This window comes from Pseudoalteromonas sp. R3 (assembly GCF_004014715.1).
Classification (GTDB): domain Bacteria; phylum Pseudomonadota; class Gammaproteobacteria; order Enterobacterales; family Alteromonadaceae; genus Pseudoalteromonas.
This window is the reverse complement of the sequence record NZ_CP034835.1, coordinates 4,320,554-4,378,224: the sequence shown is the minus strand read 5'-3', so window position 1 is coordinate 4,378,224 and position 57,671 is coordinate 4,320,554. Positions and strand designations below refer to the sequence as shown.

37 protein-coding genes and 2 pseudogenes (2 of these 39 running past the window's edge) are annotated in these 57,671 nt (G+C 49.1%); 21 read left to right on the top strand and 18 right to left on the bottom strand.

Annotated features, from left to right (window positions below; genetic code table 11):
- Positions 1-629, bottom strand: the 5' portion of a protein-coding gene (locus tag ELR70_RS24230; protein ID WP_054016130.1) for a hypothetical protein. 142 nt of this gene lie to the left of the window's left edge; the window shows 629 of its 771 coding nt (coding positions 1-629); the start codon lies at positions 627-629; its stop codon lies beyond the left edge, outside the window.
- A gap of 99 nt (positions 630-728) precedes the next feature.
- On the opposite strand from ELR70_RS24230, the gene ELR70_RS24225 reads away from it, so the two are divergent.
- The 3 genes from ELR70_RS24225 to ELR70_RS24215 all read left to right on the top strand — a co-directional run bounded on the left by ELR70_RS24225 (position 729) and on the right by ELR70_RS24215 (position 5,541).
- Positions 729-1,628, top strand: coding sequence for a response regulator (locus ELR70_RS24225; RefSeq protein ID WP_054016129.1), 900 nt, complete (start codon positions 729-731; stop codon positions 1,626-1,628).
- Between the two features lie 96 nt (positions 1,629-1,724).
- Entirely contained in the window at positions 1,725-2,915 is a 1,191-nt protein-coding gene (locus ELR70_RS24220) for a hypothetical protein (RefSeq protein WP_054016128.1), read from the top strand.
- Positions 2,916-3,354: 439 nt separating this feature from the next.
- Positions 3,355-5,541 (top strand): winged helix-turn-helix domain-containing protein, encoded by a 2,187-nt coding sequence (locus tag ELR70_RS24215; protein ID WP_054016127.1) that lies wholly within the window; start codon positions 3,355-3,357, stop codon positions 5,539-5,541.
- Positions 5,542-6,524: 983 nt separating this feature from the next.
- On the opposite strand, the pseudogene ELR70_RS24210 reads toward ELR70_RS24215, so the two are convergent.
- The 8 genes and pseudogenes from ELR70_RS24210 to ELR70_RS24175 all read right to left on the bottom strand — a co-directional run bounded on the left by ELR70_RS24210 (position 6,525) and on the right by ELR70_RS24175 (position 20,628).
- Positions 6,525-8,032, bottom strand: a pseudogene (locus ELR70_RS24210) (HD domain-containing phosphohydrolase).
- A gap of 154 nt (positions 8,033-8,186) precedes the next feature.
- A complete protein-coding gene (locus ELR70_RS24205) occupies positions 8,187-10,412 on the bottom strand; it encodes an adenylate/guanylate cyclase domain-containing protein (RefSeq protein WP_054016125.1) in 2,226 nt (741 codons plus the stop codon).
- On the bottom strand, positions 10,409-11,227 hold the full coding sequence (locus tag ELR70_RS24200; RefSeq protein WP_054016124.1) for an MBL fold metallo-hydrolase: 819 nt from the start codon (positions 11,225-11,227) through the stop codon (positions 10,409-10,411). Before ELR70_RS24200 ends, ELR70_RS24205 begins: the two co-directional genes overlap by 4 nt.
- Before the next feature lie 33 nt (positions 11,228-11,260).
- A complete protein-coding gene (locus ELR70_RS24195; RefSeq protein WP_128064750.1) occupies positions 11,261-14,800 on the bottom strand; it encodes an Ig-like domain-containing protein in 3,540 nt (1,179 codons plus the stop codon).
- The gene (locus tag ELR70_RS24190) at positions 14,692-17,037 is read right to left on the bottom strand and encodes an Ig-like domain-containing protein (protein ID WP_128064749.1); all 2,346 of its coding nucleotides are present in this window, start codon (positions 17,035-17,037) and stop codon (positions 14,692-14,694) included. The genes ELR70_RS24195 and ELR70_RS24190 overlap by 109 nt, the downstream gene beginning before the upstream one ends.
- A gap of 12 nt (positions 17,038-17,049) precedes the next feature.
- Positions 17,050-18,291, bottom strand: a complete 1,242-nt coding sequence (locus ELR70_RS24185) for a FecR family protein (protein WP_128064748.1) — start codon at positions 18,289-18,291, stop codon at positions 17,050-17,052.
- Positions 18,292-18,303: 12 nt separating this feature from the next.
- Entirely contained in the window at positions 18,304-19,614 is a 1,311-nt protein-coding gene (locus tag ELR70_RS24180; protein ID WP_054016121.1) for a tetratricopeptide repeat protein, read from the bottom strand.
- Positions 19,615-19,869: 255 nt separating this feature from the next.
- Positions 19,870-20,628, bottom strand: coding sequence for a transporter substrate-binding domain-containing protein (locus ELR70_RS24175; RefSeq protein WP_128064747.1), 759 nt, complete (start codon positions 20,626-20,628; stop codon positions 19,870-19,872).
- Positions 20,629-20,822: 194 nt separating this feature from the next.
- On the opposite strand from ELR70_RS24175, the gene lspA reads away from it, so the two are divergent.
- Positions 20,823-21,329 carry a signal peptidase II gene (gene lspA, locus ELR70_RS24170; protein WP_054016119.1) on the top strand — a complete coding sequence of 169 codons (507 nt, stop codon included), beginning with the start codon at positions 20,823-20,825 and terminating at the stop codon, positions 21,327-21,329.
- 25 nt (positions 21,330-21,354) lie between these two features.
- Here the strand turns inward: lspA and ELR70_RS24165 are convergent, their stop codons facing one another.
- Both ELR70_RS24165 and ELR70_RS24160 read right to left on the bottom strand, forming a co-directional pair.
- Positions 21,355-21,750, bottom strand: coding sequence for a YbaN family protein (locus tag ELR70_RS24165; RefSeq protein WP_054016118.1), 396 nt, complete (start codon positions 21,748-21,750; stop codon positions 21,355-21,357).
- A 256-nt stretch (positions 21,751-22,006) separates the two neighbouring features.
- Complete coding sequence (locus ELR70_RS24160; RefSeq protein ID WP_054016117.1) at positions 22,007-23,278, bottom strand: porin; 1,272 nt, start codon at positions 23,276-23,278, stop codon at positions 22,007-22,009.
- Between the two features lie 240 nt (positions 23,279-23,518).
- Between ELR70_RS24160 and ELR70_RS24155 the strand changes: the two genes are divergently transcribed.
- From ELR70_RS24155 to ELR70_RS24125, 7 genes are all read left to right on the top strand, one after another.
- Entirely contained in the window at positions 23,519-25,477 is a 1,959-nt protein-coding gene (locus ELR70_RS24155; protein WP_054016116.1) for a methyl-accepting chemotaxis protein, read from the top strand.
- 105 nt (positions 25,478-25,582) lie between these two features.
- The gene (locus ELR70_RS24150; protein WP_054016115.1) at positions 25,583-26,437 is read left to right on the top strand and encodes a D-hexose-6-phosphate mutarotase; all 855 of its coding nucleotides are present in this window, start codon (positions 25,583-25,585) and stop codon (positions 26,435-26,437) included.
- A gap of 437 nt (positions 26,438-26,874) precedes the next feature.
- The gene (locus ELR70_RS24145) at positions 26,875-28,239 is read left to right on the top strand and encodes a sigma-54 dependent transcriptional regulator (RefSeq protein ID WP_054016114.1); all 1,365 of its coding nucleotides are present in this window, start codon (positions 26,875-26,877) and stop codon (positions 28,237-28,239) included.
- The gene (locus tag ELR70_RS24140) at positions 28,229-29,524 is read left to right on the top strand and encodes an ATP-binding protein (protein ID WP_054016113.1); all 1,296 of its coding nucleotides are present in this window, start codon (positions 28,229-28,231) and stop codon (positions 29,522-29,524) included. Before ELR70_RS24145 ends, ELR70_RS24140 begins: the two co-directional genes overlap by 11 nt.
- Positions 29,525-29,621: 97 nt before the next feature.
- Positions 29,622-29,861, top strand: coding sequence for a hypothetical protein (locus ELR70_RS24135; RefSeq protein WP_054016112.1), 240 nt, complete (start codon positions 29,622-29,624; stop codon positions 29,859-29,861).
- A 104-nt stretch (positions 29,862-29,965) separates the two neighbouring features.
- Positions 29,966-30,304 carry a hypothetical protein gene (locus ELR70_RS24130; RefSeq protein WP_128064746.1) on the top strand — a complete coding sequence of 113 codons (339 nt, stop codon included), beginning with the start codon at positions 29,966-29,968 and terminating at the stop codon, positions 30,302-30,304.
- Positions 30,301-32,823, top strand: coding sequence for a hypothetical protein (locus ELR70_RS24125; protein WP_128064745.1), 2,523 nt, complete (start codon positions 30,301-30,303; stop codon positions 32,821-32,823). Before ELR70_RS24130 ends, ELR70_RS24125 begins: the two co-directional genes overlap by 4 nt.
- Positions 32,824-32,949: 126 nt before the next feature.
- Here the strand turns inward: ELR70_RS24125 and ELR70_RS24120 are convergent, their stop codons facing one another.
- Together ELR70_RS24120 and ELR70_RS24115 are read right to left on the bottom strand one after the other, a co-directional pair.
- Positions 32,950-34,782 (bottom strand): PKD domain-containing protein, encoded by a 1,833-nt coding sequence (locus tag ELR70_RS24120; protein ID WP_054016110.1) that lies wholly within the window; start codon positions 34,780-34,782, stop codon positions 32,950-32,952.
- A 2,213-nt stretch (positions 34,783-36,995) separates the two neighbouring features.
- Positions 36,996-37,328 carry a helix-turn-helix transcriptional regulator gene (locus ELR70_RS24115; protein WP_054016108.1) on the bottom strand — a complete coding sequence of 111 codons (333 nt, stop codon included), beginning with the start codon at positions 37,326-37,328 and terminating at the stop codon, positions 36,996-36,998.
- 595 nt (positions 37,329-37,923) lie between these two features.
- Here ELR70_RS24115 and ELR70_RS24110 point away from each other — a divergent pair.
- The 7 genes and pseudogenes from ELR70_RS24110 (at position 37,924) to ELR70_RS24080 (ending at position 51,431) form a co-directional block, all read left to right on the top strand.
- Entirely contained in the window at positions 37,924-40,053 is a 2,130-nt protein-coding gene (locus ELR70_RS24110) for a calcium-binding protein (protein ID WP_054016107.1), read from the top strand.
- A gap of 312 nt (positions 40,054-40,365) precedes the next feature.
- On the top strand, positions 40,366-41,610 hold the full coding sequence (locus ELR70_RS24105) for an HlyD family efflux transporter periplasmic adaptor subunit (RefSeq protein WP_054016106.1): 1,245 nt from the start codon (positions 40,366-40,368) through the stop codon (positions 41,608-41,610).
- Between the two features lie 55 nt (positions 41,611-41,665).
- Positions 41,666-42,381 (top strand): annotated as a pseudogene (locus ELR70_RS24100) (ABC transporter ATP-binding protein).
- 14 nt (positions 42,382-42,395) lie between these two features.
- Positions 42,396-44,789 (top strand): ABC transporter permease, encoded by a 2,394-nt coding sequence (locus ELR70_RS24095; RefSeq protein ID WP_054016104.1) that lies wholly within the window; start codon positions 42,396-42,398, stop codon positions 44,787-44,789.
- 88 nt (positions 44,790-44,877) lie between these two features.
- Positions 44,878-46,044: an efflux RND transporter periplasmic adaptor subunit gene (locus tag ELR70_RS24090; RefSeq protein WP_054016103.1), complete on the top strand. Its 1,167-nt coding sequence runs from the start codon at positions 44,878-44,880 to the stop codon at positions 46,042-46,044.
- 15 nt (positions 46,045-46,059) lie between these two features.
- Positions 46,060-49,218, top strand: coding sequence for an efflux RND transporter permease subunit (locus ELR70_RS24085; protein ID WP_054016102.1), 3,159 nt, complete (start codon positions 46,060-46,062; stop codon positions 49,216-49,218).
- 155 nt (positions 49,219-49,373) lie between these two features.
- Positions 49,374-51,431 carry an oligopeptidase B gene (locus ELR70_RS24080; RefSeq protein WP_054016101.1) on the top strand — a complete coding sequence of 686 codons (2,058 nt, stop codon included), beginning with the start codon at positions 49,374-49,376 and terminating at the stop codon, positions 51,429-51,431.
- A 105-nt stretch (positions 51,432-51,536) separates the two neighbouring features.
- Here the strand turns inward: ELR70_RS24080 and ELR70_RS24075 are convergent, their stop codons facing one another.
- Positions 51,537-52,004, bottom strand: coding sequence for a Dps family protein (locus ELR70_RS24075; protein WP_054016100.1), 468 nt, complete (start codon positions 52,002-52,004; stop codon positions 51,537-51,539).
- Positions 52,005-52,476: 472 nt separating this feature from the next.
- On the opposite strand from ELR70_RS24075, the gene ELR70_RS24070 reads away from it, so the two are divergent.
- Positions 52,477-52,686 carry a hypothetical protein gene (locus ELR70_RS24070; RefSeq protein WP_010384994.1) on the top strand — a complete coding sequence of 70 codons (210 nt, stop codon included), beginning with the start codon at positions 52,477-52,479 and terminating at the stop codon, positions 52,684-52,686.
- On the opposite strand, the gene ELR70_RS24065 is transcribed toward ELR70_RS24070, so the two are convergent.
- The 3 genes from ELR70_RS24065 to ELR70_RS24055 form a co-directional block, all read right to left on the bottom strand.
- On the bottom strand, positions 52,680-53,285 hold the full coding sequence (locus ELR70_RS24065; protein ID WP_054016099.1) for an alpha/beta hydrolase: 606 nt from the start codon (positions 53,283-53,285) through the stop codon (positions 52,680-52,682). The two genes, ELR70_RS24070 and ELR70_RS24065, sit on opposite strands and share 7 nt — an antisense overlap.
- A gap of 30 nt (positions 53,286-53,315) precedes the next feature.
- Positions 53,316-53,855: a YaeQ family protein gene (locus ELR70_RS24060; protein WP_054016098.1), complete on the bottom strand. Its 540-nt coding sequence runs from the start codon at positions 53,853-53,855 to the stop codon at positions 53,316-53,318.
- A gap of 77 nt (positions 53,856-53,932) precedes the next feature.
- On the bottom strand, positions 53,933-54,295 hold the full coding sequence (locus ELR70_RS24055; RefSeq protein WP_054016097.1) for a hypothetical protein: 363 nt from the start codon (positions 54,293-54,295) through the stop codon (positions 53,933-53,935).
- A 168-nt stretch (positions 54,296-54,463) separates the two neighbouring features.
- Between ELR70_RS24055 and ylqF the strand changes: the two genes are divergently transcribed.
- A complete protein-coding gene (gene ylqF, locus ELR70_RS24050) occupies positions 54,464-55,417 on the top strand; it encodes a ribosome biogenesis GTPase YlqF (protein WP_054016096.1) in 954 nt (317 codons plus the stop codon).
- 1,213 nt (positions 55,418-56,630) lie between these two features.
- Here the strand turns inward: ylqF and ELR70_RS24045 are convergent.
- Positions 56,631-57,419 (bottom strand): hypothetical protein, encoded by a 789-nt coding sequence (locus ELR70_RS24045; RefSeq protein WP_128064744.1) that lies wholly within the window; start codon positions 57,417-57,419, stop codon positions 56,631-56,633.
- A gap of 128 nt (positions 57,420-57,547) precedes the next feature.
- On the opposite strand from ELR70_RS24045, the gene ELR70_RS24040 reads away from it, so the two are divergent.
- Positions 57,548-57,671 carry the start of a GntP family permease gene (locus ELR70_RS24040; RefSeq protein ID WP_054016094.1) on the top strand. Its footprint extends 1,178 nt past the window's final position, so only the first 124 of its 1,302 coding nucleotides appear in the window; its start codon is at positions 57,548-57,550; the stop codon falls past the right edge of the window.

Below are 57,671 nucleotides of genomic sequence, written 5' to 3'. Positions count from 1 at the left end.
TCATGTTCGACCGACAGTTGATCTATCAGTTGATTCTGTTCCTCGATTTGCCGTTTATATTGATTAAGTAAAGTTTGGGTTTGCTGGTCGCTCATTGCATTGGCGGATGCGCCCGTTCTGTCTTGCTTAAGCTGTTCCAATTCTTCCTGTAACTGAGTATTTGCCTGGCGCAACGTGTCGGCAGACTGGAATTGATGCTCGAGTTTGGAGCTGACATGGCGCAGTTTTTTACCGCTGTTATCCAGTTCGCCCTTCAGGCGCTTGATCAGTTTATGAGAGCGAATGAGCTTTTTATTTAATTCATTGATTGACCCCTGCTCTTCTTTAGTAATGTGATCTGCAGTGGATGCGCGGATCTGGGAGAGCTGATTCTCGAGCGTCATTTGCACCTGCAAAAGTTCCGCAATGGTTTTACTGTGCTGCTGGGTAAACTGGCTGGCCCGGGTCACCGATTCGCGGCACTGTGCAAGCAGTTCGTCGTTGTCTGGCGAGGCTTGTTTGTGGTTTAAAAAAGTCCCGGCAAACTGGCGAAACTCTCTTAAAATCAATAACAAAATATAGAACCAGGCAGCCAGGATCAGCAGCCCGACATTCAGCGCTACGTATTGGTAAACTTCGAGAGGAACCATAAGCTGTGATACGCCGCTTTTGTTTATCAATGAGATAAGTTTAGTTTTCGTTGAAAATTCTGCCTATACTTAACAAGAATAATTGCGTTAGGGTAAAGAGTGAAAGTTCTGATCGTTGACGATAGCCATGCGACTTGTGAAATCATCCGGCGTGCTTTACAGCAGTTTGAGTACCGAAAGCTGTTTTTGCGCTGTGCCAGCCGTGTGGATGATGCACTGGAGCAGATTGATAGCTGGCAGCCGCAGATCATCCTGACTGACTGGCATATGCCCGACAAAACAGGCATTGAGCTGCTTGAAACTCTGCGCGTTAGCCACCCACAGCTGCCGGTAGCTATGATATCTACAGTTGATGACGCAGCACAGATAGAATATGCCAACTCTTTGGGCTGCGCGTTTTTTCTGTCCAAACCCTTTAGCGACGATGCACTGCGTAGCGCGATTATGCCTCTGGTGCTGGAGCTCGAGGCCAATGAAGTGATTGCAGAGGATGAGGCGGTGCCGCTCAGAGAAGAGCTGGCATTACCAAAAACCGATATGCTGGAGCGCCTGATGCAGAAAAACATCAGCGACTCACTGATCTTAAAACCCATAAAGGCGCAACAGCTGGATGAAAGCAAAGTCCCCTGTGTGATGGTTGTGTATGCAGAGCGTGGCAGCCAGAAACCACGGGTAATTGGGGTGCTGGATGTATACGCAGCCTGTGTGTTAGCCAGTAGTTTGCAAGTGATCCCACAAGAAGAAGCACATAATGCCATTCATTTAAATCAGGTGAATCCGGAAATCATGACGGCCTGTAAAGAGGCATTGTCTAAAACGGCCTATGCATTTTTGGATAAACAAAGCAAAATGAGCCTGTTTGTCCGAAGTTGCACTTTTTTATATCAGCGTCATCCCAAGCTAGAACGTTTGTATCAGTATCCACTCGATAGCCGCCTGGACTTGAGCTGTGAGCGCGAAGGTATGGCGCAGGGGAAAATGCTGATTGTCGGGGTTTAACATCTGGGTGAATCAATCCGCAATCATGAACGCGTGCTGCTCTTCTATGGTTCTATCGCAAAGCAACGGAATAACTCACTGTCCGCGGGAGGGACGATGATTTTTAACACTGTCGCAGTAAAGCACTGGCTACACCGCTTTTTAATGTTCGCAGGGTTGAGCTGTGTTTTAACCGGATGCACCGCAGTCAATGAGCGCTCGCCCGAAGCTGCTTTGTTACATCGTTATGTCGACAACCAAAATGGTATCGACGGGCTGGATAATGTACGACGTCTGCTATTTGATGAGTCCCGCAAAGTGCTGTATGCGGTCAGTGCGGATGATGACTCTCTGGCGGCATATCGCGTTGCTGACGACGGGACCCTGACGATGTTGGATATGATCTCTGGCAGTAAGGCACAGGGCATGTTGGTGGGGGCAACGGATATGATATTTTCTGGTATGAACCGGGACATTCAGGTGGTCAGCTTCTACAGTGGTGCGGTTGCACAGTTTCGCTTGCAGCGTGATGATAAACTGGTTTTGCTTTCTTATTTATCCGATCGGATAGATGCGAAGCGGGTATTCAGGCAGGGTGAGCCAATCACACCCGCCGAAGACCGGCTGGCACTGTTGGGTCCATATGCGATTGCGGGTAATGCCGATGGTGTTAGTTATGTTGCTGCCAATGTGTCGCAGGCTATAGTTCAACTTACGTCAAAGGATCAGTTGCGTGCCGGTCAAACCGTGCGGTCTGAGCAGGTGAGCGCATTGGGCGGAGCTGTCTCAGTTGCTTTATCTGACAGAGACCGCAAAGTGGCTGTTGCTGGTATGCAGGCCAATCAGGTGGCTATCTTTGATGGCTCTGACGCACAGTCGCTTGAGCTGCGACAAATATTGCCGTTAGCACATCAAGAGGCACTGACCGAGCCCATGTATGTGGCTTTTGTGCCACAGACCGAGGTGCTGCTGGTGGCACAAAAACAAGGGGTATTGGTTTATAGTCCGGATCCACAGGGCCAATATAAACGCTCTACTGAGTTAAAAGGGCCTGCTGACGAGACATTGCCAGCTATCACTCGGCTGGTCTTTGATCCCACTGGACAATGTATGCTGGCTCTGTCGGAGTCGACCGGCCAGGTTTACACCTTTTCCCGCATACAGGGTGAACAATGGCAGCTTTTAGCTCTGCTTGATGCGCAGGGAGCACAAGCGCCCACTTCTGCTGTGTTTATCTCACCTGATAAGGTTGCACTCAGTTTTGCCCTTAGCGATGCAGTATATATCTATGCGAATGTGTGTGACTGAGTATTACATTTTGCCTTGCAAATGAGAGTGGGTGTGCTCTTGATGAGGTTAGACTTCTTTCTCCTTGCTATCTGGTGAGGGCTTTATTGGGGCGCTTGGTGCAACAAACTGGTTGGTGAGAGAAACGAAATGTTTTGGATTATTTATGCGCTTAAATACGGTTTTATATATAGAGTTGCGTATTTTGAAATAGTTAGACACACTTGAAATAAGTTTTAACGTTCACTGAAATGTGTTTGGCAGGTTTTAGTTGAACTTGCTCTTTCTTACCTGCTAATCTTGTCAATTGTGACGATTTGAAATTGTAAAATACTATTATCATTGAAGTAATGCTTGTCTGTGGTGCTTGCAAAAGCACTCAACGTATTGTTGTTATACTGGGTCAGGCGGCCTTCTCGCCCATCAATAATTGGAATTTTGACCACTTTGATTGGATGCCATGTCTTCGCTAAAAGAGATTAAACTGACAACACTCGGGGCGTTTGTTCTGGATCTCGGCGATCAGGTTCTATACCGTGATGCCAAAGAGGTTGCCATTGAACCTAAGGTCATGGCGTTGTTGCTGTATCTGTATGAAAATCGAGACAGATATGTGAGCATCGAAGAATTACATCAGCAAGTTTGGTCAGATCGCATCGTCTCTGATACCGCCGTACGTAGTGCCGTAAAGAAACTCAGATTGATCCTGGGAGACAGCGATATTGCGAACGCGCGTTATGTAAAGTCGGTTTCTAAACGGGGTTATAAACTGGTCTGTGAGGTTGCGCCCGTTGATAGTCTTGAGCCAGACGAGGTGCCACCCAATGAAGCACCAAGCAATGAGTCATCACCCAGGGACACCACTGATAGTGTAAAAACGCCACCTGATCCAAACCCCGACGCTTCTGAGCAACCTCCTGAGTCTGACAAATCCGCTGGTAACAGATGGTTTACTACCTGGCTGGTGTTTGCCACGGTGTTGGCGATGGTGGTGGGTTGGGTAAAGTATGATGCAATTAGCACCTTTATCAAGGAAACTCAGGTGGTGAAGGTGGCCGATTTAGATCAGATTACGTCTTTCAATGGTGAAAAGCTGGATATTTCGGTTTCCAGCGATGGCCGTTATGTGGCTTTCAGCGGTCGTACATCGATAGAGGACGATCGTCAGGTATATATTTTTGATAGACAAAATAGCACCACCAGGCAGCTGACATATAATGCAGAGAATGTTGTTAATGTACAGTTTGCTCAGAATGATAAAGTATTAGTGTATACAGATTCTATAGACGGAAACACTGCCTTACGTTTGCTTCCACTGACCATGGCAGAACCGGAGCAGGGTCAGATAACCTTGCTTGAAGGTGTTGAGTCTATCGGTGACCTTTCACAAGGGCGACACCCTTCAGAAGTGCTGTTTCCCATGATCCCAGCCGGGGCGGGAGATAGCATGCTTTACGCACTGGATCTGCAGTCTCGCCAATACTCTCGATTATTCACTCTCAGTGAGCCTAATGAGATCCTTTATCATGCCAGTATATCTCCTGACCTACGACAGCTAGCTGTGTTAAAAGAAGGTCAGGGGCATTATCACGTGGTGCTGCTAAACCTCGAAAATAGAGAGGAAACACTGATATATAGCAGGAAGGCACCCATTCGCCACGTGGAATGGAAAAACCTGCATGCCTTATTACTCCTGGGCAGAACAAGTCTTATTCAGCTTGAGCTGGAGTCGGGGGAAGAAGTCAGGCTCATTGAGGACAAAGAGACACTGCTACGCTCAATGGATTCGCACAATGGGACCGATATTTTCCTGACTAAACGAGCGTTGACCCGGGCAAATCGTTTGTATCTGGAGCAATCGCTAGGGGCACAGAAGCAGGTTTTGAATATCATTGATGCACAGCCTCAGATTGTGAACATGTACTATGATGAGACCTCAGATGCGCATAAGTGGGTGTTACTCCTGCAAAATGAGATCTTTACAATAGGTCGGCTGTCACTCGATACACGTAAAGTAGAGCCTTATTTGGTTAGTAAAGAAGTGCTGGAGCTGTTAAGTATTTCTCATACCGCCAAAGGCATATTGCTGAAGCAAGGGGGCAAATTAGCACTCTTATCTATGGAAGACAGGCAGGTTGAATACATCACTTCCTCATCAGAAGTTACCAGCGATGCTGTGTTTAGTATGGACAACCAGCACATTTACTATGGAGTAAATGTCGCCGGGGAATGGGAAATACAGCGTTACAGTATAGAGACTAAAATGAGTACTTTACTGCTGCCTGAGTACCGCTCTATTCGCCCGGTTGGCGATGGCTATATAGCAGCTAAAGCAGCCCCGGGTGATGGCCCACTCTATTACTTTAGTGATTTGGACAGCGATGCAATCGCCCTTAATCATAAAATCGACTTCAGATACATTTGCCGCTGGTATGTCAGGGGGGATCTTGTTATCTGGAGTACGTTTGATACCCGAAAAACTTACCTTCATACACTAAACTGGCGTACCGGTGAATATAGCCAAGACGCACATCGTATTTACGCATTTTACCCCACCATATCCACAGATGCTGCAGGCAGTAAGGTCTTAGCCTTATCTGTACAAATAAATGACACTGCTGTTGTCGGAATGACAATAAAGCACTAACATAGATCCCTGAAAGAGGTCCTCTTTCTAATAACTATTATTGGCCTCTATCTGTACTTTACCCAATCAAATAAAAGGATCATCATTTTGACTAAAGCAATTAAAAGCATTGTCTATGCATTGACTGTGGTATGCGTATCAATGGCATCGTCGACCGCCGAGGCTTCCAAGGAAGATGATTATGGCCCAGTAAAAGAATGTAAAAGCGCGACTATTTGTGAGTGGCCCTGGGATTTGTTTAATACCAAGAGATAGTGTTGTTATTTTTTTTAAATAAATAAATGAAATAAGCCTTTGATTTAAAGGCTTATTTTTTTGGTTATAAAAAAGAGATGTAACAGTTGTTTCGAAACTTGAGATAAATTTTTATAGTTTTGACCGAGTTAACAACAACCGGACAAGGACTGATGAATGGTTGTAACTAAGTCTGTTATCTGGCGCAGTTTGCCAGCACAACCAAGGGAGGTAAGTGATTGACAGGCAATACTTCTTGCAAGGAAAGGAAGGAGTAGGTGCCAGGCCCCGAAGGAGCGAGAAAGGAGTGCCTGGTGTTAGCTCAGGACGTACTGTAGAGTTATTGTGTAGTTAATTCGAGTGCGTCTGTTGCGTATATTGCAACATGCAGGTGGAATAATAACAATAATAAATAGATCTGGACCAACACAAGGAAAGCAACAGGATGGTGTTGGAAACATAGGGTGAGCACCTGCCGCCCGTAGTTATGTGTCCCAGATGTTCACAAGGAAAGGTCGATGATGATCAAGGATGAGTACCAGCGGTGCAGTGGTCCTACTGCTGCTGCATCGCTGGTTAGATTCATCAATACACTTCGCAGGATACCCGTGCTGTAACAGGAAGATTGTATTCCGTACTAAACAATAATAACAATAAATATGTTACCCCTGGATATAGGGCCGCAGAGATAACAAGTCGTCACAGCTACATTGTCAATGCACACCATTATTGGCAGTTATTTTTCGGCCCTATTTTTTCTCATACCCAGGGATTTTTTCGTGTATTACCTCATCGATTTGCTCTGGCTTGAGAAACTGCTGTGCGTATTTTAAATACACCTTAGAGCTGACAAACACATCGAATAAGTCGGGGTCTATATGATCACCCAATTTCATTTTTCCCATGATGAACAGGCACTCACTGAGTTTTTTTGCATCTTTATAGGGGCGATCTGCAGCCGTCAGTGCTTCAAAAATATCCGCTATTGCCATGATACGAGCCGGAACGGACATCTGCTCACGGGTCAGTCCCCTTGGGTAGCCTGTGCCATCCATTTTTTCATGATGCCCCCGGCAAATTCCGGAACACGACGCAAATGCTTGGGAAAGGGTAATGCTTCTAACATTTCCAATGTGATGTCCATATGGCGATTTATGATTTGCCTTTCTTCTGCGGTTAAAGTGCCACGTGCAATACTGAGGTTATATACCTCATTTTCACTGAGTAAGGGGTGTATGTCGGTACCGATCCTTACTGTGGTTTGCTCAGCAATCTGTGCTACTCGCTGTTGGTCCTCTTCGCGCATAAACTCACCGCCGATATTGGCGTGGCGTAAGAATTGACGATCTTGTTCTAATTGAGCCAGTTTCTCGTCCAGTTCCGCGCTCAGGTGGCATACCTGTGCTGCATCACCATCGCGCTCATAGCGCAAAATACGTTTCGTGTAGTCTAGTTCGAGATCGCGCTTTGCAATTTCTATCCGGGCATCTACGAGTGCAATACGATCATGGACGGATTCTAACTTTGTCGCTTTATCCATAACATATTCTGGGATGGCGATTTTACCACAATCATGCAACCACCCCGCCAAAGACAGTTCGGTTCGATCGGCTTCGGTCATTGAAAAATCCGCCATTGGGCCTGATTGCGTTTCATGGACTGCTTGTGCAATCATCATGGTGAGTTCCGGAACTCGCCGACAATGTCCGCCGGTGTAGGGAGACTTTTCATCAATGGCTTTTGCAATCAAGCGGGTAAAAGCTTGGAACAAAATTTCCATGCCATCTATCAATTGCCGGTTGGTTAATGCAACGGCAGCAAGCGCACCGATAGAGCAGAGCATCTCGGTCTGTTGGGCAGAGAAAGGGACGATTTCTCCTTTGCTATGCGGGTTGATCAGTTGCAGCACACCATTGAGTTCATTCTCGTGATTGAGTAACGGGATCGTGAGCACGGACTGAGTGTGGTAGCCCGTTTTGGCATCCATGGCTCGGGCTGCGGACAAGTCGTACTCACTGCACTGATACACATCATCAATGCGGATCACCTCCCGCTTTGCAGCTGCCAGTGCTACCAAAGCACTCTCATTGCATTGACCGTTTTCGAGATAAATGGGTATTGGCGCAAACGGGATAGGTTGATTTGATGTGCCACCCATATGAAGGTCCAAGGGTCCATTGATGAGAGTCGCAAAGTGCAGCTGCATATCGTCGGACACTGAATATATCGTGCCACCGTCTGTGGCGTTTAGTTCCATAGCGGATAGCAGGATGTTTTCAAGTAGTCTGTTGGTGTCGTGTTCTGATGCCAGTTCGATTGCCAATTTAAGCAAGTGCTGTAACGCTACCTGTGAGCCTGCCTGCTCAAACTTATTTGCAATGTTTCGAATATGCTGTTCCATAACTTACCTGCTATTTCGATGTATGGGTGTAGCTGCCATCCCACTCTTCACCAGGCGGATGCGCCTGCAATGTCAGGATACGCTCACACATTAGCGCATAGATTTTTCGCTCAGGTGACAGCTCTTTAAGTTTAGTAAAAGCTGTCAGTGCCTGCTGCCATTGTTGAGATAAATAAAGCGTCCAGGCATTTTGATGTGCCGTTAATTCATCACGTAGCGCAGGGGTTAGCGCATCGCTGCTACAAATGGGCTCATACACAGTGACGGCCTGGTTTTTTCCTTTTACTTTCACCTTGTCGATTGGGCGACAAATAAGCCCGGGGCACTGTGCGTGTGTGGTTTCATTAATCAATATGCCGACCCCATAGTATTTCGTCAGACCTTCAAGGCGTGAGCCCAGGTTTACAGCATCACCCAAAACGGTATAAGCGCGACGATACTCTGAGCCCATGTCTCCTACGTTCATGTCTCCGGTATTGAGTCCAATCCCTATTTTAAAAGGCGGCAATGATTGCTCGCGCATTGGTTCTTGTAGTGCATCCACTTCCTCTTGCATGGCCATAGCACATCGCACAGCAAGCTCCGGATGGTGCTCAACGGGTAAGGGGGCGTTCCAGAAAGCCATCACCATGTCCCCAACATATTTGTCTATGGTGCCCTGGTGCTCAAAAATAATGCGTGTAATGGGTGAAAAGTACTGGTTGAGGTAGGATTTGAGGCGGCCTGCATCCAATGATTCAGAGATAGTTGTAAAGGAGCGAATATCTGCAAACAGCACAGTAATATCTCGTTTTTCACCCTCCATGGAAACACTATCCGGGTTGTCCAGCATGGCCTGTATATGAGCAGGCGGTACATATTGGTCGAAAATCGACTTAATTTGCAGTCGCTCTTTGTGTTCGCGAACAAAGCCCAGGCTGCCCAGTATCATCGCCTGGCTGATCAACATGGATAGTACGGCAACCTGTGGCAAGTCCAGCCGTAATTCGACCCATAAATAAACGCTCAGTATGACAAATAGCCCGCACAGACACAGTGTAAATACTGCGATCCCCAGGACCTCAAGCCGCGGTAAAATAACCACACAGAGTAATCCTGTGAGCAGTAATAGCATCATGACGGCCCCATCCATCCAGTTTGGTCGGCTGGGCAACAGCTCGGGGAATACCAGCCCCTCGAGTACATTGGCGTGCACTTCGACACCCGGGTATTGGACACCGACTGGTGTGGTTCGTAAGTCGGCGTGGCCGACCGCCGATGTACCCACAAACACAATTGCCTGATCGAATAGTTGAGAGTCGATATTGCCGCTCAATACGTCACTAGCAGAAACATAGGGAAAACTGAAGGCGGGGCCCCTGTAGGGAACATTCACCCGACCGTAATCATCGGTTGGGATCAACTGAGTTCCGAGGCGGATCCCTTCTACACTGTGTCCCTCACCAAACGGTTTGGTGACGACTTCTACTTGTTCGGCCATGGTGTAGAGTCGGGCTGCTTCCAGTGCCAGTGCCGGATAAAGCTGGCCCTGATGTTTAGCCAGTAACATAGAGTTGCGAATAAAGCCGTCGCTATCCGGGGCACTGTTGATAAAGCCGCTTCCTGGACTTTGTTGCTGCAGAGCTGGCACGTTGGCAACATGTCCGGCAAAGGCAGGGACCGGCAATGACGATGCTGGCACTGCGCTGAAAAAAATCGTTTCAGGCAATGTACCAACCTGAATATCTGGCTGATGCTCAAATAACAGACCCAAAACAGTATCAGTATCCTGCAAGCGAGAAGAGAATGCACTGTCGGCATCTATAGTGGGTGCCAGGGTTTGTAATGTCTGAGACACTGTCGGTAAGGTGTCAGTAAGGTGATTAAGTACTTGCTGTGCAGGATTAAGTTCAGGTTCTGAAAACAGGATATCGTAGGCGATAACCGCTACCCCGGCATCTGCCAGTTGAGACTGTAAGCGCGCCATAACATGGCGACTCCAGGGGAAGCGGCCTACTTGTTTCAGGCTGGGTTCGTCGATATCGACAATCACAATGGGCAAGAAAGATCGCGATTGCAAGGTGAGTGCAGACTTCAGGCGCAGATCATAACCTAGCCCCTCAAGTCGTTTAAAGGCATCGCCGTAAGGAGAGGCGGGAGACAAGGTTAATAGTTGCAATGCCATAAACAGAACAATCAAAAAGCAACCGCACACCCACTGTTGATAGTATTTGCGCCATAGTTGCGGGAAGTTCATGGCAGCGTCAGCCCCTCTCGGGCCAGAATGGTCGAAAACGACCAGTTCTGGCTTTTTATATCAGCGGCTATCTGGTCAAGTTCGGCATCACTACGGTCCGGATCATGGCTGATCAGTACCAGGTGCTTAACACTCCCTTGCTCTGCCAGCAGCAGGGCATCTTTGATCAGTGAATGCCCCCAGCCATGTTTTAATGGGTAATCATCCGGAACAAACTGGCCGTCGTGGATCAGGTAATCTGCCCCTTTTACAAAATCTACCCATTGCTGAAACGAGGTAACAGGCAAACCTGGTGGGTTAAGCTCATTGTCTGTGGCATAGACAATGTCTAAACCATCTGCACGAATGCGATAAGCGCTGCCACCACCTGGGTGGTTCATGGCGCAGCGTTGAATGTCAAAGCCTTCGTGCTGCCAATGGTCCTGAGTTTGCGGTTCTACTCTAATATCAGCTGCCAGGGTAGTATGTGGCACAGGGAAGTAGCTGCCAAGCATTTGCTTTAGGATGGCGTCGGGGGCGTGTTCTTCTGTTACGCCCGGCACTATGGTTATCTGACGTTTGGCGATGTAGGCAGGAATGAAAAAGGGAAAGCCCTGAATGTGGTCCCAATGATTGTGGCTCAATAATATGTAGAAGGGCTGGCGGGTATGCATCAGTTCCTGGCCTAGAATTCTAAGCCCAGTCCCCGCATCCAGGATCAAGCGCTTTCCTTTGTCACTTTCGAGCGTTACACATACCGTATTGCCACCATAGTGCACGGTGGTTGGACCGGGTGTGGGGGTAGACCCCCGCACACCGTAAAACTTTATTTTCATACCTAACCCTTTGGTGATGGATACTCATTCCCATCACTGTTGAACGACCTGGCCGGCTTGTAAATTCACTCTGGCTGGCGCTGACTGCTGCAACACAAAGACAAATTCGGTACTGCTGCTTTGTGCAAGTACAGTGACCAAATTGCCTGTCACTGAACTACTGAAAAGCTGTGCACCGGTGTCATTAAAGCTACTATCCCAGCTTCCGGGAGATTCGCTGAGCAACAGCTGGCCGACATATAAGGATTTCGAGCTGCTTGCCTGAGCAAATAGCAGTAACTTACCGCTGCTTTCAATCCAGGCCTGACTTAATAGCACGGCTTCGCCTTCGAGCTGTGCAAATTTTAAAACTCCGCCGTCTGCAAAGCTTGTATCAAGAGCGCCAGAACTGGTCACCCGAACGACAAAGTTATTGGTGCCAGCGTAGCCAAAAACAATAAAGCCCTGACTGGCATCAACCATAGACCCTTTAATGGTAATGTCATCGCCTGCGCTCAGCCCAATGTCCAGCAAGGCCAGACCATCTGTTCCAAAGCTGGTATCCGGCACGCCGGTTACACTGGCTTTGGCGAGAAGTAACAGAGGTGCAGTTGGCCCCGGTTGACTTTGCCCAATCCCGACCAGGCTACTACCTACAGTATGGATCATAGATACTCTATGTGCATTAGGGCTACAGCTGGGCGTACCCGGAATGGTGTATTCGAATGAACTTGACAAACTACCAGAGCTGGAAACAATGAAGGCCATACTGTGGGTGTAACAGCTGGCTGTTACTTGTCCAAGAGCAAGAATATCTCCAGAGGGCAGTACTGTAAGCTGTGTTAAATCCAGAGCAGAGGCCTCAGCTTTGTACTCACTAGCGGTCAGGCTGAATACGCCACTATTGGCAAAAGTGGTATCCAGAGTGCCTAAGTTATTAAATTTGCTAAACGTTGCCATGGCCTGCTCATCACCAGCGGACACGGATACTATGCCCGAAGCACTCAGTAAAACAGCACCGGCACTGTCTTCAGCAATGGCACCCACTGTGGCACTGGACATAGTCCCCATCGTTGTTACAGGGACTGTCGATGTTAAACCCAGGTTGCCAAAGGTACGTGTCCGCTGGCCAACGCCGTCAAGCTTCAGTACATACGGTACCGCCTGTGGAGAGCTTTGCCAGTTGTTAGCCTGGCCACTGAGTAGTAAGTGCCCCGCCGATGCGCTAAAGCTGGAAGTGTGTCCCGCGACAAATGTCTCATCTCGACGGCCAACACTGACAGTGCGTTGACCAAATGAGCCAAAGTTCTGGTTAAACTCAGCGGTTGTGGTTACTTCGCCCAGCCAATGCTCAGACAGGTAGTTGTTGCCCAAATAATTAAACTTCTGGCCACTGAGCAGCAGCCCACCTTGCGTTTCAAGTAAATCAAATACCTTCAGCCCCGTGCCATGATAAATACTAAAGCCATTGTTGCCCGGCAACCAGTTAGTATCTACATCGCCATTGAGACCCACTTTTATTACTTGAACGACCTGATCACTGCCAAAAAAGCTGCGTTGTAGAGCCAGATAGTAGGTATCACTGTCTGCGACGATGCCGATACCCGTAGCAGGGTAGTCGGATATATCATTGCTAGAATCAGTAGGAAGTTCACTGAGCATATAAGTGCGCTTACCTGTGCCTGCAAATGCGGTGTCTAATACGCCATCCATGGTGATTTGCAGTAAGTACACCGAGCGCACTTCTCCGCTCTCGTCCAGTGTGGTGAGTCCGGTGACCAATAGAGTGTTGCTGTCTTTGATCTGCACATGACGCGTTGTGTCATTGAATTGGTTACCGTTGGCACCATCCGGCACAGGTGTAATATTGATTTGTAACAGGCCATTGTTCTGGAAGCTACTATCCGGAGTCAACGTGCTACGCGTGAGGCGCATCAACATGATATCTTCACCTGTTTCGCTGGAGGTGATCTCCCCATACACAAGATAGTCACCGGACGGCAGAGTGACCATACCTCGTGCATTTTTAGTGGGTGTGTCTGCAAGCGCCTGAATAACCGAGACTTCTCCCTGCGCAGTGATCCTGGATATGGTGACAGTGCCCGTGGTTGCGCTGCTTGTGGCTCTGATATTACTCAGTACGGTCACTGTCTCGTTGTCTTCCAGTGCAATGGCGACAGGCGTCACAAAGACGTCGCTGCCCAGGGGCAAGGTCATATATCCATTGCCATTGGCATAGCTGGTATCTAAAGCGCCATCTCCCAGCAGGCGGAAAACCAGCAATTGCTGTGAACTGGTGAAATTAACGTACCCGGCTACATAAATGCGCCCTTGTGTATCAACAGCAGCGACCTTAGCCCAGACATCCTGTGGAATGCTTTCAATCTCTATACCAAAGCCACTTTGGAAGTTACCCGCGTCGGCAAACCCATTGTCCGGACGGCCATCACTGAGTTGTCTGCTTACATAGGCTCTGTGGATATTGCGACCAGCGGCATCATTCAAATGACCAACAGCTCCCACACTTACCAGCTTGCCATCGCTTTGCAGAACAGTTTGCCCAGGGCTATGAAACTCCAGGCTGGCATTGAGTGCCACCATTAGGCTGCCATCACTGCCAAAGTTACTGCGTTTACTGGCCACATAGCGTGGAGCTGCTTGTGTAACAACAATACTGAGCTCACTTTCAGCGCACAGTTGTGGGGTGCCTGAGTCGCAGACTGAGATGGTCAGAGTGTAGGTTTGCGCGCCATTGCTGGCAATCTGATCAGCATTTGCCACGGTCACTTTGCCATCACTATCAACGGAAAACAGGGTTGAATTGGTGCCGGACAGTGCATAGCTCAAAGTGTCGCCATCGGGGTCTGAAGCGCTGATCTGCACTATCTCAGTACCATTACTGACATTTGTGTCGATTTCTGCCGAGCCAGGCTCCACAGTAGGCGCGTAGTTTTTGTCGTTGACGGCCAGTGTCACCGTCGCGACATTCGATGTTTCGGCCAAATCGTTGTTCACGGTGTAACTAAAGCTGTCACTGCCAACGAAATTAAACTGCGGGGTGTACTGGGCTGAGCCACTGACACTGTCAATCGAGACACTGCCATGACTTGGTAATGTTACAAAAGTGATACTGTTGATGAGCAGGCTACGGCCTTTCGCCTGATCATTATTCAATATCGCGATATTTACAGCCACATTTTTGTCGGTTTCAGCACTGTCATTGACAGCCACTGGTGTGGTGTCGGGCGCGGTAATTGTGACAGTCACAGTCGCGGTATTAGAGAGGGCACCATTGTTGTCTTTGACGCGATAAGTAAAAGTGTCTTCCCCTTCTGAAGTGCCGGTATGGAAATAGGTGATGGAGCCGGTACTGTTTACTTCTGTGGAGCCCATAATAGCGGGCTCTACAATCTCTATGCTGTCTGTTTGTAATGTGCCATCGGTATCGCTGTCGTTTTCCAGTACCTCAATAGTGACGGACTGAGCTATTTCCAGTGTGGCAGTGTCGTTGTTGGCAATGGGAGCTTGATTGAGTCGCGCAACGGTGATGGTGACTGTCGCTGTATTGGAAATACCACCTTCAGTATCTTGCACCTGATAGGTAAAAGTATCGGTGCCAAAGAAACCGCTTTGCGGCGTATAGATAAAGCCCCAAGACCGACAAGATCGAGTGCCACACTGCCATTGGTTGGTGCCGTCACAACGGTTAGGCTGTTGTAATTTAGGCTGCCGTCGGCGTCGCTGTCATTGGCCAGAACATCAATGGTGACCGGCTCGTTCTGCTGCGTTGTTGCACTGTCATTGGCCGCGACTGGCAGGATATTGTCTCCGGTCACTTCAATAAATACACTGGCGATATTGGACAGGGCGCCTCTGTCATCTTTTATTTGATAGGTGAAGCTGTCGCTGCCACGGTAATCAGCATCACTTTGGTAAATAAAGTGTGTGCTGTCATTGCTCAGGTTCACAGTGCCATGGCTTGGCCCCTCGACCAGGACCAGGCTGGTCAGGTTTAAACTGCCATCTATATCTTGATCATTGGCGGCCACCAGGATACTAACGGCTTGTCCTTGTGCGGCCTCAATGCTGTCATCATTGGCCAGTGGTGCATCATTCACTTCTGTTACGTCTATCACAACAAAGGCTTGTACACTGGCTGCCCCATCGTCCACCTGATAAACAAAGTAGTCCTGCCCATAACTGTTTTGTTGTGGGGTGTAACGGAAACTCCCTGTATCACTGAGTTCTAACGTGCCCATGGTGGGTTGCTCAATAATTGCAAGCGCTAGAGGATCTTCATCGGCGTCACTGTCGTTACTCAGTACGCCCGGAATGTCGACAAACAGCTGTTCATCTTCATTGGTTTGGTAACTGTCATTGACGGCGACAGGAGGAAAGTTGCTGACTTCGACCTCTATGCTCAGCGTGATGGTGGCGGTATTTGAGCCGCCCTTGCCATCTTCAACCCGATATTCGAAGCTATCGGTCCCGATAAAGCCGGTATCAGGCCGATAGTTAAAGCTGCCGTCGGGACTGAGTGTCAATATACCATGCTGCACATCGATTACCGGTGTTGTGTCGATGGTCAATGGGTCGCCATCAAAATCAATATCATTGACCAGTAGTCCGGCTCCGCTGATGGTTAATTCGCTATTTTGTTCAAGCGCATAGTGGTTATCAAAGGCTATGGGATCCTGGTTTACTTGTTCAATTAGCAGGGATACCTCGGCCTCGGCAGTCGCCCCCTGGCTGTTGACTATCCGGTAGCGAAAACTGTCTGAGCCAAAGAAGGTGTCTCTGGGGACATAGGTAAAGCGACCATCAGTAAAGAGCGTCAGGGTGCCATTTTGTGGCGATCTGACTGGCGTGGTAACCAAAGTCAAAGGAGGCAGACCGTTGGCATTGTCATTGGTCAGCAGATTGCCAGAGACAGACTCAAACTGAATGCCACTAAAGCTGTCAGAGACGGCCGTTGGTGTGACCAGATCAGGGGCTGCCAGCATACGAGACTCGCTGAAGGCGCTTTCACCACTGCCATCAATGGCTGAGATCCGAGTGTAATAGTGCTTTTGTGGGTCGAGCCCGCTAAAGACATGGCTTGAATCTGTTAAGGCTATCGCCCGCTGGCCACCGGGTAAAGTAGTGACGGTTCGTACATCATCAATCGGCGATTCGGCCAGATAGGCGTTGTAACGTAAAAAGCTCGAAAGTGGTTGCCAATCGAGCGAGGCTGTACCGTCACTGCGCTCCGTACTATTAAATGCGACGCTCCGTGGGAGCCAGGTGATTTGCTGGGTGGCGACTGTGCTCAGGTTGCCTTCATTGTCTTCGACCCAGACTTGTAATTGCACACTACCGGGTTGCTGTGCGAAATTCACCGGATTGATCCCGGTTTCAGTAAAGGCAAAGGGGTCGCTGCAATTCCCATCGCACAGCACCTGAGCCAGCTCGGCATTTTCAAACCCCAGCAAGACCCGACTAACCCCATCCGGATCGGTAATCGCTCCCAGAGATACGGTGATGTTTCCCCGATAAGTACGCTGTGTATCGGGGAACAGCACGGTACCTGTACCGTTCACAAACTGGGTGTTCACCACTTGTCGGGCAGCCAGGCTGCGACTGGCGAGTTTGGGTTGATAGTCAAAGGGGATCAGGGTTGCTTGTCCTGGCACAGCGTCTGGTTGATCCGTGTTCTGATCCTGTGCGGGTGGTGCACTTATGCTGTCATTGATCGGTGTTGTTGCGTTGTCACCATCGCCTGAGCAACCCGTTACCAGCGCGCTACAGAGTAGCGTCAGAAAGCCCAGTTGGTGTAATTGCGAGCGCTTCATCCCGCATCCCCCTTAAGGTTGGCTCAAAGTAAACAAGCCAGAGGCGGTTACATCTGGCTGGTCAATTTCATTTAGATTAAAGCTGCCACGTAACTTGCTCAGCTCGTCGCTAAACAGCGTTTCTATGGTTCCCTCTGCCAGGTTCTGTCCATGAGAGGCAAAATTCACGCCCAGCGTCATGCCATTGGCGTCTATCAGACCATTAAAGGCTGCAAACCACTCACCTTGCGGATCGCTGAACGACAGCACCCCCTGAGGGACCGTGCCAGTGTCAAAATCAACACTGATCTGCATCTGAATATCACTCACCGCCCCAGCAGAAGAGCTAAACTCTGAACGCTCAAGGACGGTATAAAGTGCGGTACCCGTGCGCTCTGCAATCAGGTCTTCAATGGGCTCCACCCCAAAGGTGTCGAGACTCTCCTCGCTAATAAAGTCGTTATCGGAAATATCACGGCCAACATCAGGTAAGGCTGTTTCAAAAGCTTGCTGAGAAGTTGGAGTTGTTGCAACGGGGGCTTGTGCGATGGCCAGGGATGTAGATTCGGAGGCTGTTTCGTCTAGCCCTGACGATGTGTCGCTTTGATCAGTTTGTGCGTCAGGCTCAGAATCGCTGCTGGTGGCCTGGCTGGGCGGCGTAAGCCGAGACAGTTGCTGTGGTGGGGCGAGTAAGGTTGTCACTTCGCCGCTTTGACTGACGCTGGCAAACGAATAGTTGCCTTCCTGACCGAGTAATAGCGGCTGGTCATTCACACTGACTTCAATGGTGCCATCCCAAACCGCTAATAATAGCGTATCACCTTGCCATTCGACCTCGTAGTGGGTGCCTCGGATCCCGATACTGCCCACAGGGGTTTTCAGCTGGTAATTGTCTTTATTTCCTTTGATTTTACCGGTAATAGTACGCAAACCGCCTGTAACCAGTTCCATAACGACAGAACCATCTTCTTCAGAAGAGCCTGAGTACTCACTGATGATGAGCTGTGTATTTTCTTTTAATGCGATCAGCGCTCCATCTTGCATGCGCAACTGAGCATTACTTTGTTGACCTGTATTCACGACATCAACATCAAAGACGGGACTGCGCCGTTTTAACGCGCGTTGTGCTTCACTGTCAGTAGCCGTCGCAACCACTTGCCCCGTGACATCAGGGTTTTTCCTGCCGGAGCGGCCAGGCTCGATTGCGCTGTGATTAAACAGGGCAGTAACACTGCTGAGAGTGCGGATTGTCTGAGTGGCCCGAAAAGCTGCCAAACAGTGCGGGTTTTAGAAATCATAATGTACTCCTAAGGACCATTCAGTACGATCATAGCTGTACAGCTGTAGTGAGCTGTCTTTGTCGTAATAAGCCAGTTTTGTTTCCATACCCCAGGCGGGTGATATCTGGTAGAGCCAGCCTAATTGGGCGATATGGAGTGTTTCGTCGCGTACCTGTAAGAAAAAGGGGTGGGCAGCGCGGTGTGCTATATCTCGATACTGCACTCTGGCACTGAGTCGATGGGCGTCGTTAAGGCGATAAATCAGCGCAGCACCTAAGTGGCTGTAATCTCTTGCATAATGTTCCGCTGATGGCTCTTGCGCAGGTTGCCAGGTATAGCCTGCACTCAGACGAACGAGCCAGTTTTGGCCGGTTCTGCTGAGTGCCATTGTGGATGTATATAGCCGGCTGTCCAGTGCGCTGTCACGCACGTTATTGAGGTTAAAAGCACTGAGATTGAACGCTGCAGACCAGTGCGAGCTCATGGTGTAGCGGAGCGCGCCAAACACGCCTGCATCCTGTTGATAGGTATCTGAGTCAAGAGACATAACACCCAGCTGAGTCCCGAGATGGAGCTGAAATGCGTCTATATCCCTGATATAGCTAATGTTGGCGCTGAACTGTGCTCTGTCGAACTCATCACTGTCCTGGTGAACCTGATTCGACAACTGAATGTTTGCCCGCCAAGCCTGATGCTGAGTTTGCTGCCAGCGGCCATCAAAGCGATAGCTTGCACGGGCAAATCCATCCGATGTTTCACGGCTGCTGTCGTCGATAAACAGAGGTAAGCCACCAATGACAATACGGTCATCAGTCGTGCCACTGTTGACATTGCTGTCATGGCCCAGGGCTAATGATACCCGGTGCTTAAGCTGTTGTTTCATACTGGCCAGGTTTTCTTCAATGGCGTGCAGCGCGCGCGTTACTCGTTGCCGAAACTCATCACTGAGCGGTGTGGCTAACAGATTATTGAGGGTGCTGGCGGCCTGAGGGTAGTTCTTTTGCTTGTTATAGGTCAGGCCCAATAAGAACAAGCTGGGCTGGTGGTTTGGCTTTGCAGCGAGGACGCGTTCAAGCGCAAAAACGGCTTCATTAAAGCGGTTGGTCTCCAATGCGGCTCTGGCGTAGAGGAAGTCAAATTCGGGGTCGCCTGCCGCATCTTCGAACTGTGACTGTGCCAGTGCATAAGCTTGCTCAAACTGGCCCTGATCCAGCGCTGATTTGAGTTGTGAAAGCGACGTTGTAGCCAAGGCATTACTGGTGTGTAGGCCCATGAGCAAAACGACTGGAATAAACGCGCGTTGAAGTAATAGCTGCATAACAGATCACCCAAAGTTCGATTATTCTCTGGTACTGCCAGTCAACTTTGTTTGTAAGCATTATTTCATATCCATACACCTTTGCGTGAGCGCTCATAAAGCGTGAGTATGAGCACATTGGAAAGGCGCTGTGATATCACTGATAACAGCCTAACAGACTAATCTCTATCAGTTTTAAGTTAACGGACCAAGAGAGTGTGATTAAATTATAGTCAGCACTTTCAATATTTCACTCTAAGTTACGGGTACAAATGATTACTGTGGCTGAATTGTTTTCAGGTCAGAGCCAATCATAGGATATTGAGAGAGCAACTGGTTGTAGGTGCCGTCCTCAATAATTTCAGTCAGTCCTTGATTAAACAGCTGAATCAATTGCTGAGCGCGAGGATGGGTTTTTACAATGCCAATATGCAGTGGCCAGGAAGCCACGACTTGTGGATGTAAAGTAAATGCCTGTGCCTGAAAATGATGGGTAATAGTGTATGCAGCCGCAAACCTATCTGCGATCATGCCATCGACCCGGCCTCGTGCCAGTTGTCGCAGGCATTCACTCAAATGCAGCTGGGTGATGACGTTGACAGTGGGGTGGCCACTCAGCAGGTTTTGATAAGCGAATCCGCGAATTAAACAGACGTTTTTTCCGGCCAGTGACGCGAGTCCGGAAAAAGACACTGGCTGTGTTGTGTGCGATATAAAGATAAGTTCATTGTGTAGATAGGGCTGGCTAAACAGAAAGTGCTTAGCACGTGCCTGAGTAAACCACAGTGCAGGGATTATATCGATATTACCACTGTGTGCCAGGCGCATAGCTCTGCTAAATGGGGCGGTCTGCAGAGCAAACGTTTCGCCACTGCGAGCAAATGCTGCAGCGACAATATCGTAGCTGAGGCCACGATCGTCATTCTGTATGTAGGGCGGCCAGACACTGTGGCTGCCAAGCAGCATGGGCTTTGCCATCAGAGGCAAGGTGGCCATGACGCAATAAATTAAGATGACAGGCATTAACTTGCGCAAAACTCATCCCCTTATGACCGACCACCCTTAAGCTTAGTCCAGAAAGCCTGAATTGGTATGTCAGGGGCACAGCATAATGCAAGGGGGCTATTAGTGTGTTTGTGCTAAACCATGTCATTTTCAGTAAAGTGTCATGCAGGTGTCACAATGACAGTTTTATAGTGACATACGGCCAACTGAAAAGACGACAAGTTATGACAACAAAACAACGTATGCATTGGGTCCTGATGATCTGTGTGGTGGGTATGTGCCTGGATCAGCTCTCAAAGTGGTTTGCTGGTAACTATCTCCATGGCTGGCAGATGACCAGTTACTGGCATGATATTGTGCGTATTGGCTACCGGGAAAACGCGGGGGCTTTTTTAAGTTTGGGCAGTGAGCTGCCTGCTCCGCTAAGGAGTGTGTTGTTTATCGGTGTCCTAGCGTTGTTGCTGATTGCAATATTGATGTACACGCTGAAAAGTGAGGATCTTAACCGCAATCAGATCACAGGATTGTCTCTGGTGCTCTCAGGTGGGGTAAGTAACCTGATTGATCGGATCCTCAATAATGGTGCCGTAATCGATTTTTTAAACCTGGGCATTGGTGAGGTTAGGACGGGGGTTTTTAATCTTGCAGATGTGGCGATCATGCTGGGGGCGGTGATGTTGATAGTGTACACCACTCACAATCAGACCATTGCACCGCAGAAAACCGGATAACAGCCCGCCATCGCTAAGCCGACTTTTAGCTGACAGGCAGTTGTGAGGGCTTACTGAGTAAATAGGCCATAACCAGTAGCTCAGTGAGGGCGACGCCTACCAGCACATACCAGGGGGCAGATGTCATGCAAAGGACTATAAAGCCAAGTAGCATACCCAGACCTGCGCCCCACTTCCCTTTAACGGGTACGACTTGGTGTGTCTGCCAGGCGTGCAAGGAAGGGCCAAATTTCGGGTGAGACAGCAACCAGTTCGCGAGTTTGGGATTCGAGCGCGTAAAACAAGCCAGTGCGAGGATGAAAAAGACAGTCGTCGGCATGACCGGAAGTGCCATTCCGATAAACCCCAGTGCCACACACAGTATTCCTGCAACGTGCAACCAGAAGCAGCGGTTAAATAGTTTTTGAGCGTGTTTTTTCATCGCTATCCTTCCCGGTAATATCCAATGCCATTGTTTTTACATTGGCTAACTTTTTCATTATAGCCAAAAACCGACGGACGAATAGCGGGCGTAATATTTTTGTGTGATCTGTAATATTTCTTTGCGTAAGGTAACTAATACCACGTGTAAGTGTGCACTTACTTTTGTTCGGCGTTTTAACTGCTGTCTAAAAGGGGCTTGAACCGGGCTGTTTATAGACGGTAAGCGGCGCACTGGCCGCTCCCGTGACTAAGCGTTAAAAATAGTAGCCGATGTTGATGTTGAAGCGGCGCTCTGTCTCATCGCTGTTCCCCGCAATAGAGCCACCCACAAAAGGCTGGTTCTTTGCGAGCACATAATCTATGTACGTAAAGAAGGCACCCGCGGATAGCGAGACGCCTGTCACATTCATCCAGGTGTCTTCGGTATCATCCGATTTGTCATAAATAATGCCGTAGTCATTGTAGAATTGTAAGCCCGTGATTGGCCCAAACTCTACGGGTAAACTGTAGGCAATATTGGCATTGCTCATGGTCGCTTCAGCTGCAATGGAGTCGAAAAATGCATAAGCACCAACGGCCATTCGTGTTGCCGGGGTATCGACGTCATATTCATACTCACCATGTTGCAGTTGCAGGTTCCATGGACCATAGTTGCCGTTCAGGTGAATGGCCCAGGCCATATAATCGCCCGCTTTATCAACGCCATCATGCAGGCCACCGCTTAAACCAGATACCCCAACCTCAGTGGTGCCGCCTTTGTGTTTGAAGTGATAGGCATAGCGTCCGGCAAAGGTGTTATATTCGCCCAAAGGCTGAGTCGGATCATCGTACACACCATCAGAGGCCTTGCGAAAGCCCACGATATCGTAGGAATAGCGGTCACTGCGATCTTCCACATAGCCGTCTACGCCACCGAGTTCATCGTTTTTGAAAAAGCCCAGGTCTAGCTGCCAGTTATCCGCGACTTTGCGTTTAAACAACACGCCCATGTCGTGATCGTCTTCTAACCCGATGTAATAAGTCGTGTTAAAAAAGTAATTGTGTGAATTGTAAGGCCAGTTGCCAAATGGCACTTTGGTCATGCCCAGCTGTGCCTGCCAATCTTTGGCAAAGTCATAGTGTAAATAGGCATACTTTACGGCGGTCATGTAGTCAAAAAAGCGGATTTCGGCATTGAGACCAAAACCGCCTACATTGCCGGAGAAATTCAGGCGAAAAAGGTCAAAGTCAAAGTCGCCGCCGCGATTTTTATTGTCGTCATCGTAGGAAGTATGGCTGAGGTTAGTCCGTACCGCCCCGCCGACCTTAATGCTGGGTTTGGCAGGCGCCGTTTGTTCGGCCTTTTTATCGGCCTTGGCTTGTGCTTTTTGACGTGCCTGTTCACGTTCCATTTTATGAACCTTCTGCTGCAGCAGTTCAAGCTGCTTCTTTAGCTGTGCCAGTTCATCTTCACTGGCAATGGCGGGACCAGAAGACAACATCATAGCGCCGCACAGAGCCGTCATGAGTCGAGAGAGTTTTAGCATGGGAGAACACCCGTTTGTTTGAGTTAGTGAGAATAAATTATCTCTAAATAGCCTAGACCATCCACTCTCAGGTTCCAAGTAATCAGCTATGAACTACAGGAATTTCTCTTGATCCTTTGGATAGTTGCGCAACTATCAACTATATTTTTGAGCAGTGCCGTGCAATTTGATTACTAACGCTAGGCAGCCGGTGTCTTAGCGTGTTGGCGCAGTCAATCAGTCCAGTGAGGAATCCACTCTATGACTATTTCGCAAAAGCTCAGGCTGGCTTTTATCGTTGCCATCGTCTCGCCTATTCTGATCATTGCCGTTCTGATAGTGTCCCAGACCCGGCAGTTGGCGCTGGATAAGTTTGTCGAAATGAGTGGCCGCGAGGCGTTACAGGTCGACAACGGGATTGGCATGTTTTTCGATGAAATAGCCAAGAACGTAGAGTTTCTGGCCACTAACCCCAAACTGACCGGTGCTCAGAGCGAAGTCCAGATCTACACCGAGAAAGGTACTGCCACACAGCTGAATTCGCGCTCAGGTAGCGAGACTGAACAAGCTGCATATGATTTGTTTGAACGGTTTGGCGATACTCACCCGGGTATAGCCTATATCTACTTTGGCAACACGGAAGGTGGCTACATTCAGTGGCCTCAGGGTGAGGTCAGTGCCAACTATGACCCACGGCCCCGACCCTGGTATCGCAGCGGACAAGCTGCCAATGGTAAAACCGTCATGACCGATGCCTATTACTGGGCACCGGATGACATGGCCATTGTTTCTACTGTACGTTCTGTCAGGTCGAATGGCAGAGAGATTGGCGTAACAGGCATGGATGTGTCTTTGCAGGGCCTGACCAAAATTATCCGTGAAGTTAAACTCGGTGAAACCGGCTATCTGATGCTGGTGGAAGACACTGGTAAAATTCTGGTCGACGCCAAACATAGTGACTATCGGTTTAAGGATGTTAACGAGGTCGACAATGGTCTGTATCGTACCGTGGCCAGTAATCAATCCGGGTTATATGAAATCCAGATTGATGACACGGACTACTTTGCCAGTATTTACACGTCAAAGAAATTGGGCTGGAAATTCATTGCTTTTGTGGAACAAGGCGAGGTGATGGCTGCGGCGAATGCCATGACCTGGACGCTAGTGATCCTGAGTGTAGTACTGGTGGCGCTGTTTGTTGTATTGGCAAATTACATTGCCAATGTATTGTCCGGACCGATTGTTGAGGTGAGCGATGGATTGACGGTTATCTCTCAGGGTGGGGGTGACCTGACCCAGCGGCTGGAGGTCGACAGCAAAGATGAGACTGGCAAGCTGGCGGATAGTTTTAACAGCTTTTTAGATCTGATTGCCCAGCTGGTCATGGACATCAATGCCTGTGCTCAGCAATTGAATCAAACGGCCTGTGCAACCGCGACGGAGTCTGAGGAGTTGACCAGCTCGACGGCACAGCAACAGCAAGCGCTTGAAATGGCCGCAACGGCAATCAATGAAATGGCTGCCACGGCAAACGAAGTGGCGTCCAGTTGCGCCAATGCTGCCGACTTAGCCACCCAGACCCAGCAGGCGTCCGAGTTGGGTCAGTCTGTTATGACTGAGGCAGTTGACAGTGTAGCTGCTTTATCGGAAGTGATTAAGCGTGCAACCTCGGATATCAATCAGCTCGACAGCGAAAGTGAAAACATTATGTCGATTCTCAGTGTGATCAGAGGGATCGCAGAGCAAACAAATTTGCTGGCATTGAATGCGGCCATTGAGGCTGCCCGAGCAGGAGAGCATGGGCGGGGGTTCGCTGTGGTGGCAGACGAAGTCAGGGCGTTGTCACAGCGCACCTCAGAATCGACTGAAGAGATAGCATCGCAACTTGATAAGTTGAGAAAAATGACTGAAGGCGTATCTCAGGATATGCGTAGTAGCTTGACCCGTACCGATAAAACGGTAGAACTTACGGGATCTGCACAAAGTCAGTTCAGTGAAATCACCCAATCTATTCAAACCATCAGTGATTTGAATACACAGATAGCGACCGCCGCGGAGGAACAGCAGCATGTTGCAGAGGATATTAATCGCAATGTGATAGAAATTAAGCATGCGGCAGACAGTGTCAGTGATGTGGCAAACAACACCAGTGAAAATGGTGATAAGATGCAGCGATTGTCTGAACAACTGACAAAACTGGTGGGTCAGTTTAGAGTGTGATTAACCCGCTCTTGATGAAGATCACTCATATTCGATGGGTGGCTCTTACACCGTAAGGGCATTTTAGGTAAGGTAGTGCCAGTTTAGTTTAAAAATAGGTGTTATATGGAACTTTCTGCCTCAGTAAAATTGGCACGTACCGAGTCCGGCCTGGAGTATTTTGACGTTAACGGCCCAAAGTGTCAGGCTAAAATTTATCTTCAGGGTGCTCAGATCACCGAATTCATTCCCACAGGCGAGAAAGACCTACTGTGGGTATCTCAGGACGAAACCTACCTCGAAGGCCAGTCTATCCGTGGTGGTATTCCTATTTGCTGGCCCTGGTTTGGTGTTCATGCCGAAGCTGATTGGCCAGCGCACGGATTTGCACGCAAACTGGTCTGGCGCGCGGAGCGCGTTGAGGAAGATGATACAGCAATCCGGATTGTGTTGTCTTTGCCGATGACCAGCATTGATCGCACCTTCTGGCCACATGAGTCTGGTCTGACTGTGGAGTTTATATTAAGTGATCAGTTAGAAGTCAGGCTTACCAATGTGAATACCGGCAAAGAAACTTTCTCGCTCACCCAGGCGCTGCATACGTATTTTCCAACGCCAGACATTGAACAGACCCGAGTGGATGGCCTGCAAGGCGCACAATATATCGAGTTTGGCGAAGGGCCATTTACACAAGATGAGGTGGTCTCTTTCGCCCGCGAAACTGACATGGTGTATACCCAGGCACCTGAGGTGCAAATCATCGATACACCAGATGGCAAAATTGAAGTTGGCCGTGAACATTCGACCTCGTGCGTGTTGTGGAACCCCTGGATAGAAAAAGCCAAACGTCTGAGCAATTTCCGCGATGATGAGTATCACGTTATGTTGTGCCTGGAAGCTGCCAACGTGATGGGCGATGCGGTCACACTGGCACCGGGCGAATCCCACACCCTTACCACCAAAATCCGTTGGGTTCAGTAACACCGAAGCAACGCTTCGCAGCTATCGTGCAAAGTCGCGCTTTGGCGCGCCCTTTGCGCTAGGGTGAGCAACGTCTCGAATCTTGCGAGAGCGCGCAGCAAGATTAGTTGCGAACGTGAGGCCGTGGATGGCCGAACCGGAAGCCCTCCACATGGATGTGTGACCACTCGTCGCCGAATCTTGCGAGAGCGCGCAGCAAGATTAGTTGCGAACGTGAGGCCGTGGATGGCCGAACCGGAAGCCCGAATTGGATGCCCTACACATATATGTGCCGACTCGCACCTCAACACAGACCGAAGCAACGCTTATTCTATGACTTAGCCTGAATCACCATCGAGGTTACCTGGGCGCCAGTACCCTGTAACTCGGTGCTTGCGCTTTTCGTCTTGGTCAAATTCCCGTATTCTGAGTACAGTGATAAACGAACAGGGAACAAAATGGCAGTACTCGTTGTAGATGATAATCCAGAGGTGCGATTAAGCGCCGCATTTTTGCTTGAAGATCATGGCTTTGAAGCGTATGAAGCGGAACACCCTGAGGTCGCAAAACAATTTTTGAGTTGTAAATCCATTGACCTGATCTTACTGGATATGAATTTTACCCGGGATACAACTTCCGGCAATGAGGGACTTACTTTTTTAAGCTGGTTACAGGCTCAACCTGATGCCCCTGCGGTTATCTGCCTGACCGGTTGGGGTAGCGTGTCACTGGCCGTTGAGGCGATGCGCCTGGGGGCGGCAGACTTTATTGAAAAGCCCTGGCAAAATGCCCAGCTTCTGGATGCAATTCGCAAGCAAAGTAAGCTCAACCGGCTGCTGGAAAAGCAAGGCGTAATACAGAACACTGAAGCTGAAACCCCCTCCTATACCTGGCGCTCCGCGGTCATGAATACCTTGCTGAACAAGTTGTCGCGCATTGCCAGTACAGATGCCAGCGTACTTTTGTGTGGCGAAAGTGGCTGCGGTAAAAGCCATTTGGTTGATGCATTACACAGACAGTCACTCAGGAAAAATGGCCCTCTTGTCAGCGTCAATATGGGTGCCATTCCTGAAAGTTTGTTTGAAAGTGAAATGTTTGGCCATACCAAAGGCGCGTTTACCGATGCCAAATCTCAGCGCAGTGGCCGCTTTGAGCTGGCCGGCGGTGGCACCTTGTTTCTCGACGAAGTGGCAACCATACCTTTGACGCAGCAAGCAAAACTGCTGCGGGTGCTGGAAAGCGGTGAGTATGAGCGAGTTGGCAGTAGCCGAACTGAGCATGCTGATATCCGCCTTATCTGTGCCACCAATAGTGATTTGGAACAGGATGTGACGGCAGGTCGTTTCCGCAGTGATTTGTTTTATCGCATCAATACCTTTACGTTTGAATTACCCCCACTGCGTGCACGGCTGGATGACATTGTGCCGCTGGCAAATCACTTGCTGGCGCGTCATGCTGCACGTTACAAGCTGGCCGCTAAGTCGTTGGATAATAAGGCGCAAGCAGCCTTACTGGCATACCGCTGGCCCGGCAATATTCGTGAGCTCAGTCATGTGATGGAACGCGCACTATTACTGAGCGAAGGAGCACAGATCACCGCTTCCGATTGTCAATTACGCCTGGCAGCCCCTGCTCCGGAGCAACAGACGGGCACTAAACCACAGCCAGCGGGAACAACGCTCGCTGAAGTGGAGAAAAACCTGATTGAACAGACTTTAGCTTTACACCAGGGGCAGGTCAGTGAGGCGGCTAAAGCGCTGGGACTGACTAAATCTTCATTATATCGTCGGCTGGATAAGTACGGGCTGCGAAGTGAAGACTAACTTTGAGTGGACGGTACGCTGCCATTTTACTCTGCTGGCTGGTCTGGTGATTACTTTGCTGGTGGGGGTATTGTGGCAACTCGCTCTGCCCTGGTGGCAGATAGGGCTGATCTGTGGCGCCGTCAGCTGGGTATTATGGCGGTTGCAAAAGCAGCGGCTGGCCCAGCTACATAGCATTTTTTCCCGTGCTCACTGGCAGCTCGAAGCCATGCTGCAGGCGGATTTTAGCCAGCAGATCCGGCCACATTTTTCCTCGGGTCAGGTGGCAGCTTTTGAGCAGCAGCTGATAGCACTGGGCGAGCAGCTTCATCGGCAGAAATCGCGCTACAATTCGCAAATTTTTGTTATCTATCAGCTGATAGATAAACTCAATACTCCTATCCTGGTCTTTACCGAAGATACCCGCTTAAGTTATGCAAATCAGGCGTTTGAAAGCTTGTATAGACAACCTTGGCAGCATTACAAAGGGGCCACAGCAAGCTCACTGGGGCTGGAAGAGACGCAGCATGGCTGGCGGTTTATCAGTAATACACAGTCTGAACGCTGGCAGCTCCATAGCAGCTACTTTTTTGAGCAAGGTCAGCGACATAGTTTGTTAGTGGCGCTGGATATCACCAAAGCATTGCGGCAAAAAGAACTGGCTGCCTGGCAGCAGCTGATCCGGGTGATCAGCCATGAAATACGTAATTCGCTCACACCGGTTAGCTCCCTTGCTCAGAGTCTGGGCGAGCGTGCGGCCAGTAGCAGGGAACGTCAGGCTTTGGGGGTGATAGAGCAGCGCTGTCAGCATTTGCAGCATTTTGTGGCACGTTATGGTCAGCTCAGCAAGGCCATTGAGCCTCAGAGCCAACCCACACAGTTGCTAGCGCTGTTTGACTCTGTCCGGGAATTGTTTGCATCACAGCATCCGTCACAACACATTGAATTGCACTGTCAGGCGCATCAATGTCATTGCGATCCTGAGTTGCTTGAGCAGGTCATGATCAACCTGGTTAAAAATGCCATTGAGGCCAATCAGGCGGTGGATCCACCCGGTCAACGAGTAGAGTTGCGTAGCTACTACCTGAGTCCCGCGGTGGTGATTGAAGTTGCCGATGAAGGTGGCGGGTTTGCCAATCTCGATAATGTGCTTACGCCCTTTTACTCCACCAAGCCAGACGGGCAGGGGATTGGGCTCACTCTGAGTCAGCATGTGATCGAGAGCCACGATGGACAGTTTGAGGTGAGCAATGATGAGTCAGGGGAGCGTGCGGGCGCGGTGATTAAGATGACTCTTCCTAGTTGATAATAATTATCATTTGCGTATAATCTTCATTATCGTGATCTCTAATGGCACTGGCGTCGTACATCTTTTTCGGCAAACAGTGACCCGGGAGTGGACTATGTTGGTTTTAATCCCCTTAATCGTATTTATCATTGCGGCTGCGTGCGTCAGCCAACTCAAATTGGCAAGCCTGATGACGGCCCGGCTCAGGGTTTTTCTGGCCTGGAGCAGTGCAGGTGTACTGGCTGCGGCAAAAGTCTATGCAGGCCTGAGTGTGGCTTCAGCACTGGCGGTGTTCGTTGTGGCCGGAGGCATTTTGCATTTGGTGAGTGCACTGGATCCCACTCATGATACCTGAACCTTGTTGTTTAAAAGTGTTTCAAAAGATAAATACCCGCTGATTTTCAAGCGCATTATTTGCCATACTAGGTCCTGATTCGGATCACTTCATCGAGGATGAGAATGGCTGTGCGATTGATGAACTCACCCGCTGCGTTACTGTGCGCCGCGTTTTTACTATTCTTTTATACCACACTGGTACGTGCCGGGGACTGGCAGACTCTGCATACTGAACATTTCAGGGTGCACTATACGCCTGCACAACAGGATTGGGCGCGCTCAGCCGCTGTCGAGTTAGAGCTGGTCAGAACGCTGGTTTTGCAGCAACAGGGCCGGGCACTGGACAGCATTGCCGATGTCGTGGTGTTTGATCCCATCAATGGTGCCAATGGCTTTGCACTGCCAAGTACAGACACGCCTTTGATGGCGCTATTTACCACACCGCCCAATCCGATTCAGTGATTGCGAACAGCCCGGGCTGGCAACAATTGCTTATCCTCCATGAATACATCCATCTGGTGCACTTATCTCAGCCCAGTCGCAGCTCCTGGCGTCAGCATCTGCGTGACTGGTTTGATATCTATGATCTGTCCAGTGCGGTGCTGCCACGCTGGGTCGCAGAAGGGTATGCCACGTTGCTGGAGTCGCGACTGACCGGCCGGGGGCGGCTCTATGACAACTACAGCGAAGCACTGCTGCGCGCTTTTGCCCGCCAAGGCGCATTGCTGTCGTATGGCGCTCTGAACAATGGCGATGGCAGTTACCGCTCCGGTGCTATGGCTTATTTGTTGGGTGTACGGTTTCTAGCCTGGCTTGAAGACAACCACGGCAAAGAGACGCTGGATGCGGTCTGGACCCGCGTACACGGGGTTCAAAAACGCAATTTTGAATCGGCGTTTAAAGGGGCTTTCGGACAAAGTGCAGGTCAGCTGTATCGGCGCTTTATTGCTGAGTTCACATATCAGGCGATGACGCAGGAGCGCGATCTGGCCGTGTTAAACAGCCCGCTGTGGTTTGAGCCTGACTTTGCGGCGAGTAATGCGGTGTTGTCGCCAGATGGACAGCAAATTGCCATGACCGAACGCGATCGGGAGGGAGAGACCTGGCTCAGAGTCTACAAAACCGAAGACAATGAAGAAGCAAAAAAGGCCTTTGAGAAAGCCCAGCAGGCGATACTGGCGGCTGATCCGGCAGACATTGCCGATAAACCGCCTGAGGTTTTTAAGCGTGAGCAGGTAGCACAGCTGGCAGCCAGCGACTTTTCCGGCATTTTGTATCCGCAATGGGCCGATAAAGACACGTTATACTTTGTGGCGCGCGCCCGGGTCGATGAAACCCGGGATAACCGGGTTAACGATCTGTATCGCTGGCATATGCCAAGTGGTGCGGTTACCCGGTTAACCCAGTCACTTGGGATAAGGCGTTTTACACTGCTGGATGCTGACACCCTGTATGCAGAGCAAGTGCGTAGTGGGTTTTCTGAACTGGTACGGGTGGAGATCAGCAGTAATACGGTAACGCCGCTGTTTGCCCGCGACCTGGGTACTGTATACGACTATCCGCAGCTGGCGCCCGATAAGCGTCAGCTGGCGTACCTTAAAACCACGCTAAATGGTAATTGGCAGTTGTATATACAAGATTTGCAAGGCGCAGAAGTGCGCACTGTGCCTATGCCTGAGGGGTATCAGTATCTGACGGCACCTGCCTGGCAGCATCAAGGCCAGGGGCTTTATTTTATCGCCGGTCTGCACGGTGAGGTGGGCGTATATCGTTACGACTTACAGCACAATGCTTTATATCAGATTACAAACGGCCAGGCCGTTTTCGAGCAGCTACTACCGCGCGAAAATGCCCCCCTGCTGTACTTGCACAGCACATCTTCAGGGACCCGGTTGCATGAACTGGGTGATCAGATCAGTGAGCAGCGCGTGGCTAAACTCAGCAGTAATGCGGCTGTGCCACTGGGTAAAACCGATACCGTTGTGCTGCCTGATGCACAAATTTATATGGCCGAGGGCGCGGACATCACGCAGAGCGAGTATCAATGGCTGATGCAAGATGCCTCTGCGACATTATCGCTGCAGGGCAGCAGTGCGGTCAGCGAGTTAGTGAGTGTCGGGGTCAAAGGCAGCGATCTGCTCCAGCACTTATCCTGGCAATTGGGCCTGGCTCAAAGCGGCGACAATGTGCTGGATGGCAGCTATGCTGCGTTACGTTTTCGTGCTGGTGACTGGCGCTTTGATGCCCATCTGAGCGACTATCGCTTTGACAGTCGCCGACAGCATGCGCAGGCAGAGCAGACAAAACTAACAGGCGGTGCAGTGAGTGGCCGCCTTGCTTATGAATGGCGCTCCGATACCTGGTCTGTGTCGCCGTTTGTGGCCCTTATCCATTACGATGATCAGGGCCGGGATGCCATAACCACGCAATGGAGTGGACTGGAACAAGGGTGGCACAACTACCAGCAGGATTTTGCGCTTGGTTATCGCCTCAAAGCCGGCATACTCAGTGGCGATGCCAAGGGCCATGGTTATGACTGGCAAGGGTTTGGTAAGGTCTGGAACTGGCCCTGGTTTGCTGGCGTACAGTCTCAGTACCGTGAGACACAGTTACTACGTCTGGGCGGATTCGATAACAATATTCTGAGCGGGCGCACACGCAGCGATCTGGTACTCAGTCCTGAGTTACCGTTCCAGTTTGCCTCTGGCCGACATTATTACGGCTATGAGCTGGCGACGAGCTGGGCGCTGAATCAGCCCAGGTTCTTTATGAAACAACACCGTTTTGATGGTCAGCGCAGCGCGACCAGTTATGGTATAAAGTGGCAAATTGATTTGAGCCAGCAGGCGCTGGGGTGGGCAAACTGGTTTGCACCAGCTGGTGTCACTGATCTGCGCTTTGATTTGGGTGTTGCCCGGGTTGAGAGTGATTTGGCAGAGGATGATCTGCGAGCCTGGCTGGGACTGTGGTATGCGTTGTGAGCCTTATATTGTGCGGGCCGGCATAGCGATTTGATGCTTTTTTAACGAGGTAGTGAGGCGGTGATCCCGGATAAACAAAAAGGCAGCTCGCGCTGCCTTTTTTAGGGAGAAAAATAGTATCTGGGATTACTGGTAATCCGCAACCAGGCTCAGACCTGAGTAGGCGTTGTAAGCACGAATGCCAACCCAGTAGCGGCCCGCACCGTCATTACGGGTACAGTTTTCAGTGTTGCCCCAACGGTAAGGACGGCAGTCATAAGTGGAGGTGGTTGGTTGCTCACCTTTACGTACATACAGATCCGCATCACCGCTGCCACCTGAAATATCGAAGGTGATGTTGGTTGCACCCGCTGGTACGTCGAAGTAGAAGTAAGTCATTTCGCCACGAGCACCAGAGAGGTCTGTTCTGGCAACGCCTTTTTGCAGCTGATCTTCACCACCCGGGCCGTATACAGGCACTTGCTTAGTCACGGTTGCAGTTGCACCCGAGTTATCGGTAACTGTCAGTGAAACGCTGTAGTTACCCGCAGCCGCATAGGTGTGGCTAGCCGTCGCACCAAAGCCAGTGCCGTTGTCACCATAGCTCCACTCGTATTGAGAAATTGAACCATTTGGTGAACTTGAGGCGCTGCCGTCAAAGCTACAAGCCAATTCTGTACAGCTAGACGTGAAGTCGGCGGTAGGCATTGGGTCGCTGTTGTTGTCGCCATCCGGGATGCCATTGAAGTGGCTTGATACCTCAGGCCAGATCTTGCTGATCTTAACGCCCTGGTTAGTACAGCCACCAAAGTGGTGCAAGGCAATGACTTTGTTGCTGGCAGCTGCCAGAACCGGTGAACCTGAAGAACCGCCTATGGTGTCACAGTAGTAGCCCATGTCGGTTCCTGTGCCACGACCATTTGCTGTAACAACATCTGCCTGACACAGGCCATTGCTGTTCTGATCTGATTCGATAGCCAGCTCTTTCGGGTTACCCGCACCGTGCTGAGGAATGTAGATACGCTCGCCTTGCGTTGCATCACGTACGTCCAGGCCAAAGTAGCCAAACGGCTGTGCTTTGTTGAATTCATTGATGGTGAACAGGGTGTAATCCAGCGTGTAGTCAGAAGACAGGAAGTCTTTACCGGTTACTTTGACCACAGTCTCAAGGTTTGAGCCATTACAGCTGGTGTGCTGGTAGTTAAACCACACCTCAGTGTTAGCCAGTTCAGAGGCAGAACCCACACAGTGTTCGTTGGTGAACATGCGGTTGTCCGGGCCAACACGCCAGCCAGTACACAGGCCGCTACCATTCATCAGCAGGCGGGCAACCGGGCGTGAACGCTCAAACTCAGTTGGGTTTGACCCTGCCCAGCACTGTACGTCGCGGCGCTCATTCACACCACAAGTTGACTCAATGCCCACATCTGTTGATGCGTTCATGGTTTCCAGCATAGGCGTGTTTTCAATACCGTGGTCATAAAAATCAATCACAGCTGATGACATGCTTTGTGCAGACATCAGGGTTGAGTTTGACGCTGTACCTGGTGTGTATTCAACCACTGCGGTATCTGCAGAAATTGACATTGCAGAGAAGCTGCTAACGCCGTCATCGCCCAGTTTGGCATTGACCGTCGCGGCACGCATATTCGCTTCGGTATACTCGTAACGCTCGCTGCCGTCTTTTGAACGCACAACCAGCTTGCCGCCATTTGCCAGGTTCACATTTTTAAAGTGTAGTTTGATGTAGCTGGCATCCGGGTGTGTAATAGTGCGGGTGATCACTGCGCTGCCCGTGCTGCTTATGGTCGCAAATTCCTGAGAGAGAGACAGGTTTGCGTCGGCACGTGCACCAATGATGGTTTTGTTAGCCTTACTGGTGTATTGCAGCATTTGTGCTTCTGTGAGTGGCGCGGTGTTTTGTGCCAGTGCTGCGGTTGAGAGTAAGCCTAGCGCAGAGACAAGATAGGTTAGTTTCATTGCTGTTCCTTTTCACTTGTTGTTGAATGATTTTTTAGAATAAAAAGTTATTGAATAAATTTCGCACAGGTACAAAGGTAATCATAAATATTATTTTTGTAAAGAAAGTGATAATAAAAATTTAATTAAGTGAGTCTCCACTGCGCTGTTAAACGCCGTTATTTCGTACAATCGGGGGCGAAAATTTTTATTCCGGGCTGCAATATTTCCGGTACTTGTCTCTTTTTTAGCTAATATGGGGACGTGTTCACCGTCAATTCTTACATAATATCGGCAGTTTGCTGCTTCGAATGCTCAGTCATACCGTCAGCCGGGTTTGATAGATGCAAAATATAAAATTTAACGGCTAATTTACAATGTGTATTAGAAGGCGCCAATAGGGTGTAATGCTGAAGTAATAACTAAGAGGGGTGAGCAGCCGGGATTGCACGTTGTGGTATCAAACCGGCTGTCTGGTTGATGAGTGAGACAAAAGCGCACTCATGCTGAGCGTTGTGGTGTGGCTGTCAGAGGCGATGGATACGTTTACGAGAACGTTGGGGAGCGCTTTCTAGTTCGTTCCACCTAGCTTCCCGCACTGTCCGGCACGGAAGCTTATATAGCAAGTATGTTCAGGCCGGCATGCCGTATTTGATACGAGCACAGCCCGACGCCAGCACCGAGCTGTTATCCGCATTTGATACGGGCACAGCCCTACGCCAGCACCGAGCTGTGATCCGTATTGATACGAGAGCAGCCTTGCGACAACGTCGAGTAGTTATCCGCATTTTATATGAGCACAGTTCGACGACAACACCGAGCTGTGATCCGCATTGATGCGAGCTTAGCCTAGCGTCTACATCGAGCTGTAATCCGCATTTGATATGAGCACAGTTCGACGACAACACCGAGCCGTCATCCCGTACTTGATACGAACATAGCCCGACGACAACACCGAGCCGTTATCCGTATTTGATACGAGCACAGCCCGACGACAGCACCGAGCCGTTATCCGCATTTGATACGAGCACAGCCCGACGACAACATCGAGCTGTAATCCGCATTTGATATGAGCACAGTTCGACGACAACACCGAGCCGTCATCCCGTACTTGATACGGGATCTACTCAACGGCAACACTGAGCTGTGAAATACCCTCTACCATGAATCAATTCATAATTTAAATAACTAAAAAGTGCACTTAGTTATTCTAATTCATTTACTGACATCACCTGATTTACTATTCTTGTAAATCGTAATGTACCTTTTAGCTGGGGCTAGCGGAGCACTTTTAGTAATTTTGGTGTATTGCCTCTGTTAACGACGTTGCTCTTCATTTTTAATGAATCAATTAATAAACTCGAGTGTTTAACCTGTATAAGGTGCTTTTTTCTTTTTCTCAAAAGGGGGAACGATCGGCACCATTCTGGGTAAGGTTGATCTATCGGGATCTCCACTGACTCCACCCATAACTTGGACCAATGAAACACGTTCGATGACTCTCATTGTTCGCCTCTTTCCTTATATTTTACCTTTGGCTTGCAAAGTCTTTATTAGGCCTATGAATAAATTAATAAACTTGCTTGTTCAACCTTCATCAGGTTTTTTTTGCTTTTTTCCCAAAGTAGGGTCTATGGGGGCTGCCCTAGGTAGTTCAGGTAACTTTGGATTACCGGCTGTGCTACCCCTAAGATTTTTTTTAACAATCTATAGTTAATTGTTCTCATAAATTAATTCTCCTTTGGAGCGCCTAACATGCACTATAAATGTTATCAGTGTAAGAGATTCTAGAATGTGAAGGATATACTGAGTTGGTGACCATACATGATGATAAATAAATGGGTAGCTCAGAACTTTATAAAAATAGAGTTGGATTTCAACCCATGTAGCAAGGCAGAGCATTGACGCGACAAATAATAACAAGCAAATACAGCACTCTGGAATAGTGAGTACATAACGTTCTCTTGCCTTCTTAAAAAATTCGATTTTAGTAAGTTTGTATAACGCTTCTGCCTGAACTCCTCTGGTGAGAAAGAGCGCTAGGAAACAAATATTTAATACCAAACACCATAGGTAATAATGCCTAGTCCAACTAATCGTTATAGGATTAACAGTCATATCGACGAGCTGTAAGAGAAGCATTAAGGAAAACAACCATCTGGCGTTATAATCTTTCCAAGTGAGAATTAAGCCGATAAAAACGACAGAGGAAAGCATCATCTCAATAAAATGCATCAGTCTTCTCCCTTGTCTTCTGCTTTTGGTTCCATAGGTGGTTTTGTCTGTAATGGTTTTTTTGTTGTTCTTTTTTCGGCGTTATCGGCTAAAAAACCAAAAAAGCTTTTCCAGTCTTTGCCGAAGATCATCAGAATATCCAGCAGCTGTTCCAGGTCCATAATGGTTTTACCACTTTCCCAGTTTGAGATGGTGGATTGGTCGACCGGAACGGACATTTTTTTGGCCAGCTCGGCTTGCGACATTTTTTGTTGTATTCGCAGACTACGCAGTGACGCCTGAATGTCCCGTCGGGCGCTGTTTAGCCAGTTCAATCGTTGACGTGTATTCATTGTACATCCGTATATGAATATTAAAACAGTGAAGTTACATTTTGTTGCTTATTATTATACTCAGTGTAATTTAACAGCTGTTTAAAAAATGTAAAGTGTTAAAGGGTTGATTTGTACCCGAAAATTTTTACCGCTACGCAACCAAAGTGTGTATAAGTGACATGATTTTAGGTAAAAATCATGAATTATAAAGGCTTTGTTAGATAAGAGTCTTTGCCAGATTAGCCCATACATTATTGAAACTTTATGAATGCATTCATAGTGCATAGGTTTTATTATGTAAACAGATTAAGATGTATGTTGTGCGTTATCGTACGATGAAGCTTTTTCAACTCCCCGTATGTCGGGGCTCAGTGTGAATTAAACGTCACATTCTTTGCTTTCGTTTTTTCATTTTTTCCTGCCTGTTTCTATTATTCAGGCTGTTTCATCAAGCCAATACATCCTCCTGGTCTGTGTTCTTACCCGCTTTGCTGGCAGTAAAACTCATCCTTATTACCCAGTCTGAGTCCATAGTCATTGCACAATTGTGGCTTATAAATTCCACCATCCAGATTTCTTTGCGCAAATCTTTACTTAACTCATGGAGACTAACATGGTGGTTTATCAAAAGGCACTCTTGGCAGCGGCGCTGTCGCTGACCTTGCTGCCCAACAGCGCGCTTGCCACGCGGCTGGCTGCACCTGGCGCTTACTGTAATGGCCTGGATCGGACCCAGATAGACATCGGCGAGCATGTTGAAAATCAATATATGATTTATCTGGCATTGAGCCCTAAGCTGGCTGACACTGCGCTGACCGTGAGGGGAACTCAGAATTCTATTGTGGTCTCGTACAATGGCCGCTGTGAAGTGCTCAACGGCAGTAGCTATAACGGGCTACACGTGAACCTGCCGGACAGTGGTGAATATTACAATGGTGCGAACCTGGATTTTCATCAACAGGTTTATGGTGGTGAAGGGAACGACACTATTCTCACCGGCAATAAAGTCGATTACGTGTATGGAAACGGCGGTAATGACCAGATCTATACGTTTAGAGACTTTGAGCGTGTGGATGGCGGCGCAGGCGCAGACTGTGTTGAAGAAGGGGATGAAGGTACGATCCAGAGCCGCTTCGAAAACGTGGAGTCAACCAGTTGTGCTAACTATGCGCCGGCCAGTTGTGAAGGCCTGGACCGTTCAAAAATAGCCGTTGCCGATGATAACTCCTTAAACCCCTACATGAATTACCTGTCGGTATCACCGAATGTGAGTGGTGAGAAGCTGACCGCCGAAGGCGACGATGCCCTGGTAACCGTCTATTACGCTGGCAGCTGTGAGACCTTCGATGTGAGTAATCACAATGGTTTTCAGGTCAATCTGGCTGACAACGGTGAAGAATACGACGGTACAGCGCTGAACTGGCATCAGCTGGTATATGGTGGTGACGGTAATGACACCATCTTAACCGGTAATAAAGTGGATTATGTGTATGCCGGTAAAGGCGATGACATTATTTACACTTATGGCGACTATGAGAAAGTAGACGGTGGCACAGGCATGGACTGTCTGACGGAAGGGTCAAGCGGCAGTATCCAGAGTAATATCAGCGGCATCGAGCAATATTCCTGTACGCCGGTGGGTAATGTACCAGACAGTCTGACTGCCGCATACGCGCGTTGTCATATGCAGACCGGCAGTTTCGACAATGAGCTGAACAATGGGGTGTGGAAACTACGCGCGCTCGACAGTAATCTTGCCCTGTTTGTGGAAGAGCATGATGAGTATGTGTTTGCTTACTCCGCAGGCTATCAGCATTGCGCATTCAGTAACGCCGTAGAAGAAGTTGAGGTGCAGTTATCAAATGGCAACGATACCCTGTCGGCAACCGGTGTTGGTCGCGATATGACAGTGTATGGCCTCAATGGCAATGACACCATCCAGACTGGTCGTGGTAATGACCTGATCTTTGGTGGTGACGGTAAAGATAAGATCCGCGCAGGCGACGGTAACGACTGGGTTGCCGGTGGTTCGGAGATTGCCACCGATCACGATGGTGTGGTACATCGCGTACGCATCAGTGGTTACAACAATGATGGTGCAGACGACATTAAAGGTGAGAACGGCAACGACGTGCTGTTTGGTAACCGGGATGGCGACAATATCTCAGGGGGTGACGGGGAAGATATCATCTTTGGTAATGATGGTAACAAAGACAGGTTATACGGTAACTCAGGGGCCGATATCATTGTCGATTCCGGTGGTGGCTCATGGGGTAACCGTGCCAAATCTTGGGGTGGCAGCGGGCAGGACATTCTGGTCTGTGAACGCGGTCATTGTGAACTCAGCGGCGGTGGCAGCAAAGACTTCTTAGCGGCAATTTCGACCTATTCAGATATTGGTTTGTATGGCGGCGGCGGCGGCGATATTCTGTTTGTACGCGGTGATGAGATCCCATCCGGCACCGGTGGCAGTGGTAACGACTTAATCTACAATGAGTGGAGCGATCGTGACATCAGCGGCTACGTGAGCAGTGCTAAGCATAGATCAGGCTACTTTGACCGTGCGGTGCGTAAGGCTGGCAGTGGCATGTCATCACGTCACGAAGAAGTGCTCAGACTGAAGCAGTTTTACAATGAAAAAGGCTACAGCGAGTTCAAAGGCCGTATCGCTGAACTGGTGGACCAAGATACCTTTGAAGCGTGGCTGAACAACCGCATCAAGAGTGTGTACGACTTACAGTAAATCCACCACTACCTGACACTTACCTGAGGGTAGGCGTCAGGTAGCGGTTTTAATCATTTATGGCCCGTGACAAGGCCATCTAAGCCCGAGACCTGGGGAAGTCTGCGTGACTTCCCTATTTACTTTCCCGCCCCCCAACTTATTTCAGTTCATTGTGCCACATCTGGCCGGTTTGCGTTTCAATTCCGGAAAATCCGTCCGGTTCTGCCAAAATACGTCTTTTATAAATAGTAAGGTGCTGATATTTAATGGATAAATTTCTGGCATGAAATTGGCTCCAGGGGGATAGAATCAAGATATCCGGAGCGAAATATGGATCTAATTAAACCGCCTAAACCTACCAGCCGCTGGCGTCGCTGGATGTGGGCTCTGGTGGGCGTTTTTTTTGCGGTGAGTGTGTGGCTGGCCGGCCCCAGCGATCAGATCACCCGACTGGGACGTCACGAAGTACTGATAGCGACAGTGGAATATGGACCGCTGGCGATTGGCGTCGACAGCTTTGGTGTGCTTCGCAGTGCAGAGCAGCATTTGATCACTGCCGACAGTGATGCTGTGGTGAAACAGATCCACCTAAAAGCGGGGGCATCGGTATCCGTCGGAGAGGTGATTGCAACGCTCGATAACCCGGACCTGTCACTGGCGGTTGCGCAGGCACAACAGGCTTTGCAGGACAGTGATATGGCACTGCAACAGCTCACACTCAATCAGCAGCGGGAGTTTCTCAGTGAACAAACGCTTCTGGATAAACTGACCGGAGACTTAGCAACAGCCCGATTACGGCAGCAGGCTGAGCAAGGGCTTGCTGAGAAAGGGATCATTTCACAACTGGCATTTGCCCAGACTCAGTCACGTGTTGTCAATCTGACTCGCCAAATGCAAAGCGCCCAACAGCGCCTGGAGCAGCTAAAAAAGCTTCATGCCAGTGCGCAGCAGCTGGCATCGCAACGTATTGTTATCCGACGCCAGGAGCTGGCGCGCAGCCGTGCTAGGTTAGCTGCACTGACGATCACGGCGCCCGTTGCGGGTATTTTGGAGCGTATGCCGCTGGCGGTAGGTCAGCGACTGAGTGTGGGCGACGAAACCGCTTTGATCGGCAGTCAGACACATTTGCTCGCCGAGCTGCGAGTACCGCAATCTCAGGTACAAAAAGTTGCACCGGGTCAGGCTGTGACAGTGCGGATCCGCGACCAGCAAGTCAATGGCACGGTCAGCCGAATCGATCCGGTCGTGGTTGATAACAGTGTTAAGGTGGAAGTGGCGTTACCTCAGGCACTGCCAAAAGCTGCCCGACCGATGCTTAGCATTGATGCAAGTATTACCGTAGCAAAACTGGATCAGGCGCTGTATATCCGCCGCCCGGCGAATGTGCGAGAACAACAAACCGCCCAGATGTACAGATTATCGCAGGATGGTTCGACCGAGCTGAAAACCGTGCGTTTTGGCGTAACGGCCGGTCGTTTTGTGGTGATTGAACAGGGAGTTGAGAAAGATGAACGCCTGATTATTTCCGATCTGAGTAATCTGGCGCAGCAGGGCGTGCAAGTCGCACTGGATTAAGGTTTTAAGGGTCAAATATGGCACAATAGGGTGCCGGTTTGTCAGCGGGGAAAATATGACACATATAATAGAAATGAAGCACATCAGCAAAGTGTTTGAAACCGAAGAATTGCAAACCCATGCGCTAAGACAGATAAGTCTGACGATAGATGAAGGAGAGTTTGTTTCCATATCAGGCCCTTCTGGGTGTGGTAAATCTACTTTGCTCTCTATCATGGGGTTGCTGGATGAAGCCAGTGACGGGCAATACCTAATCCAGGGCACCGAGGTCGGTACTTTAACCGCAGATCAAGGCGCAGAATTAAGAAACCGCCATATCGGCTTTATTTTTCAGTCTTTTAATCTGATAGATGAATTGTCGGTATTCGATAATGTTGCATTGCCATTGCGTTATAGCAGCGAGAAAGTGTCGCGTGAGGCGGTGCAACATGCGGTGCATACTTGTCTGGAAAAAGTGGGGTTGTCACATCGTGCTTCTCACAAGCCCGATCAGCTCTCTGGTGGTCAACAGCAGCGCGTGGCCATTGCCCGGGCATTGGTGGCCAACCCGAGTATTTTGTTGGTAGATGAACCTACAGGCAACCTGGACTCAAAAAGTGGCGATGCAGTGATGCAGTTGATTGCGCAGTTACATCAACAGGGCACCACTATTTGTATGGTGACGCATGACCCCAGATATGCCGACATGGCCCCAGGCAGATCCGTTTGCTGGATGGTGAAATCGTGGGCGGCAGCCACACGCGCGATTCAGTACATATTGTGACCGCCTGAGGGAGTGTGGCGAGATGTTGTCAGATCTTCAGGATGCACTGCAGGCACTATATCACCGCTGGCGAATGACCCTGGTCTTTGTCACCTTACTGTCCAGTGCAATGACGGCTTTGCTGGTTGCCGGAGTTATCGCCTGGCAGGCCCATGGTCCTTTGCCTTATGATAAGCCTGAGCGACTAGCCTGGGTTGAAGGGACACTGTTTAACGAGCAGGGTGAAACCACGTTGAGTGCGTCTTTGTCCGCGCCTGCAGCCTGGGCCTTGCACCAGACGCCGGGTTTATTCGAGGTGTCTTCCCCGGTGTTTTACACCGATATGCTCTATCTTAATCATGCAAAGCAGCCTCGTATTTCAGCGGCTTTGGTTGAACCCAGTTACTTTTCATTATTTACGATGCCGCTGCAAAGCGGACACTACTTTTCAGCCTCGACCATACAAGGCCAGCAGCCTCAGAGCGTCGCCCAGGTTGTTGTCAGTGCCCGTTTTGCCCGCGAGTATTTGTCAACGCAACAAGCTACGGGACAGATACTTCAATTCGATGACCGGCGTTTTCAGGTGGTGGGGATCCTCGCTGAAACCAATCAGGAGCCTGAGCTCTTTCGGGCTGCGCAACAAAGCGATGTGTTCTTACCTTTTTTCAGTCATACCGCAACGGATATGACGCCCTTTGCGCATATGGCGATCCGCAATAATGTGATGCTGGTTGGCCGGACCTTGCCACAGGCCAATGCAGTCTTGCAGGCGCAGGCGCAGATACTCGGTAGTCAGGTCAATGAACTGGCAAAACAATATGGTTTTGGGGAGACAAAGCTGGCGCTGACGCTTCGTCCGCTCACGATTAAGCTCAAAGGGGCGCTTCAGGAAACCGGGCGCTGGCTATTCGGCGCTGCGGTGGGTGTTATTGTCGTGACACTGTGTAATTTGTTCGCTTTATATTTACTGGACTTCAAGAGCCGTCAATCACAACTGGCGCTGCATCTGGCACTGGGTGCTCGCCAGTCTCGTTTGTTTCGTCAGGTGCTGATGCATGCGACAGCCCTATTTGCGCTGTCAGCACTCGTGGCGACCGTGTTAGCGCCGGCTTTGTTGGCACTGGTGCAATACTGGGGTCATGCCGTGTTGGGAAGCATTACCTGGCTGGATGTATCCTGGTCTGAGTATCTGGCAATGTGGCTGGTGGCTTTAGGCCTGGCCTGGGGGTTTGCTCAAAGTGTATTTCGCTCTGTTGATTTACGAGGCCTGAGACAGCAGCTCAGCGGCTCTGGCAAAGGTCAGACGAGGCAGTTGCCAGGCTGGCTCAGCCAGTTGCTGGTTAATGGGCAGTTGACGGTAGGGGCAGTGGTCTTGTGTTTCAGTATCTGGTTGTTAAGTCATTATGGAACACAGATGAATACTGCCCAGGGGTTTGATGACCATGGCCTGTTGCATGTACAGTTACAGCAGCTGGACTTTGAGCGTAGCGAGCAAAAAGCACGAGCCAGGCGCCAGCTCAGTGAGGCCAATATCAGGGCACTGCTGACACAGCCTCAGATAGTGGCGGTAAGCCTTTCAGCGAATCATCCTCTGGAGATGTCCTGGGTTGAGCCCATAGGAACTAACTCCGATTCAGCGCAGCAGTTGACCGCTTTTGGGCAGTGGAGTGGTGAGGGCTATTTTGCAACCGTCGGACAAAAGATACTTGCGGGCAGTGAGTTCAGTGCACAGCAACTGACCCTGGATGCGCCCGCAGAGGCCGTGATCCTCACTCTGAGTCTGGCAACTAAACTGGGACTAACGCTCGAAGATGTTGGCACCACCTTGTATTCACGCAATCAGCGCCCGGTAAGGTTACAGGCCATTGTTGCCGATATTTACTCTCCCACTCTGGGTACCCCTGACATTGTTTATTTGCCACATAACTTCTTTGTTACCAATCTGACGGTCAGACTAGCGCCCGGGCAACAGCTGGAAAAATCTGATCTGAATGCGCTACTGCGCGTACAAGACAGTACACAAAGCGTGTTCCAGGTGATAAATATGACCCGACAGTCTCTTGCTATGAGTAAGTCGGCCAGGTTAAGCGCCTACACCGGTATTGCATTAAGTACACTTATGATAATGCTGGTCGGGGTAGGTCTGTATGGCTTACTGGGTTATCTGGCATTACTGCATAAACCGGTATGGCAAATAAAGTGGCAACTGGGTGCGAAGGCGGGCACATTAATGACAGAGCAGCTTACTGGTCGTGTCTGCAAGGTCATACCAGTTGCTTTTGTGTCTTTTTTGTTACTTTATTCGTTGTGCTGGTTGCTCGATATGGCATTGCCCGGATTGGCTGCAAGCTTTGTAATTGCAGTTACTTTTATGTTTTTAATGGTTTTATTATTGGATTACCACCACACTAAAAGTCAACTGAAAACTTTTCTCTGAATTAGTAACAGATTCTTACAAATGTCACGTTATTGAACGTCAGTATGTTGGTAAGATAGTGGGTAGGAAAATATCAATAGGTAAAGTCATGAAAGCACAAGCACTAAAATGGATCTTTCCCTTTGTTGCGTTAGGCCTTGGGGGGGCAGGTTTCGTAACCGTGAATGCGGTTGCGAAGAGCGAAGAAGAAAAACAGGTGGTAGATACACGCCCGGTTGTTCAGGTTGAGTCGGTTCAGGCACAGGATCATCAGGTGCTTATCCAAAGTTACGGCGAAGTCATGCCACTGGAAACAACGCAATTGTCTGTTCAGGTGGCAGGAGAGGTCGTTTACTGGCACCCCAGCTTTGTAGCAGGTGGCGTAGTAGCGAAGGGCGACGTATTGCTTAGCATTGAAAAAGACAATTACGAAGCGGCGGTACTACAAGCGGAAGCCCAGTTGGCCAGTGCACAGGCGGCGTTGATCGAAGAGCAGGCACAGGCCGAGGTAGCGGCAGATGAAGCTAAGCGTTTTCCCAACAAAAAGCACACCGATCTATTTTTACGCAAGCCTCAGGTAATGAGTGCTAAAGCCGCGGTTAAATCGGCCAAAGCAGCATTGATGCGTGCTCAGCGCGACCTGGACAATTGTGAAGTAGTCGCTCCATTCAATGGTTTAATCGTGTCTCGTGACGTAGGTCTGGGTCAGTTTGTCTCAACAGGCAGCGTTGTGGCGCAGCTCAACAACATTGAACAAGCAGAAGTGGTGATCCCGATTGCTGGATTCGACTCCGTGTTTTTGCCAGAAACGGTCAGCGGAACGAAAGCGACTGTGTTTAGCAAAGGGGTGAGTGGCTTTTCTCGAGAAGCATACATTGATCGTGATTTGGGTACGGTAGACACCCAGACCCGAATGAGCAACCTGGTGGTTCGTATTGATGACCCATATGGTTTGAACAGCGATCAGCCTAAAGTGAAGTTTGGTACCTATGTTCAGGTGAGTTTCCTGGGCAAAACCCTCAAGCAGATTTATCGACTGCCTCAGGAGCTGGTGAATAATCAAACCGTGTGGTTGTTAAACGATAAGACTGAACTGGAACCCAGACAAGTACAGGTTGTCCGTGAAGAAGGGGAGTATTTCCTGGTTGCAGAAGGGCTTAATAACAGTGACAAAGTGGTCGTGACCTTACCTGAATATCCACAGCGCGGTATGGCTGTAAAAGTGGCAGGGGCTGACCAGTCAAACACACAGGGCACCAGCCTGGAAAAGCTATAACGGCAGGGACGGACAATGAGTGAACAACATACACCCAGGCAAACAGGGCTAATTGCCTATTTTGCAAATAACTCGGTTGCTGCCAATCTGATGATGGGTTTTATCCTCATCATGGGGATCATCAGTTATTTTACGATCCAGCGGCAGATGTTTCCGAGTATTGAACTGAACCTGATCTCAGTAAATGCGACCTACCCAGGTGCTTCGCCACAGGAAATCGAAGAGAGTATCCTGATTAAAGTGGAAGAAGCGCTTAAGGACGTGACTGAGATTGACAAGGCGGTTTATCGTTCGTTCCGTAATGGAGGGAGCGTTCAGCTGGAGATAGACACCAGCGCCGATCTGGCCGATGTGGCGGATAAAGTGCGTTCGCGGGTCGATGGGATTGCAACCTTTCCGGCCTCGATGGAGCCGATCCGAGTGCAGCAAATTGAGTTTACGCAAGATGTTGTGCAGATGGCACTGGTGGCTGATCTGCCATTAACGCAGCTCAAGCCGTTGGCCAAAGAAGTTGAAGATGAACTGTTACAGTTGTCTAATATTTCTCTGGTTGACCGCAATACCCCGGAGTACGAAATTGCCATTGAAGTTGACCCGGATGCATTGCGTCGTTACAACATGTCGATGCAAGAGGTTGCGGCTGCAATTAGCCGTTATTCAACTAATGTGTCAGCAGGTCAGATCCGCACCAATGCTGGCCTGATCTCAGTACGGGTGGAGAACCAGAAATACCGCGGTAATGAGTTCCGCCGCATTCCGGTTAAGGTAGGAGCAAACGGCGCTAAGGTGCTGTTACAGGACGTTGCTGAGATCAAAGACGCCTTTGTTGAAGGTGAATTTTACTTCAAGCTTAACGGTGTCAATGCCGCATATCTGTCGGTCAGGGCAACCAATGATCAAAACATGGTGCCTATCGCCAATACAATTCACTCTTATATAGAGGCAAAGAACAAGACCTTACCGGAAGGGGTTGAACTGACCGCTTTTGTTGATATGACTTACTACCTTGAGGCGCGTCTGGACATGATGAAAAAGAACATGTTCCAGGGGGCAATCCTGGTAGCCATTATGCTGACCATCTTCCTGCGCTTTAAACTGGCGTTTTGGGTGATGGTGGGCCTGCCTGTGTGTTTCCTGGGTGCGATCATGATGATGCCAGTGTTTGGGATCAGTATGAATATCGTCTCCCTGTTTGCGTTCATTATGGTTCTGGGGATCGTGGTCGATGACGCGATAGTCATAGGGGAGGCGGCCTACACGGAAATAGAACGCAAAGGACCGGGCGTGAATAATGTGGTCATCGGGGCTAAGCGTGTTGCGACACCTGCCACCTTTGGTGTATTGACGACCATGGCGGTATTTGCGCCTATGGTGTTCTCAAGTGGACCCGAAGCGGCATTCTTTAAATCTATTGCCATCGTTGTCATGCTGTGTCTGGCATTCAGCCTGATCGAGTCTAAATGGATCTTACCTGCGCACATTGGTCATACTAAATTCAAGCCTATGCGTGAAGGCAGCTGGCGTGCCAAATTTAACAAACGCTTCTTCGAATTCGTTAATGGGCCTTATCGCAACCTGGTCGAAAAATGTGTGCAATGGCGCTGGACCGTGCTGTGTGGGTTTATCGGTATGCTGGTATTGAGCGTGTCGCTAATCACCTCTAATCAGGTTCGTTTTGTTCAAATGCCCAAAGTGCCACACGATTACCCTATGGTGAAACTGACGCTGAACGACAATGCGTCGGACTCGCAAACATTGCAAGCGCTCAGCACCATCGAAAAAATGATGCTGGATGTTGAGCAAGAGGTGGAGCAAGAGTTCGGTCAGGGTATGATCAAAGACATCATGGTGTGGAACGAAGGACGTACCGAAGGAAACGTACTGGCTGTTCTGGTAGAAGAGGAAGACCGTCCGTTTGATGCCTTTGAATTGTCTCGTCGCTGGCGCGAAAATATGCCAGATATCGCGGGTGTAAAATCTTTGCTTGTCATTGATGATGTAAATGATGAAGGTCAGGGGCAAGGTGAGTTCGGTTATCTGCTGTATGGTCCGGACATAGACATGCTCAACGCGGCGGGCCGTCAGTTTATTTCTATGCTGCAGCAGGAAAAAGGCCTGTTTGACGTGAGCTCTAGCATTGACCCCGAAAGTAAAGAGGTACAGCTGGTATTGAAGCAGGTGGCATATGATTTAGGACTGAGCCTGTCAGATATTGGTAACCAGGTGGGCATGAGCTTCTATGGTGGTGAGGCCCAGCGGGTGATCCGTGACGGCGAAGAGATCAAGGTCATGGTACGTTATCCGCGACTGGACCGGGAGGCTTTCTCGTCACTGAAGCACACGGTCATCACAACACCAGAGGGTAAAGACGTCATGCTGGGTGATGTGGTTGAGTTTGTTGAACGCCCGGGGGTGAGCTATATCCGTCGTGAAAATGGTTATCGTACTGTCTATATCTACGGCAATATTGACGAACAGGTCATTGAGCCAAACCAGGTCGTTGAAAACATAGATAAAAACCTGCTGCCAAAATTGATGGAGCAATTCCCCGAGGTGAAAACCGAACTGGGTGGTGATATTGAAGAAGATCAGGCACAGGCTAATGAGCAGATGATGTTCTTTATTGCTGGTATGTTTATTGTTTACATCTTGCTGGCAGTCCCGCTTAAGAGTTATGGTCAGCCATTAATCATTATGTCTGTTATCCCATTCAGCCTGGTCGGTGCTATCTGGGGACACTGGTTCTTTGGTTTGGATATGAGCATGATGTCGACCTACGGTCTGATTGCAGCAGCGGGTGTTGTTATCAATGACTCGCTGGTTATGACGGATTATGTGAATCAGGTGCGCAAAGAAGGTGTAAAGCTTAAAGATGCGGTTGTTGAAGCAGGTTGTGCACGATTCCGTGCTATTACTCTGACGTCAATCACCACCTTTGCGGGTGTTGTGCCGATTATCTTTGAAACCAGCCTGCAAGCGAAGTTTGTTATTCCTATGGCGGTTTCGCTGGGCTTTGCTGTGTTGTTTGCGACACTCATCACGCTTATTCTGGTCCCTTGTTTGTATATCATCCTGATTGATGTCAGCAAGGTATTTGGCGAAGTGTTCGGTGCGATTGGCAAAGCTGCGCAGCAGGTGTTCAACCGTAATAAGGTGAGCCAGCAGCAAGGCTAACGCCTGCCATATTTAAACTCTGTAAAGGCCAGCATTTGCTGGCCTTTTTAGTTTTACAGAGCGCCTGTGTTGCTTGCAGTGAATTACATGACATCTCAGGCGTTTATTTGCTATGTTAGGGTCACAATGGTTTTTAACAAATTAGGAACAAGTGAGTGACCAAAACGCTGACCCCGCCCGTGGCTAAAAAAGTGCCACACATCATGACCCACCACCAGGATCAAAGGACAGACAACTACTACTGGATGCGTGACGATAATCGTCAGGACCAGCAGATATTGGACCATTTGCATGCCGAAAACGCCTATTGTGAGGCGGTGATGGGCGAGCATAAAGCATTGCAGGACCAGTTGTTTGAAGAAATGAAAGGCCGCATTGTAAAAGACGACAATACGGTGCCCGTTAAAGATGGGCGCTATTGGTATATGAGTGAAGTCAGTGGCGACGATGAATACTCGCGTCATTACCGTGGCAGCGATGAAGCCATGAGTGACAAACAGTTACTGCTGGATGTCAACGCGCTCGCCAGGGCTTACGAGTTTTTTGAACTGGGTGATATCGCCGTTAGTCCTGATGATAATTTGCTGGCCTACAGTGAAGATACTGACGGGCGACGCATTTATACCGTGCGCTTTAAAGACTTACAAAGTGGTGAGATGCTGAGTGACGTACTGACTGAGACCGAAGGGGAAGTGGTCTGGGCCAACGACAATAAAACCGTGTTTTATGTGCGTAAAGACCTGCAAACCCTGCTGGGCTATCAGGTTTATCGTCATGTATTAGGTACGCCGCAAAGCGATGACCAGCTGGTATATGAAGAGCAGGACCGTCAGTTTTATATGGGGCTGGGTAAGAGTCGAGATGAAAGCGAGATCTACATTCATCTGGCCGCCACGGAAACCACAGACATCCTGGCGCTGTCGGCCGATGAGCCACAAGGTCAGTTTGAACGCTTACTGACCCGAACCACAGGCCATGAATATGGTCTGGATAAGCTGGGTGAATATTACTATCTGGTCTCTAACCGGGAAGCCAAAAATTTCCGTCTGTTACGTGCGACCAAAGAGACGCTGGCCAACCCTGAACAGTGGCAAGAGTTGATTGCGCATCGTGAACATGTGTTGCTTGAAGGCATGGAGCTGTTCCACAGTCACTATGTGGTGACGGAGCGAGAGCTTGGCCAGATACGTTTTGTTGTGCATGATTATGTGGGTAACAGTTATCAGCTTAAGTTTGACGATGCCTGCTTCTTTGCCGGATTGGGCTATAACCCCGAGCCTGAGGCTGAAACGGTTCGGGTTTATTACTCAAGCCTGACAACCCCAAGCAGTGTTTATGATTTTGCGCTTGTCGGGGGTAAAAAGACCCTGAAGAAACGACAAAAAGTTCTGGGCGACTTTAACCCTGACTATTATGCTTCTGAACGACTACATATCCCTGTGCGTGATGGCGTCGAGGTGCCTGTGTCACTGGTTTATCGTAAAGATAAGTTCAGTAAAGATGGCACCAACCCGCTGTTGCAATATGGTTATGGCGCTTACGGGATCACCATAGACCCGAATTTCTCGACTAACACATTGAGTCTGCTGGACCGCGGCTTTGTGTATGCCATTGCGCATATTCGTGGTTCAGAGATGCTTGGTCGCAACTGGTACGAGCAAGGTAAAAAGGCGCATAAGCAAAATAGCTTTAACGACTTTGAGGACGTCACCCGGGCTTTGGTTGAGCAAGGATATGGTGCTGCGGACAAAGTGTTTGCCTCTGGCGGCAGTGCCGGCGGTCTGCTGATGGGGGCCGTGGTGAATCAGGCACCAGAGTTATATCGTGGTATCGGTTGTCATGTGCCCTTTTTGGATGTGCTAACCACTATGCTGGATGAGAGCATCCCGCTGACGACTAATGAATATGATGAGTGGGGCAATCCGAACGATGAGGCAGACTACCGTACTATTTTGGCGTATTCACCCTATGACAACCTGCGCGCCGCTGACTATCCTAATATTCTGGTAACAACGGGTCTGCATGATTCTCAGGTGCAATACTGGGAGCCAATGAAATGGGTAGCCAAACTGCGCGAATTGAAAACGGATAATAACTTGCTGTTGTTTAAAACTGATATGGATGCCGGACATGGTGGTGCGTCGGGTCGTTTTAAAAGCCTGCACGAAAAGGCGCTGGAAATGGCCTTTTTTATTGGCTTACTTGAGCGTTAAGCGATTATTTGACACTGACCGATGTCGATCAATCAGTGCGTCGACAAATCAATGACACAGTAAATGGAGAGGCTCAGCCTCTCCATTTTGCACTGTTTGAGCCTGTTAGGCTAAATAAGCTTTCAACATCCACACCAGTTTCTCTTGTTCTTTGATATAGTCGCTCATCATTGCTGCAGTACCCTCATCGCTTGCATCGCCAGCTTGCTGCAATATACCGCGCTGCATTTTTATCAGGGTGGTAAACCCGCTCAGTAGGTACTTCACTGCTTCCTGGCCATCACTGATCCCTTTAGCCTCGTTGATCTGGCTGTGTTCAAGGTAATCACTGAAAGCATGCAGCGGCGTGCCCTCTATGGTCAGAATACGTTCCGCGATTTCATCAACCTGCAGTAAAAGTTGATTGTAAATCTCTTCAAACTTGACGTGCAGCTCAAAGAAATTTCGGCCTTTGATGTTCCAGTGAACACTGCGGGCATTCATGTATTGGATCTGATAACTACTTAACAGGGTATTGAGGTTGCTTACTAACGCCTGACTCTTCTGGCTGTCTAATCCAATGCTGTTGCTCATAGTTTACTCCTGTATTGCGGTTAAAAAAGAAGACGCAAACCCGTTGCGTCTGAGTGATTCTTAGTGTGACTAAAAAGGCGGCAGATGCCAAATGGGAAAAGTCGATTGCAGGCATCAACATTATTGAAGACAGCACCGTACTGACTGCGCCACACTGTTGGACAAAAGCTTATACAACAGCGGCTTAATCTGCACTTAATGATGCTTAAAGTTTGCCACTTTGATGCTCGAGGCCGTAACAACAACCACTAAATTGATCTATCTCAAGCCGAAAATAGGTTGCTTTTCCACCGCTATAGCAATTTGATTTAGGTCAAAATTTCTCCGAATCAGGCGCGCATAATGGCTTTAACAGGCAAAGGGTGTGGATTGACAATAGGTTCTCTGAGGCGCACATCTGAGCCACTTTCTTAGGTTTTTATTTAGGCGTGTCAGAGCACAGTATGCAGGTGCCACACCCAAGGAGCGTATCATGCAAGGTAAAACCCCTTCTCAACATAAATCCGAAATTGCTGTGGTTGTTATTGCACTACTGACGTTTGTAGTTGGTCTGGTCGGCCACCTGGCAGGTGCAAGTTACGCGAATTCAGACGCATTCGGTTATATCGCTGCGCCGATCCCCCTGATTGTTGGGATCATCGCATTGGTGGCCTATAAAATAGCAGCAAATGGCGATCACTGAGACCGCTGTAGTATCTCAACGATGTAGTTGAGCACGGTACGAGAGTAAATTAAGGTGGTGTGGCTGAGGCGAAAGATTTTGTGCTCGGCCATGCCTTGTAGTTTAGTTTCATCCAGCAACACTGTGCCATCTGAGCGACTGCCTTTTTTCAGCAGCGGCATCAGGCCAATTGGCAGATCTCCGGCGATACTATATAACTTGGCTTTAAATGGCCAATTATGTTGCTGGCTGAGTAAGTATTCCACACTGTTTCTGAGTACCATATCAAAACCATGGTCATGCATATGCTTGGCGATATAGCTGCCTTTGTGCGGGGTGCCCAGCGTGATGACTTTGCTGATAGCCTGGCTGGCCTCAGACTGGTGGGTGAGATAATCTCGGGCAACCAGTCCACCCATTGAGTGGCAAACTAGCGCAGCATCATGGCCCGCCACAAAGGCATCTATCTGCGCAAAGATAGTCTGTTTGTCTGGCGTCAGCGTGTTATAGCTGAGGTTTAGGATCTCGAAGCCGAGCTTTTCCAGCCGCTCGCACAGCGGGCGCATGACAAATCCTGACATATACAATCCATGTAAAACGACGACTCTGGTTACTGCCATTGTGCTTACCTCTTGTGCATCCGGGTGAGATTATCCCTGCAATGTTTCTGGGATCAGATGCACACTGTGTTGTTCATCACTGAACCAGATTTCACCGTCCTGTACCGTGACTGTCAAGGCCATTGTGCGAGTTAGCATCTCAGCCATTACGCTGGTGGCGCTGTAAGGCAAGCTGATGACCTTAAGGTTCGTGTACTGGCGCAGTGTGTTCTGGTTTTTTTGCCACCATGGGCCTTGATTGTTCTCACCATAGGTATAAAGTACCACTTGTTTAGCCCGATTGCTGGCTTTTTTAAGCCACTTTTCTTCGGGTAAACCCACACTAAGCCACAGTTCAATTTCATCACTGTAGTTTTTCAGCCAGATATCCGGCTCATCTTCGACACATAGGCCCTTACTGAAACTGAGTCCGTCTTGATACTCCAGCGCAAACGCCAGCAGCCGCACCATCACACGCTGGGCGTTTTCCGATGGGTGTTGTGCCAAGGTAACACTGATGTCCTGATATACATGACGGTCCATATCGCTGAGCGAGAGATTGGCCTTTAAAATTGTTGATTTGAGTGCCATTGCCTGTCCAGTTAAGCAAAAATGCCATTATATCGGTAAATGCCCGGTTTGTACGGGGAAAGTGATGTGGATGTCCGCTAGCGACTATTCAGGTGGAAATGGAACAGACAGGCCTGAGCAAACGCGCAGCCAGGCAATAGCCATGGCCCGTTGTAGAGAAGAGTAAGAAGTAAAAAAGTCCCTGGTAAGAACGCGTAGTAAACAAGGTGACCCTGAGTATAGCGGCTGCACAGCCAGTGAACCGGCAAACCGATGACGAGCCAGCCGAGCAAAGAGAAAGTAAGGTAAAATGCGGATAATAAAGCGAAACCGGTAAACAAACCCACCATTTCCATTGGGCTGGGTAAATCATCAACCAGCAGGGTCGCCATACCCAGCAAGAGCAGCAGGCCAGTGTAAAAAACACTTTTTACCGCTGCACTGTCCCAGTTACCGTTCAAAATATATACTCCTTACTGCCAGAGATGTGTGGCTGCTTATTCTATCCCCAATATCGCGGTTTATAGTACACTATGCGTTATTCATGTGTCGTGCGGCTGGGCAAACTAAATCGTGTGTTTTTCGAGCCATTGAACCAGACACAAGCAGATTTAATAAGGTATAAAACGATGAGCAGAACAGGTATCCAGTGGTTCCCCGGACATATGAACAAGGCGCGCAATGAGATCAAAGAGATCATGCCGCAGATGGATGTGATTATTGAGGTACTGGACGCCCGCATTCCTTATAGCAGTGAAAACCCTATGGTCGCACAGCTGCGTGGCGACAAGCCGGTCATCAAAATCCTGAACAAAGCCGATCTGGCCGATCCCGAGCTGACACAGGCCTGGATGGACTATTTTGAACGTGAAGATGGGGTGAAAACCCTGGCATTTGGCCATGACAAAGGTAATGACGTTCAGCGTATTAACGCGTTATGTAAAAAGCTGGCGCCGCATAAAGTTGGCCAGGATAAGCAGCTCAAGGCGATGATCATGGGTATTCCCAATGTCGGCAAATCGACACTGATCAATATTCTGGCAGGGCGTATCGTCGCGAAAACGGGCAATGAACCAGCAGTGACGAAAGCCCAGCAGCGCATTAAGCTCGAAGACGGCATTATGCTGTACGATACACCGGGTATGTTATGGCCAAAAGTTGAAAATGAAAACTCGGGCTATCGTCTGGCTGCAACCGGTGCCATTCGTGATACGGCAATCAACTATGAAGAAGTGGCCAGTTACACTGCCGAATATTTGCTGCAGGCATATCCACAGCTTTTACAGGCTCGGTATAAAATTGATGAGTTGCCTGAGTGCGACTGGACCTTTATTGAAATGGCCGGGCGAAAGCGGGGGTGTATTCGTGGCGGCAATCAGGTGGATACACACAAAATGTCGGAGATCCTAATCAACGAACTGCGCGATGCCATCATAGGTCGCATCACCATGGAAACACCGCAAATGCGCGATGAGGAAGAAGAAATGGTGGCACAACTGCGTTTAGCGGCTGAAGCAAAGAAAGCGGCCAAAGAGGAAGAAAAACGCCAGCGTCGTGCCCGTGCGCGCAAAAACCGCCGTTAAGTATTGTTAGGCTTAAAAATCAGGCATAAAAAAAGCCCGGGGCAGGGCTTTTTGATTTCATATCTACCGTCACCGATATGAGCAATGTAGCAAGTAAAATAGTGAGTTGGTTGCCAGTGAGCCGCATCAAGGGGCGTTAATACTTTTCACCTGCAACCAGAGCTTTGTGCGTAAGCAACACGTACTTCTGAGTCGAGAAACAAATTAAGTACTATAACAAAGTGAGCCGTCAATCTCGCTTTGTTGATAATGATTATCAGTTAGATCTTTGTGGTTGTCAATGTCTATTTGAAATTAATTCTCATTTGTATCTTTGAGATGTCTGGATGGTAAATTTCAGGCATAAAAAAAGCCCTGTACTGGGCTTTTTTTGTGTTCATATCTACCGTCACCGATATGAGCAATGTAGCAAGTAAAATAGTGAGTTGGTTGCCTGTGAACCACATTAAGGGGCGTTAATGTTATTCACCTGCAACCTGTGCAGTTAACGTGTGCATCACGTGTTTCAGGGTCGAGAAACAAAATACGTACTGCAACAAAGTGAGCCGTCAATCCCGCTTTGTTGAGATTGATTATCAATTAGATCTTTGTGCCTGTCAATTATTTTTTGAAAATAATTCTCATTTAGTTTGGTGTTTCCAAATTAAGCTTAGCTCGTCGCCGTACTACCTTTCGTGGCAGTGTTCTTTGTGATGTGTTAGTGGAAACCTAGTCTGTTTTTAGCCCGGAAATGAAAAAAGCCCTGAGGAGGGCTTTTTGAGTTCATATCTACCGTCACCGATATGAGCAATGTAGCAAGTAAAATATAAGGCGGTTGTTGATTTACACCAAGGGGCGTCAATGTAACTCAGTAACAACCAGTGCTGTTATCGTGCGCAACACGCGTTTCAGGGTCGAGAAACAATTAGAGTAACAAAATGAACCGTCATGTCACTTTGTTGCGATTGATTATCAGTTAGATTTGTGTGCCTGTCAATTAATTTTTGAAAATAATTCTCATTTGTGTTTTGTGTGAGTGTATCGTGTGGATGAACTATAACGATAGCGGGCGACGGGCACAGAGCAAAACATCGCATTGTGTGTAATACTGAGATGCGACCATCAGGTTAATATCAAAGCGGTAACTAATGTGCCTGCAGCCAGTAATAGTAATCCGTGGCGTCGTGAATATCGATGTGTTGTTGCTCAGCTTCCAGCTCGCTAATGACCCGGTTTAAATGCGCTGGGTTTTGCCAGGTTTCACTAACATCGACCCCAGTCTCACCGAAAATGTGGGTGAGGCCAGTGCTCGCTCAGTAACGGTCGCATTTAATATAGAAGCGCTGTTATCCCGCTCGTAGGCCATAATTGAAATACCATCTAACACCTCACTCAGCACCGCAAAAAAGGCGGCGCCCTGATCTGGCCAATCAATGTTGGTTGAGCTGTCATACCAGGTGGGAATATCGGCGTACAGCTTTAACTGCGCCATCCCTTGATTATCCAGCTGCGCTCTGATTGCTTTAAATGTATCAATGAGTTGCCATAATAAAGCCTGACGTGACAGGGCTGTGCCTTGCTTCCATTCACTGAGGGCATGGGGTTCTATATCCAGGTGAAGCGCCGTAAATTCGGCATCTGGTGCAGCATGGTGCTGATAGTCGATAAAACGGGTCTGCAACTTACTCAGCATCTTGCTATGGTTGTTCGGAAAAACCCAGGTGTTTTGTGCCATCAAATAGTGTGACTGAATCCCCTGCGCTGCCAGAGTCTGGTTCCACTGCGCAACAGCCTGAGTATGCGTCTGCGTATATTGCCCGTAGGATCCATAAACGTCAGATATCGCCTGTTGTTGCAACAAATCAATCAGTGTTTGCTGAGTTGACTGAGTGGTGACCATGGCCTTTGCGCCCAGCGGGTCGCCGCCTTTTTTCCACAGCCAGGTTGCGCGTTCGGTCGCCTGAGCGAAAACGCTTGTTGTAAGCATCAGTATTGTAGAAAGAAAAATGTGACCTTTAGACATTACTAGGCTCCTTATTGATTGTTTTACAGCCGACAGGTGTGTCAGACATATTCCATGGTGGATACTCGATCCCAGTGCTAAATTGCCGTATAACTAACCTTAAATAACAAAAAATAAACAGGATATTTATGCTGAGCTTGCTTGGTCTAATCGGTGCGCTGGCACTGCTGATTGGCCTTACCCTGCGCGGGGTCAACTTATTTATCGCTGCGCCCTTGTGTGCATTGATTGTGGCCCTGACCAGTGATATTG

Excerpts from the sequence above, each read along its gene's own strand:
- ELR70_RS24220 (WP_054016128.1), top strand. The coding sequence starts at position 1,725 with ATGATTTTTAACACTGTCGCAGTAAAGCACTGGCTACACCGCTTTTTA.
- ELR70_RS24215 (WP_054016127.1), top strand. The coding sequence starts at position 3,355 with ATGTCTTCGCTAAAAGAGATTAAACTGACAACACTCGGGGCGTTTGTT.
- ELR70_RS24205 (WP_054016125.1), bottom strand. The coding sequence starts at position 10,412 with ATGAACTTCCCGCAACTATGGCGCAAATACTATCAACAGTGGGTGTGC.
- ELR70_RS24200 (WP_054016124.1), bottom strand. The coding sequence starts at position 11,227 with ATGAAAATAAAGTTTTACGGTGTGCGGGGGTCTACCCCCACACCCGGT.
- ELR70_RS24190 (WP_128064749.1), bottom strand. The coding sequence starts at position 17,037 with ATGAAGCGCTCGCAATTACACCAACTGGGCTTTCTGACGCTACTCTGT.
- ELR70_RS24180 (WP_054016121.1), bottom strand. The coding sequence starts at position 19,614 with ATGCAGCTATTACTTCAACGCGCGTTTATTCCAGTCGTTTTGCTCATG.
- lspA (WP_054016119.1), top strand. The coding sequence starts at position 20,823 with ATGACAACAAAACAACGTATGCATTGGGTCCTGATGATCTGTGTGGTG.
- ELR70_RS24165 (WP_054016118.1), bottom strand. The coding sequence starts at position 21,750 with ATGAAAAAACACGCTCAAAAACTATTTAACCGCTGCTTCTGGTTGCAC.
- ELR70_RS24160 (WP_054016117.1), bottom strand. The coding sequence starts at position 23,278 with ATGCTAAAACTCTCTCGACTCATGACGGCTCTGTGCGGCGCTATGATG.
- ELR70_RS24155 (WP_054016116.1), top strand. The coding sequence starts at position 23,519 with ATGACTATTTCGCAAAAGCTCAGGCTGGCTTTTATCGTTGCCATCGTC.
- ELR70_RS24150 (WP_054016115.1), top strand. The coding sequence starts at position 25,583 with ATGGAACTTTCTGCCTCAGTAAAATTGGCACGTACCGAGTCCGGCCTG.
- ELR70_RS24145 (WP_054016114.1), top strand. The coding sequence starts at position 26,875 with ATGGCAGTACTCGTTGTAGATGATAATCCAGAGGTGCGATTAAGCGCC.
- ELR70_RS24135 (WP_054016112.1), top strand. The coding sequence starts at position 29,622 with ATGTTGGTTTTAATCCCCTTAATCGTATTTATCATTGCGGCTGCGTGC.
- ELR70_RS24130 (WP_128064746.1), top strand. The coding sequence starts at position 29,966 with ATGGCTGTGCGATTGATGAACTCACCCGCTGCGTTACTGTGCGCCGCG.
- ELR70_RS24120 (WP_054016110.1), bottom strand. The coding sequence starts at position 34,782 with ATGAAACTAACCTATCTTGTCTCTGCGCTAGGCTTACTCTCAACCGCA.
- ELR70_RS24115 (WP_054016108.1), bottom strand. The coding sequence starts at position 37,328 with ATGAATACACGTCAACGATTGAACTGGCTAAACAGCGCCCGACGGGAC.
- ELR70_RS24110 (WP_054016107.1), top strand. The coding sequence starts at position 37,924 with ATGGTGGTTTATCAAAAGGCACTCTTGGCAGCGGCGCTGTCGCTGACC.
- ELR70_RS24105 (WP_054016106.1), top strand. The coding sequence starts at position 40,366 with ATGGATCTAATTAAACCGCCTAAACCTACCAGCCGCTGGCGTCGCTGG.
- ELR70_RS24095 (WP_054016104.1), top strand. The coding sequence starts at position 42,396 with ATGTTGTCAGATCTTCAGGATGCACTGCAGGCACTATATCACCGCTGG.
- ELR70_RS24090 (WP_054016103.1), top strand. The coding sequence starts at position 44,878 with ATGAAAGCACAAGCACTAAAATGGATCTTTCCCTTTGTTGCGTTAGGC.
- ELR70_RS24085 (WP_054016102.1), top strand. The coding sequence starts at position 46,060 with ATGAGTGAACAACATACACCCAGGCAAACAGGGCTAATTGCCTATTTT.
- ELR70_RS24075 (WP_054016100.1), bottom strand. The coding sequence starts at position 52,004 with ATGAGCAACAGCATTGGATTAGACAGCCAGAAGAGTCAGGCGTTAGTA.
- ELR70_RS24070 (WP_010384994.1), top strand. The coding sequence starts at position 52,477 with ATGCAAGGTAAAACCCCTTCTCAACATAAATCCGAAATTGCTGTGGTT.
- ELR70_RS24065 (WP_054016099.1), bottom strand. The coding sequence starts at position 53,285 with ATGGCAGTAACCAGAGTCGTCGTTTTACATGGATTGTATATGTCAGGA.
- ELR70_RS24060 (WP_054016098.1), bottom strand. The coding sequence starts at position 53,855 with ATGGCACTCAAATCAACAATTTTAAAGGCCAATCTCTCGCTCAGCGAT.
- ylqF (WP_054016096.1), top strand. The coding sequence starts at position 54,464 with ATGAGCAGAACAGGTATCCAGTGGTTCCCCGGACATATGAACAAGGCG.
- ELR70_RS24045 (WP_128064744.1), bottom strand. The coding sequence starts at position 57,419 with ATGTCTAAAGGTCACATTTTTCTTTCTACAATACTGATGCTTACAACA.